The organism is Saliphagus sp. GCM10025334 (assembly GCF_042663485.1).
GTDB lineage: Archaea > Halobacteriota > Halobacteria > Halobacteriales > Natrialbaceae > Natronosalvus.
The window spans coordinates 795,647-850,730 of record NZ_JBHTAF010000001.1; the positions used below are offsets into that span (position 1 = coordinate 795,647).

At 65.1% G+C, this 55,084-nt stretch carries 58 protein-coding genes (2 of these 58 cut by a window edge); 15 read left to right on the forward strand and 43 right to left on the reverse strand.

Going from position 1 to position 55,084, the window contains the following annotated elements:
• From ACFQO4_RS03665 to ACFQO4_RS03680, 4 genes are all read right to left on the reverse strand, one after another.
• Positions 1-1,180 carry the 5' portion of an NAD(P)-binding protein gene (locus ACFQO4_RS03665; RefSeq protein WP_500259625.1) on the reverse strand. Its footprint begins 497 nt before the window's first position, so 1,180 of the gene's 1,677 nt are visible here — the first part of the coding sequence; its start codon is at positions 1,178-1,180; its stop codon lies off the left edge, out of view.
• A complete protein-coding gene (locus tag ACFQO4_RS03670; protein ID WP_500259626.1) occupies positions 1,177-2,760 on the reverse strand; it encodes an electron transfer flavoprotein subunit alpha/FixB family protein in 1,584 nt (527 codons plus the stop codon). Before ACFQO4_RS03670 ends, ACFQO4_RS03665 begins: the two co-directional genes overlap by 4 nt.
• Before the next feature lie 2 nt (positions 2,761-2,762).
• Complete coding sequence (locus ACFQO4_RS03675; RefSeq protein WP_500259627.1) at positions 2,763-3,626, reverse strand: electron transfer flavoprotein subunit beta/FixA family protein; 864 nt, start codon at positions 3,624-3,626, stop codon at positions 2,763-2,765.
• Positions 3,627-3,844: 218 nt separating this feature from the next.
• On the reverse strand, positions 3,845-4,699 hold the full coding sequence (locus ACFQO4_RS03680) for a polymer-forming cytoskeletal protein (protein ID WP_500259628.1): 855 nt from the start codon (positions 4,697-4,699) through the stop codon (positions 3,845-3,847).
• A gap of 236 nt (positions 4,700-4,935) precedes the next feature.
• Between ACFQO4_RS03680 and ACFQO4_RS03685 the strand changes: the two genes are divergently transcribed.
• Positions 4,936-5,130: a DUF5800 family protein gene (locus ACFQO4_RS03685; protein WP_253433691.1), complete on the forward strand. Its 195-nt coding sequence runs from the start codon at positions 4,936-4,938 to the stop codon at positions 5,128-5,130.
• 6 nt (positions 5,131-5,136) lie between these two features.
• On the opposite strand, the gene ACFQO4_RS03690 is transcribed toward ACFQO4_RS03685, so the two are convergent.
• The 3 genes from ACFQO4_RS03690 to ACFQO4_RS03700 all read right to left on the reverse strand — a co-directional run bounded on the left by ACFQO4_RS03690 (position 5,137) and on the right by ACFQO4_RS03700 (position 6,680).
• Entirely contained in the window at positions 5,137-5,718 is a 582-nt protein-coding gene (locus tag ACFQO4_RS03690; RefSeq protein ID WP_500259629.1) for an NUDIX domain-containing protein, read from the reverse strand.
• A gap of 315 nt (positions 5,719-6,033) precedes the next feature.
• Entirely contained in the window at positions 6,034-6,327 is a 294-nt protein-coding gene (locus ACFQO4_RS03695) for a HalOD1 output domain-containing protein (protein ID WP_500259630.1), read from the reverse strand.
• A complete protein-coding gene (locus tag ACFQO4_RS03700; RefSeq protein WP_500259631.1) occupies positions 6,324-6,680 on the reverse strand; it encodes a DUF7344 domain-containing protein in 357 nt (118 codons plus the stop codon). Before ACFQO4_RS03700 ends, ACFQO4_RS03695 begins: the two co-directional genes overlap by 4 nt.
• A gap of 421 nt (positions 6,681-7,101) precedes the next feature.
• Between ACFQO4_RS03700 and ACFQO4_RS03705 the strand changes: the two genes are divergently transcribed.
• Positions 7,102-7,761 (forward strand): helix-turn-helix domain-containing protein, encoded by a 660-nt coding sequence (locus tag ACFQO4_RS03705; RefSeq protein ID WP_500259632.1) that lies wholly within the window; start codon positions 7,102-7,104, stop codon positions 7,759-7,761.
• A gap of 354 nt (positions 7,762-8,115) precedes the next feature.
• Here the strand turns inward: ACFQO4_RS03705 and nucS are convergent, their stop codons facing one another.
• Positions 8,116-8,877 carry an endonuclease NucS gene (gene nucS / locus ACFQO4_RS03710; RefSeq protein WP_500259633.1) on the reverse strand — a complete coding sequence of 254 codons (762 nt, stop codon included), beginning with the start codon at positions 8,875-8,877 and terminating at the stop codon, positions 8,116-8,118.
• A 148-nt stretch (positions 8,878-9,025) separates the two neighbouring features.
• Between nucS and ACFQO4_RS03715 the strand changes: the two genes are divergently transcribed.
• Entirely contained in the window at positions 9,026-9,604 is a 579-nt protein-coding gene (locus ACFQO4_RS03715) for a hypothetical protein (protein WP_500259634.1), read from the forward strand.
• 50 nt (positions 9,605-9,654) lie between these two features.
• Here ACFQO4_RS03715 and ACFQO4_RS03720 read toward each other — a convergent pair whose 3' ends face one another.
• Entirely contained in the window at positions 9,655-10,134 is a 480-nt protein-coding gene (locus tag ACFQO4_RS03720) for a DUF7984 family protein (RefSeq protein ID WP_500260450.1), read from the reverse strand.
• Between the two features lie 410 nt (positions 10,135-10,544).
• Between ACFQO4_RS03720 and ACFQO4_RS03725 the strand changes: the two genes are divergently transcribed.
• Complete coding sequence (locus tag ACFQO4_RS03725; RefSeq protein WP_500259635.1) at positions 10,545-12,491, forward strand: beta-CASP ribonuclease aCPSF1; 1,947 nt, start codon at positions 10,545-10,547, stop codon at positions 12,489-12,491.
• A 71-nt stretch (positions 12,492-12,562) separates the two neighbouring features.
• Here the strand turns inward: ACFQO4_RS03725 and ACFQO4_RS03730 are convergent, their stop codons facing one another.
• A complete protein-coding gene (locus ACFQO4_RS03730) occupies positions 12,563-13,306 on the reverse strand; it encodes a glycosyltransferase family 2 protein (RefSeq protein ID WP_500259636.1) in 744 nt (247 codons plus the stop codon).
• A gap of 145 nt (positions 13,307-13,451) precedes the next feature.
• Between ACFQO4_RS03730 and ACFQO4_RS03735 the strand changes: the two genes are divergently transcribed.
• Positions 13,452-14,420, forward strand: a complete 969-nt coding sequence (locus ACFQO4_RS03735; RefSeq protein ID WP_500259637.1) for a beta-ribofuranosylaminobenzene 5'-phosphate synthase family protein — start codon at positions 13,452-13,454, stop codon at positions 14,418-14,420.
• Positions 14,421-14,473: 53 nt separating this feature from the next.
• Here ACFQO4_RS03735 and ACFQO4_RS03740 read toward each other — a convergent pair whose 3' ends face one another.
• Entirely contained in the window at positions 14,474-16,237 is a 1,764-nt protein-coding gene (locus tag ACFQO4_RS03740; RefSeq protein ID WP_500259638.1) for a hypothetical protein, read from the reverse strand.
• Between the two features lie 157 nt (positions 16,238-16,394).
• On the opposite strand from ACFQO4_RS03740, the gene dph5 reads away from it, so the two are divergent.
• Both dph5 and ACFQO4_RS03750 read left to right on the forward strand, forming a co-directional pair.
• Positions 16,395-17,168 (forward strand): diphthine synthase, encoded by a 774-nt coding sequence (dph5, locus tag ACFQO4_RS03745; protein WP_500259639.1) that lies wholly within the window; start codon positions 16,395-16,397, stop codon positions 17,166-17,168.
• A gap of 9 nt (positions 17,169-17,177) precedes the next feature.
• A complete protein-coding gene (locus ACFQO4_RS03750; protein WP_500259640.1) occupies positions 17,178-17,771 on the forward strand; it encodes a GrpB family protein in 594 nt (197 codons plus the stop codon).
• A gap of 17 nt (positions 17,772-17,788) precedes the next feature.
• Here the strand turns inward: ACFQO4_RS03750 and ACFQO4_RS03755 are convergent, their stop codons facing one another.
• The 13 genes from ACFQO4_RS03755 to ACFQO4_RS03815 form a co-directional block, all read right to left on the reverse strand.
• Positions 17,789-18,235: a PTS fructose transporter subunit IIB gene (locus ACFQO4_RS03755; RefSeq protein ID WP_500259641.1), complete on the reverse strand. Its 447-nt coding sequence runs from the start codon at positions 18,233-18,235 to the stop codon at positions 17,789-17,791.
• Positions 18,236-18,238: 3 nt separating this feature from the next.
• A complete protein-coding gene (gene ptsP / locus ACFQO4_RS03760; protein WP_500259642.1) occupies positions 18,239-19,948 on the reverse strand; it encodes a phosphoenolpyruvate--protein phosphotransferase in 1,710 nt (569 codons plus the stop codon).
• A 17-nt stretch (positions 19,949-19,965) separates the two neighbouring features.
• A complete protein-coding gene (locus tag ACFQO4_RS03765; RefSeq protein ID WP_500259643.1) occupies positions 19,966-20,238 on the reverse strand; it encodes an HPr family phosphocarrier protein in 273 nt (90 codons plus the stop codon).
• On the reverse strand, positions 20,238-20,702 hold the full coding sequence (locus ACFQO4_RS03770) for a PTS sugar transporter subunit IIA (RefSeq protein ID WP_500259644.1): 465 nt from the start codon (positions 20,700-20,702) through the stop codon (positions 20,238-20,240). Before ACFQO4_RS03770 ends, ACFQO4_RS03765 begins: the two co-directional genes overlap by 1 nt.
• Before the next feature lie 24 nt (positions 20,703-20,726).
• A complete protein-coding gene (locus ACFQO4_RS03775) occupies positions 20,727-21,848 on the reverse strand; it encodes a fructose-specific PTS transporter subunit EIIC (RefSeq protein WP_500259645.1) in 1,122 nt (373 codons plus the stop codon).
• 24 nt (positions 21,849-21,872) lie between these two features.
• The gene (gene pfkB, locus ACFQO4_RS03780; RefSeq protein WP_500259646.1) at positions 21,873-22,781 is read right to left on the reverse strand and encodes a 1-phosphofructokinase; all 909 of its coding nucleotides are present in this window, start codon (positions 22,779-22,781) and stop codon (positions 21,873-21,875) included.
• Entirely contained in the window at positions 22,778-23,539 is a 762-nt protein-coding gene (gene glpR / locus ACFQO4_RS03785; RefSeq protein ID WP_500259647.1) for an HTH-type transcriptional regulator GlpR, read from the reverse strand. The genes pfkB and glpR overlap by 4 nt, the downstream gene beginning before the upstream one ends.
• A gap of 77 nt (positions 23,540-23,616) precedes the next feature.
• On the reverse strand, positions 23,617-23,793 hold the full coding sequence (locus ACFQO4_RS03790; protein WP_500259648.1) for a hypothetical protein: 177 nt from the start codon (positions 23,791-23,793) through the stop codon (positions 23,617-23,619).
• Positions 23,790-24,917, reverse strand: coding sequence for an ABC transporter ATP-binding protein (locus ACFQO4_RS03795; RefSeq protein WP_500259649.1), 1,128 nt, complete (start codon positions 24,915-24,917; stop codon positions 23,790-23,792). The genes ACFQO4_RS03790 and ACFQO4_RS03795 overlap by 4 nt, the downstream gene beginning before the upstream one ends.
• Positions 24,918-24,965: 48 nt before the next feature.
• On the reverse strand, positions 24,966-25,886 hold the full coding sequence (locus ACFQO4_RS03800; RefSeq protein ID WP_500259650.1) for a carbohydrate ABC transporter permease: 921 nt from the start codon (positions 25,884-25,886) through the stop codon (positions 24,966-24,968).
• Positions 25,883-26,812 (reverse strand): carbohydrate ABC transporter permease, encoded by a 930-nt coding sequence (locus tag ACFQO4_RS03805; RefSeq protein ID WP_500259651.1) that lies wholly within the window; start codon positions 26,810-26,812, stop codon positions 25,883-25,885. The genes ACFQO4_RS03800 and ACFQO4_RS03805 overlap by 4 nt, the downstream gene beginning before the upstream one ends.
• A 38-nt stretch (positions 26,813-26,850) precedes the next feature.
• The gene (locus ACFQO4_RS03810) at positions 26,851-28,125 is read right to left on the reverse strand and encodes a sugar ABC transporter substrate-binding protein (protein WP_500259652.1); all 1,275 of its coding nucleotides are present in this window, start codon (positions 28,123-28,125) and stop codon (positions 26,851-26,853) included.
• Between the two features lie 299 nt (positions 28,126-28,424).
• Positions 28,425-29,405, reverse strand: a complete 981-nt coding sequence (locus tag ACFQO4_RS03815) for an isocitrate/isopropylmalate dehydrogenase family protein (protein ID WP_500259653.1) — start codon at positions 29,403-29,405, stop codon at positions 28,425-28,427.
• A gap of 155 nt (positions 29,406-29,560) precedes the next feature.
• On the opposite strand from ACFQO4_RS03815, the gene ACFQO4_RS03820 reads away from it, so the two are divergent.
• Complete coding sequence (locus ACFQO4_RS03820) at positions 29,561-29,740, forward strand: hypothetical protein (RefSeq protein WP_312912259.1); 180 nt, start codon at positions 29,561-29,563, stop codon at positions 29,738-29,740.
• A gap of 330 nt (positions 29,741-30,070) precedes the next feature.
• Here the strand turns inward: ACFQO4_RS03820 and ACFQO4_RS03825 are convergent, their stop codons facing one another.
• Positions 30,071-30,919, reverse strand: a complete 849-nt coding sequence (locus ACFQO4_RS03825) for a helix-turn-helix transcriptional regulator (RefSeq protein WP_500259654.1) — start codon at positions 30,917-30,919, stop codon at positions 30,071-30,073.
• A gap of 355 nt (positions 30,920-31,274) precedes the next feature.
• On the opposite strand from ACFQO4_RS03825, the gene ACFQO4_RS03830 reads away from it, so the two are divergent.
• The 4 genes from ACFQO4_RS03830 (at position 31,275) to ACFQO4_RS03845 (ending at position 35,289) form a co-directional block, all read left to right on the forward strand.
• Positions 31,275-32,333, forward strand: a complete 1,059-nt coding sequence (locus ACFQO4_RS03830) for a class I SAM-dependent methyltransferase (RefSeq protein ID WP_500259655.1) — start codon at positions 31,275-31,277, stop codon at positions 32,331-32,333.
• A gap of 196 nt (positions 32,334-32,529) precedes the next feature.
• Positions 32,530-33,354 carry a helix-turn-helix transcriptional regulator gene (locus ACFQO4_RS03835; RefSeq protein ID WP_500259656.1) on the forward strand — a complete coding sequence of 275 codons (825 nt, stop codon included), beginning with the start codon at positions 32,530-32,532 and terminating at the stop codon, positions 33,352-33,354.
• 195 nt (positions 33,355-33,549) lie between these two features.
• On the forward strand, positions 33,550-34,374 hold the full coding sequence (locus ACFQO4_RS03840) for a class I SAM-dependent methyltransferase (RefSeq protein ID WP_500259657.1): 825 nt from the start codon (positions 33,550-33,552) through the stop codon (positions 34,372-34,374).
• A gap of 18 nt (positions 34,375-34,392) precedes the next feature.
• Positions 34,393-35,289, forward strand: a complete 897-nt coding sequence (locus tag ACFQO4_RS03845; protein WP_500259658.1) for an alpha/beta fold hydrolase — start codon at positions 34,393-34,395, stop codon at positions 35,287-35,289.
• Between the two features lie 149 nt (positions 35,290-35,438).
• Here ACFQO4_RS03845 and leuD read toward each other — a convergent pair whose 3' ends face one another.
• The 11 genes from leuD to ACFQO4_RS03900 form a co-directional block, all read right to left on the reverse strand.
• A complete protein-coding gene (gene leuD, locus ACFQO4_RS03850; protein WP_500259659.1) occupies positions 35,439-36,065 on the reverse strand; it encodes a 3-isopropylmalate dehydratase small subunit in 627 nt (208 codons plus the stop codon).
• A gap of 93 nt (positions 36,066-36,158) precedes the next feature.
• On the reverse strand, positions 36,159-37,580 hold the full coding sequence (gene leuC / locus ACFQO4_RS03855; protein WP_500259660.1) for a 3-isopropylmalate dehydratase large subunit: 1,422 nt from the start codon (positions 37,578-37,580) through the stop codon (positions 36,159-36,161).
• Positions 37,577-37,846, reverse strand: coding sequence for a DUF7989 family protein (locus ACFQO4_RS03860; protein ID WP_500259661.1), 270 nt, complete (start codon positions 37,844-37,846; stop codon positions 37,577-37,579). Before ACFQO4_RS03860 ends, leuC begins: the two co-directional genes overlap by 4 nt.
• 102 nt (positions 37,847-37,948) lie before the next feature.
• The gene (gene ilvC, locus ACFQO4_RS03865; protein ID WP_500259662.1) at positions 37,949-39,028 is read right to left on the reverse strand and encodes a ketol-acid reductoisomerase; all 1,080 of its coding nucleotides are present in this window, start codon (positions 39,026-39,028) and stop codon (positions 37,949-37,951) included.
• Entirely contained in the window at positions 39,021-39,677 is a 657-nt protein-coding gene (gene ilvN / locus ACFQO4_RS03870; RefSeq protein ID WP_500259663.1) for an acetolactate synthase small subunit, read from the reverse strand. The genes ilvC and ilvN overlap by 8 nt, the downstream gene beginning before the upstream one ends.
• Before the next feature lie 66 nt (positions 39,678-39,743).
• Entirely contained in the window at positions 39,744-41,570 is a 1,827-nt protein-coding gene (ilvB, locus tag ACFQO4_RS03875) for a biosynthetic-type acetolactate synthase large subunit (protein ID WP_500259664.1), read from the reverse strand.
• A 427-nt stretch (positions 41,571-41,997) separates the two neighbouring features.
• On the reverse strand, positions 41,998-43,242 hold the full coding sequence (locus tag ACFQO4_RS03880) for a LeuA family protein (protein ID WP_500260451.1): 1,245 nt from the start codon (positions 43,240-43,242) through the stop codon (positions 41,998-42,000).
• 518 nt (positions 43,243-43,760) lie between these two features.
• Positions 43,761-44,216 (reverse strand): thioredoxin-dependent thiol peroxidase, encoded by a 456-nt coding sequence (gene bcp, locus ACFQO4_RS03885; protein WP_500259665.1) that lies wholly within the window; start codon positions 44,214-44,216, stop codon positions 43,761-43,763.
• 70 nt (positions 44,217-44,286) lie between these two features.
• Entirely contained in the window at positions 44,287-45,189 is a 903-nt protein-coding gene (locus tag ACFQO4_RS03890) for a DNA replication complex subunit Gins51 (RefSeq protein ID WP_500259666.1), read from the reverse strand.
• 7 nt (positions 45,190-45,196) lie between these two features.
• Complete coding sequence (gene priS, locus ACFQO4_RS03895) at positions 45,197-46,372, reverse strand: DNA primase small subunit PriS (RefSeq protein ID WP_500259667.1); 1,176 nt, start codon at positions 46,370-46,372, stop codon at positions 45,197-45,199.
• Positions 46,373-46,461: 89 nt separating this feature from the next.
• Entirely contained in the window at positions 46,462-46,941 is a 480-nt protein-coding gene (locus ACFQO4_RS03900) for a GNAT family N-acetyltransferase (protein ID WP_312912230.1), read from the reverse strand.
• 160 nt (positions 46,942-47,101) lie between these two features.
• Here ACFQO4_RS03900 and ACFQO4_RS03905 point away from each other — a divergent pair, with 160 nt between their 5' ends.
• From ACFQO4_RS03905 to ACFQO4_RS03915, 3 genes are all read left to right on the forward strand, one after another.
• Positions 47,102-47,665, forward strand: a complete 564-nt coding sequence (locus ACFQO4_RS03905; RefSeq protein WP_500259668.1) for an archease — start codon at positions 47,102-47,104, stop codon at positions 47,663-47,665.
• A gap of 104 nt (positions 47,666-47,769) precedes the next feature.
• Complete coding sequence (locus ACFQO4_RS03910; RefSeq protein ID WP_500259669.1) at positions 47,770-48,861, forward strand: DoxX family protein; 1,092 nt, start codon at positions 47,770-47,772, stop codon at positions 48,859-48,861.
• Between the two features lie 69 nt (positions 48,862-48,930).
• Positions 48,931-50,394, forward strand: a complete 1,464-nt coding sequence (locus ACFQO4_RS03915) for an RtcB family protein (protein WP_500259670.1) — start codon at positions 48,931-48,933, stop codon at positions 50,392-50,394.
• 30 nt (positions 50,395-50,424) lie between these two features.
• Here the strand turns inward: ACFQO4_RS03915 and ACFQO4_RS03920 are convergent, their stop codons facing one another.
• The 7 genes from ACFQO4_RS03920 to ACFQO4_RS03950 all read right to left on the reverse strand — a co-directional run.
• A complete protein-coding gene (locus tag ACFQO4_RS03920; RefSeq protein WP_500259671.1) occupies positions 50,425-50,667 on the reverse strand; it encodes a hypothetical protein in 243 nt (80 codons plus the stop codon).
• A 121-nt stretch (positions 50,668-50,788) separates the two neighbouring features.
• The gene (locus ACFQO4_RS03925; RefSeq protein ID WP_500259672.1) at positions 50,789-51,553 is read right to left on the reverse strand and encodes an isopentenyl phosphate kinase; all 765 of its coding nucleotides are present in this window, start codon (positions 51,551-51,553) and stop codon (positions 50,789-50,791) included.
• Positions 51,550-52,536, reverse strand: a complete 987-nt coding sequence (gene mvk / locus ACFQO4_RS03930; protein WP_500259673.1) for a mevalonate kinase — start codon at positions 52,534-52,536, stop codon at positions 51,550-51,552. Before mvk ends, ACFQO4_RS03925 begins: the two co-directional genes overlap by 4 nt.
• Before the next feature lie 134 nt (positions 52,537-52,670).
• Positions 52,671-53,177, reverse strand: coding sequence for a YkgJ family cysteine cluster protein (locus ACFQO4_RS03935; protein ID WP_500260452.1), 507 nt, complete (start codon positions 53,175-53,177; stop codon positions 52,671-52,673).
• 274 nt (positions 53,178-53,451) lie between these two features.
• A complete protein-coding gene (locus ACFQO4_RS03940) occupies positions 53,452-53,622 on the reverse strand; it encodes a hypothetical protein (protein WP_253433598.1) in 171 nt (56 codons plus the stop codon).
• 143 nt (positions 53,623-53,765) lie between these two features.
• Positions 53,766-54,188 carry a DUF8009 family protein gene (locus tag ACFQO4_RS03945; protein ID WP_500259674.1) on the reverse strand — a complete coding sequence of 141 codons (423 nt, stop codon included), beginning with the start codon at positions 54,186-54,188 and terminating at the stop codon, positions 53,766-53,768.
• Between the two features lie 52 nt (positions 54,189-54,240).
• Positions 54,241-55,084: the 3' portion of an adenosylcobinamide amidohydrolase gene (locus ACFQO4_RS03950; RefSeq protein ID WP_500259675.1), read on the reverse strand. Its footprint extends 11 nt past the window's final position; 844 of the gene's 855 nt are visible here — the last part of the coding sequence; the start codon falls outside the window, past its right edge; it ends in the stop codon at positions 54,241-54,243.

Sequence of the window (55,084 nt, forward strand, 5' to 3'; positions counted from 1 at the left end):
CGATCGCTCGCGTCACGAGACCGTGCTCGCCGACGGGGCTCGTCATCTCGTAGCGCCGCGGACGGAGCTTGCCCATCGTACCCGACTGCTCGAGCATCGTCGTGTACCGTCGCCCGGCCGACTCGGCGTCGGCGTTTCCGCGGGTGACCGCGTGGGCGTCGGCCGCGAGCGCACCCGCGGTGACGGCGTGGTTCATCCCCTTGATGATCGGCCCCTGGGCCTGCATCTGGCCGCCCGCGTCGCCGACGAGCACGAGCCGGTCGCTGTAGGGCTCGCGGTTGGCAACCTTCTTCGAGTCGGGGACGAGTTTCGCGCCGTACTCGAGTTCGACGTACTCCTCGTCGAGCCACTGGGCGAGCAGCGGGTGCGTGAGCAGGGCGTCGAGCAATTCGTGCGGCTCGGCCTGCTCGGCCACGAGGCTGTCCAGGTGGAAGACGGTCCCGATCGAGAGGGTGTCCTCGTTGGTGTAGAGGAAGCCGCCGCCGCGGACGTCGTCGAAGAGGTCGCCCGAGAAGAGGTGGGCGACTCCCTCGCCCTCCTCGATGTCGAAGCGGTCGTTGATGACTTCGGGATCCATCTCGACGACCGCCTTGACGCCCTGGAACCACTCGTCGGGCTCCTCCCAGTCCATCAGGCCAGCGTCGCGTGCCAGTTCGGAGTTGACCCCGTCGGCGGCGACGATGAAGTCAGCCGTGATGGGATCGAGTTCGTCGCAGGTGACGCCCACGATCTCGCCGTTTTCCCGCAGGAGGCCGTTGACGCGTACGTCGGTCAACAACCCGCCCCCGGTTTCGCTCGTCAGTTCGTGGACCCGGTCCTCGAGCCAGCCGTCCATCCGACGCCGGAGGACGGCGTCACACCACTCGGTGTCGTGCTCGTGGAGGTCGGTCAGGTCGTAGGACTTGACCTTCCGGCCGGCGATGTTGTGGATCTCGTAGTCGGTGATCGGCCGTTCGGCTGCTTCCTCCCGGAAGTTCGGGAAGAAGTCGTCGATCGTGTACGGCGCGGACTCCTCGGCGTAGATGAGACCGCCGGAGACGTTCTTCGAGCCGGCCTCGACTCCCCGCTCCAGGACGAGCGTCTCGATGCCGTGCTGAGCCAGTCGCGCCGCCGCGGCCGCCCCGCCGGGGCCACAGCCGACGACGACGGCTTCGTAGTGTTCGTAGTCGCTCTCTGTCATTTGCTTTCACCTCCGTCGGCAGCGGCCTCCATGGGCAACTCCCCGGACTTCACCGCCTCGGTGAGCCGCGGCAGCACGTCGAAGAGGTCGCCCTCGATGAAGTAGTCGCTGAAGTCCCTGATCGTCGCCTCCGGATCGGTGTTGATGGCGACGATGGTGTCCGACTCGTCCATGCCGACTTTGTGCTGGACCGCACCGGAGACGCCGGCGGCGATGTACAGCGGCGGTGCGACGACCTGCCCCGTCTCGCCGATCTGGCGCTCTTCCTTCGAGTACTGCTCGACGTGGCCCTCGAACTGGTAGGACGAGGTGACGATGCCCCGGGTGATTCCCAGGGCGGCGTCCTCGAAGGCGTCGGCCAACTCGAGGCCGAGTTCCATCCCGAGAGTTGGGTCGTCGCTGATACCGCGTCCGAGACAGACGACGACCTCGTAACCCGTGAGGTCGACGCCGCCCTCGAGGGTGTCGTGTTCGGTAATCTCGACGCTGAACCACTCGTCCTCGAGCTCCATCTCGTGTTCGACGACGAGCCCCTCGCGGTCGTAATCGGGCTCGGGGACGTCGAACGTACCCGGAATCACGGACGCCCCTTGCGGGTGGAAGTCCCGGTCGGGGTTGTCCAGACAGAGGATCGTCGAGTACTCGAAGCCCGAGAAATCCGGGCGCTTCATGTGGAGGACGCGGTCGAACGTCTTCTTGACGCCGGGTTCGCCGGTCTTGACCGGGTTCGAAATCTCCTCGGGTTCGATGAAGAGGTCCGAACAGTCAGAAGCCAGCCCCGAGTCGAGTTCGCCCTGGACGAGCGCCGAGAGGTCACGCCCGTTGTTCGTCGCCGGGTAGAGGGCGTAGCGCGGTTCGTCGTAGTCGCGCCAGTCGGTGCTCTCCTCGCTCCCCTGCCCGCGGGCCATGTGCGCCGTGATCCGGGTGAACGGCGTGTGCAGGAAACGCTCGAGACGGTCGTCCTCGTGGTAGACGGCGACGTCGGCCCCGTAGGCGATGGCCTCCTCGGCCAGGTCCCGGCAGTCGTCGCCCATGAGGAAGGCGACGACGTTCTCTTCCTCGTACTCCTCGGCGTAGTCGTCCATCAGCTCGCGGGCCTTCCCGAGCATCTCCTTCGAGACGTCGAGCAGTTCGCCCTGCTGGGTTTCACAGAACACCCACATGTCGCGGTAGGTGCCTCCCTGGAGCGCGCGGACGTGCTTTTTGTCTCGAGTGGGGTGGGAGAGTCCGTCGTCTTCTTCCTCCTCGTCTTCGTCTGCCGCTTCGTCCTCGGCATCCGCTTCTTCCACTGCCTCAGTCGTCTCGTCGGACTTCGACTCGGTCTCTACTTCCTCTCCTTCGGCGTCCTCGCCGACGTCTTCCCGCGTCTCCTCGTACTCGCCTTCCGTCTCATCGTCGGTTTCAGTCCCGGCGTCCTCGCCGAGTACCTCGAGCCGTCGCTCGATCACCTCGCGGGCCGTCTTCCGGTTCTGCCCGGTCTGTTCGGCCTCGAGAACCGACTGGACCGTCTCGAGGTCGTCGACCGCGTCCAGTTCGTCGCGCAATTCGCCTACCGTGTACTCGTCCGGATCCAGTGTCATGATCAGTCACCCGTCGCAAACGGCTGCAGTTCTTCGAGGACCTGTCCCATCCCGTCGTCGTCGCTCGGATCGACCATCGTGGCCTCCCGCTCGGAGGGAGCCTTCGGAATCGGGTCGACCGAGGAGACGATGGTGGGCGAGCCGTCCAGCCCGATGTAGTCCGGATCGAGGTTGAGATCCTGATGGTTCCAGGTCGTCAGTTCCTCCTCGTGGTCGGCCACCCGCTCCTGGGTCTCGGCGCGGAGTCGCTTGTGCTCGAGGCGATGAGCCGCCTTCCGGTAAGTCGGCTCGAACTCCGGATCGGCGATGACGACACACGGCAAGGGCGCCTCGACCGTCTCGATCTCGTCGACGTCGCCCTCGACGAGGCGTTTCACTCGCAGCGTCCGCTCGTCGGGGTCGATGTCCAGCGCCAGGACGTGCGTGACGATCGGCCAGTCGAGACACCAGGTGGTCTGCGGGCCGGTGTGACCCGTCTCCCCATCGGCCGTCTTGAAGCCCGCGAACACCAGATCGACGTCCGCGATCTCCTCCTGGTACTTCTCGATTCCCGCCGAGAGCGTGATCGCGGTCGCCCACGTGTCCGACGCTGCGAGTTCCCGGTCCGAGAGCAGGATACTGTCGTCGGCGTAGACCGACCCCATCGCCTCCTCGAGGACGCTCGCGTAACTCGGCGGCCCCATACTCATCCCGGTGACGTGGCCGCCGTGACGGACCTTCGTCTGCAGGGCGGCCTGGAGTGCGAAATAGTCGTTCGGGTTCATCACCGTCGGCGTCTTCCCCCGCTCGAGGTGGCCGTCCTCGTCGAACGAGACGGCCCCCTCAGAGAAGTCCGGGACGCCTTTCGTCAGCACTACCGATCGCATACTCGCCTCCACTGACGTGGTATGGTTGTTCGTATCATGCCTAGTACGTTCCATCACAACAGGTGTTATTAAGAATGGTGGTGAAATCCGCTGACGTAGCGGTTTTTTTCGACCCACGAACCGATTTTTCCGACGGACGCGGCGGTAGCACGTGCTCGAGGCGTCACACTATGGTCGTCAGAACGATATTTCCGAGCCACCGACGTCGCTCGAGCGCGCTACTCGAGATCGCGCTCCGTCGTCCGCATCGTGATTTCGCCGCTGGCCCGAATCGAGCCGTCGACCTCTGCATCGGGGCCGAGCTCGAGGTCCGAACAGGACACGTCGCCCAGCACACGAACGTCGGGACCGAGCGCGACGGCGCCGTCGCGCGTCGTCACGTCGCCGTGGATACGGGTTCCTTCGCCGACCGCGATGTCGCCTCGAGCCCGCAGGCTGCCGAAGACGTTGCCTTTGGTCCCGACCGAAATCGACTCCGCGCGGACGTTCCCGTGGAGGCGGCAGTCGTCGCCGATTCGGGCTGGCGTCGAGACCCGCCAGGCATCGTCGCTGACGGTCGCGTTCCGCGGGATGACGAGTGGTTCCGTCTCGGGTTCGGCGTCGTCGTCGACAACCTCGGAGATGAGTTGCTGAGCGGCGTCCTCCTCGCCGATCAGGAGGAGGTGTTTGAGGTACATGAACAGGAAGATGATCGTCGGCATCGGGTTGCGGATGACGATCCAGCCGTTGGCCTCGAAGCCCTCTTCGATGTCGACGTCGTCGCCGATGTCGAGGTCGCCCGCGACCTTGAGTTCGCCGCCGACGTGAACGCGCTCGCCGAGGTAGGCGTCCTCGCCGACGAGAACGTTGTCGGCTACTTCACACCACATGTCGAGCCGACAGTCCCCCTCGGCCTCGATCGATCCGCCGAACTTGGCGCCTTCGCCGGCGAGAACGTTTCGCCCGCGAACGCCGAACTCGACCGTCGACCGACCGCCGACCAGCACGTCGCCGCCGGTTACGAGGTCGTGCTCCTCGGCTTCCGTCCCCGTCGGCACGACGAGTTCGTCGAGCGGATCGCTACTGAACGCCACACTCTGAGCCAATGTGACCCCCGGGTAATAAACCCCGCGCGAACGTCTGACGGGCGGCAGACAGGGCCTCTAGTGCTTTCCCAAGCCTGAACTGATGGATGAAACCGATGACGGTCATCCGGTTTCACTCGTCAGTCGACGCTTGGAGAGTACTAGCGCCAAACGTTGACGACGTCGCGGGGACGGATGCCCCGCGGTTCGCATCTTTTTTGCTCGCGCGTCGCTTCGATGGCGGTATGACCACGCTCGCGTTCGATGATGCTGGCGTCGACGTCGTCTACGAAGGAACCGAGTTTCGCCTCGAACGCGCCCTCATCGAGGAAGCCGTCGGGAAACCCTACCCCGAGGTGACCGACCACGAGGTGTTGCAAATGGTGGCCGAACAGCCGAATCTCCAGGGCGAGCCCCGGCGCATCGCGGACATCATCTGAACCAGATTAGCGCGAGGCGTTCGACTGCAGCTCGAGTGCCGATTTGGCCGCCTCCAGGAGCCACGGCAGACTCTCGTCACCGAACCGATCCACGTGCGACTCCCGGAGGACGGACGTCGAGGACTCGAACTCGTCAGGGGTGAAAAAACGGGCGTCTGTCGCGTCCGACCCGGCCTCGAGCGTCCCGCTCGTCTTCGACCGGGGGACGGCGTACTCGACGTTGACCATGTGCTGGTCCGGAACCGGCTCCCCCGCTTCGTCGTGGACGTAGACTAGATCGTCGGGATCGACGACGAGCCCGGTTTCCTCCTCGAGTTCGCGGGCGACGCCCTCCCGCATCGATTCGCCGAGTTCGATTCGACCGGACGGCAGTTTCCACTCCCCGGAGGCGCGAAAGTCCTCCACGAGAAGCAGGGCGTCGCCGTCCACGACGACAGTGCTCCCGCCGGGCGTGGGGTTGTAGAAGACGTAGTCCTCGCACGACTCGCAGCGGTAGACCATCGGCGTCTCGACGCTCGAGTGCATCGGCGAATCGACGGCCTCGACTTGCGACCCGCAGTAGGGACAGTACGACGGAGGCTGATTCATGGCAATACGTGTCATTTTGTATCGCCGTAATGCTTCCGTCGGATCGTTTTTGATGAATTATTCGGCCTGGATTATTCTGTATTGGTTTTGCAATTTTCAATCATCAAGGTATTTTGCACCCTTGGGTCAAAAATTTATATCCGCCAGTATTGCTTCTATAGATGGCGATGAGTTTGATGGAGCCGCGCTTCGTTAATGTAGGCGAGAAAATTACTTTTCTTCTCGACAGATATGAGTGGTTGTTTGACTCAAAATCTACTCACCCGGCTTCCGTTCTGCATTTTCAATAGAGCATTCGAGACCAACCTCGGACACTTAGTCAACTGATCGGTCCGTGACGCGAATCTCGACCCCGCCATTCCCCCAGAGTTCGACTGTGACCCCGTCGGTGCCGATCGTCACGGTCGTTCTCGACTGTGCATCGGGGCGAAAGAGGGAATTGAGAGCGTCAGGGTCTATGTCCTCGTAGAGGACGAAATCCGCTCGCAGGAGGTCTTCTCCCTTATAGTCCTCGATGGCGTCGAGCACCGCTTCGGTCAACGACCGGTCCTGATCAGGGGTGTACCTTTCCCGTGCCTTGCTCGTTTGCCTGGGGTTGTCTTGCGTCATGTACTACTCACTCCTCCATGGCATTTGGGGGAACCGGACTCGGAGAAGCGCTCCGCTACCTGTTCGAGTTGCGAGTGACCGTGATATCGGACCGTTTTGGTCCGCCTGTCGTAGTCAACGAGTCCAGCGTCGTCCAGTTTGGGGAGTGCAGCGTGGTGGAGCCGGATTGCAACCTGCGTCTCGTCTGCGTGGTCACGCCGGGCGAACGCGGTTGCGATGTCATCGACGGTGGCGTGGTCTTCGGGCGCGTCTTTGAAGTACTCGATGACAAAACGAGAGTGCCGATTGGCGAGCGCGAGGAGGAGCGTATCTCTTCTGGGAATCATTGGCGAGGAGTCGGTTTCCGTGAACATGGTGTACTCGACTTGAAGAGACCGCTCCACGTGAGACTTCATTTTGGATATACAACTTCCTTTTATAGCTTCGGGCTCAGGCCTCCAACGCAGAGAGGGATTTGCCGAGGTTCTCCGGGTCCCTCGCCGGCATTGAGAGGCAATTGCCTGCTGTGAGAACCCGGTTGCTGCTTGTACGGACGTGTAGTGAGCGGGTGGTTCTCCGGTTTCGCGGGAAACAAACGAAGCCGCCGCACTGAACTCATCCGCTGAATCACGCATGCTAATCCTGATAGGATTCGAGTTTTCGGTCTACTCTGCTGAACTCAAAGCGTGTAGCCAGCAGATAGAGCCCGATCAAAGCGGATTAACGGAGTCGTTCGTCCCCCTGCCACATTGTTCCATGGAAGAGTTTTACAATCAGTGTGACATCGTTCGAGTCATGGCGACTGAGGCGACCTTTACCGTTCCATCCGATCAGTTCCCCCTCGGCACCGTGTTCGCACAACTCCCGGACGTGACGGTCGAACTGGAGCGACTGATCCCTTCACAGGACGTGGTGATCCCCTACTTCTGGGTTCGAGGAACGGAAGTTGAAGACATTGAGAGGGCGTTTTCTGCCCACCCAGGGGTGAAGCAACTCCAGCTCGTCGATTCCGTCGAGGACGAGTATCTCCTGCGTGTCGAGTGGTCACTCGAATACGACGACGTGCTGAGCGTACTAACCGAGACCGGGGTTCCGCTCATCAAAGCGACCGGCACGAACCAGCAGTGGACGTTCGACCTTCGCGGGGATACTCGAAGCGATCTTGCAACCTTTCACTCTCGCTGTCGAGAGTTAGAAATCCCGGTCACGCTGACGGAACTGCACGCACTGACGCCGGTCGAAACCGAAACCGCGGCAGCACTCACTGACACGCAGCAAGACACGCTGGTACTCGCCCACGAGCGGGGGTACTTCGAATCCCCGCGCGAAGTGACGATGGAAGAACTTGGCGACGAACTCGGCATCTCTCAGCAGGCCATCGCGTCTCGACTCCGCCGAGGGATGAAGCACATTCTCGAGAGTACCCTCCCCGAAACGGTGGAGTCGAATCGATGACCTATTTAAAAAGACATTGTATATCCAAAAGTAGTACTGACGGCGTTACCTGTTGAAGAAAGAATAACTCATGCCCAATGGAAAGAGCAAACGGACAGCCGTCACGTGTCTCAATTGCGGATCTGCCTATGCTGCGAAGCAATGGCCTGACGGAACGGCGCAACCGATCGGGGCGAGAAACGGGTGTCAATGCGGATCAACCGAGTTTCAGGCCGTCGAAAAGACGAGTACTACGGGTTTCCGTGAGAACTGAATTGACGGATGAGTGAGCTACTGAGCAAGTCTTTCACACAAAACCGTCTCTGGGGACTGGGTTGCAACAGTGACTAGGTATTCGCTATCGGTGTAACCGAATCAGTCAACCGTCGGCTCGAGCGCGACGAACTCGAGGCCGTGTTGCTCGAGGAGCCGCCCCGCCCGATCGGTTACCGAGGGTGCGACGAGGATACCCCGTAACTCGGCCTCGGTGTGGAGGTCGCGAGAGAGGGCGTCGACGTATCGGCGGAGTTGGCCGACGGCGTCCGGGCCGACGCGTCGTCGCTTGAGTTCGACGACCACCGTGCGTCCCGCGTCGTCCTCTCCGTAGATGTCCACGGCACCGGCGGGCGTCTCGCGCTCGGTGGCCAGCGGCGTGAACCCGGGCTCGAGCAGGGCGGGATCCTCGAGGATGCGATCACGAAGGTCGGCCTCGGTGCCGATCACGGCAACCGAGTCGGGGTCGGACATCGCGAACGTCGAAACCTGGAGGACGTCCTCGACGGTGACGACGAGTTCTTCCGCGGGGGTCGAGCGCGTGCTGTGGAGGACGAGCGCCCCATCTGTGACCCGGACGGCGTGTTCACACCCCGGCGGCTGCCAGTTGACCGGCTGCTGGCCCTCCGCCGTGTGGACCAGCGCGGCGCCGTCGGGCTTGAGCATGACGTGACGGTCGCCGGCCTCGAGTCGGCTGGCCGCCCGGCCCTCGTAGTCGACCGTACAGCGCCCGAAGACGGTCACGAGCGCGCCGTCCTCGAGGCCGCGCTGGACGGCGTCTCGAGCGGTTGCAAGGGAAGGGGTCTCGAGACTGGTGACGGGGGATCGTCGCGTCACGGAGTGGGGGTCCCCGTCGGTCGTCATGGAGAGGTTGGTTGTTCGGACAGATGCTTTCGGCGGGGAGCGTGCACGTGTCGATCCAGGACTCGAACGAGTAAAAACCGCCCGGAACGGGGCTCCGTCACGCGATAGCCAAGGCTTATTGGCGGCCAGGCCTCGACGCTAAGGCACGATGGATGCTGCCCCCAATCGACGACGGGTCCTCCAGGCGACCGGCGTAGCCGGTCTCGCCTCGCTGGCTGGTTGCAGTCAACTTCGCTCCCAGGACGACTCGCCGGCAGACGGCAACGAGACGGAAGACACCGGCGACTCGAACGACACCGAGTACTCGAACAAGGAGCCGACGATCGACCCCGAAGACGGCATCGCCGCGGTCGTCGAGCCGAGCGAGGAAGGGCAGGCCGAACTCGCGGCCCTCCGGCAGGAACTCGGGACGAAAATACAGGACGACGAGATCAGCCAGGAGGAAGCCCAGGCCCAGTTGCAACAACGACAGCTAGAGCTCACGATCGAAGCCGTCACCGACTTCGAATCATACGCCGCCGACGCCGAGGGGCTCTCCGTCGCCGGCAGCATCGGCGAGTACGGGTTGCTCCTGCTCGAGGGTGACGACGGCCCGCTCGTCGCCACGCTCGAGGACGACGCCGTGAGCGCGCTCTTGCCTGGCGGTCGGTTCGCAGAAGTCCAGAGCCAGCAGGCACAGCAAGGGCAACAGGACCAGCAGGAAAACTCGTCCGAAAACTCGTCCTGATTGCGTACTGAACGCGTCTATCGTCGTAGACCGACCGTAACGACACACACCTATCGCACGCTAAACGGGCTCTCGCGCTCCACCCACGGCCAACCCGGTAGCCGCTCTTGGAAGCCGGCCGCGAGCGCCGCCTCGAGGTCGTCGACGCCGGCGTTTTCGTCGCCGCCATGGTGGTGAACGTCCGCGTAGTGGAACGTGGCCTCCCCGAGCGTCCGAAGCGGTTGCCGTCCGGCAATCGTTCCTGCGAGTTCTCGACCGAGTATCTCGTCGACGACGAATCCCGGGTAGTCGCCCTCGACGTCGAGTTCTCTGAGGACGGCGATCATGCCGGCGACGTTGACCGCGAGGTCACCGTCGGCGAAGACGTCGTCGACCGCCTCGAGGTACTGCGCCTCGGTGACCGGTTCGACGTCGGTATCGAAGAGGTCGCTAAACTCGTCTCGAACGGCGTTGATGAGCGAGACGACGGTCTTCGCGCGATCTCGTACCCAGTCGCGCTCGGCGACGACGCGCTCCGGCGTCAGCGTCAGCGTGTCCATACCAGCCCTACGGACTCGAGCGTCGTGGGTGTTCGGGCGGGTCGAGTCGACGTATCAACTGCTCGGGTTGCGAAGACTTTTATACTACGCACCGGATAGGCTCCGATAAGCGGGTTCTTCCTGGAATCTTCCCGCACGAACCAGGCTAACCGACCTGGGAGCGTGCTCGTCACAGCACGACACCGGACACTCGAGACGATGATCCGATACGGTGGACCATTCGTACCCGAACCCGATCCCGAACCGGAATCGACGAGGTCAGTTCACCCGACGGCTTCGAACCGGTTTCGTCGATTCGTGGGGGTAGACAGCGATCGACCGGTCACCCGCATCTGGTCCCGTGTCCTCGCCGTGACGGCACTCGCCCGGCGACGAGTTCACGCAAGCCACCTCTGGCGACTATGAGTACTGTAGAGCAGCAACTCGACGATTTGAAAGCAGAGATCACGAGCGAGTTACCGAACGACATCTCGGTCTCCTCGGTGAAATACGAAGGCCCCGAACTGGTGGTCTACACGCGCGATCCCAAGAAGTTCGCCCGCCAGGGCGACCTCGTGCGAAAACTCGCGAGCAAACTTCGCAAGCGCATCACGATCCGACCAGACCCGGACGTCCTCTCCCCGCCCGACACCGCTCGAGCGAAGATCATGGACGTGATCCCGGAGGAGGCGGGCGTGACGGATCTGGACTTCCACGCCGACACGGGCGAGGTGGTCATCGAGGCCGGCAAGCCCGGTATGGTGATCGGTCGCCACGGCTCGACGCTTCGCGAGATCACGAAACAGGTCGGCTGGACGCCCGAGGTCGTCCGCACACCACCGATCGAATCCTCGACCGTCTCGAACGTTCGCAACTTCCTCAAACAGGAGCGAAGCGATCGCCGGGACATCTTAGAGCGCGTCGGTCGACAGATCCACCGCGAGGAGATGTCCGATGACGAGTGGGTCCGTATCACGACTCTCGGGTGCTGTCGAGAGGTCGGACGCGCCTCGTTCATCCTCTCGACGCCCGAAACGCGGATTCTGATCGACTGCGGTGACAAACCCGGTGCCGAAGGCGAGGTGCCGTACCTCCACGTCCCCGAAGCGCTCGGCGCGGGTGCCCAAACGATCGACGCCGTGGTGCTCACCCACGCTCACCTCGACCACTCCGCGCTGCTTCCGCTGCTGTTCAAGTACGGCTACGACGGTCCGATCTACTGCACCGAGCCGAGCCGCGACCTTATGGGCCTCCTGCAACTCGATTACCTCGACGTTGCGGCCAAGGAGGGGCGAACCCCACCGTACGAGTCCGAACAGGTCCGCGAAGCGATCAAACACACGATCCCGCTTGAGTACGGCGACGTCACGGACATCGCGCCTGACGTCAAACTCACCTTCCACAACGCGGGCCACATTCTCGGCTCCGCCGTCTCGCACTTCCACATCGGTGACGGCCTCTACAACGTCGCGTTCTCCGGCGACATCCACTACAAGGATACACGCCTGTTCAACGGCGCGACCAACGATTTCCCGCGCGTGGAGACGCTCGTCCTCGAGTCGACGTACGGCGGTCGGAACGACTACCAGACCGACCAGGCCGACTCCGAGGAGAAACTCAAGAAGGTGATCAGGGAGACGGCCGAGCGCGGCGGCAAGGTACTCATTCCGGCGTTCGCCGTTGGCCGCTCCCAGGAGATCATGCTCGTCATCGAGGAGGCCATGCGCGAGGGCGACATTCCTTCGATGCCGGTCCACCTGGACGGGATGATCTGGGAGGCGACGGCGATCCACACCACCTATCCGGAGTACCTGCGCGACGACCTCCGAGATCGGATCTTCCACGAGGACGAGAACCCGTTCCTCGCCGACGAGTTCAACCACATCGACGGCGGCGAGGAGGAGCGCCAGGACGTCGCCGACGGCGGCCCCTGTATCGTCCTCTCGACGTCCGGGATGGTCACCGGCGGCCCGATCATGTCCTGGCTCTCCCACGTCGGCCCCGATCCCGACTCGACGCTCGTCTTCGTCGGCTACCAGGCCCAGGGAACGCTCGGCCGACGCATCCAGAACGGCTGGGACGAGATTCCGACGAGCGAAGTGGGAAGCAGGGGCCGAAACGGCAACGGGAACGGCGGCCGTGGCACCCTCAAGCTCAACATGGACGTCGAAACGGTCGATGGCTTCTCCGGACACGCCGACCGCGCCGGCCTCGAGGACTTCGTCCGGACGATGAACCCCCGGCCCGAGAAGGTTCTCTGCGTCCACGGCGACGAACGCTCCGTCCAGGACCTCTCCTCGGCGCTCTACCACGAGTTCAACATGCGGACGTTCGCGCCGAAGAACCTCGAGACGTTCCGGTTCCTCTAACGCCGCTAGTTTTGTCGCTCGACCGTGAGTTCGCGTTTCAGTTCTGGTCGCAGTGCCTCTCGAGCCACGCGCTAGAAGTACGTCGCCGACGGTGACCGACCGGGCAGCAGGTATTCTAGATAACCGCGAGCGTAGGTCAGAAAGAGCCGCCTGTACCCCTCCCGCTCCTGACGACGGGCGGACGTCTTGACCGCACACTCCCGGTCGTAGATGACCTCGCCTTCTCGACGGAGGCGCAGAGAGAGGTCGGTGTCCTCGAGAAACGGGAGCGATTCGTCGAATCCGCCCACCCGTTCGAACGCCGTCCGGCGCACGCTACAGTTAGGCCCCGGTTGCTGTACGAATCCAAGCGGCCAGCTCACTCGATACCACCAGTCCGAGAGGAGCCGAAAGCAGACACGGTGGCGAAGGCCGAGCTCGAGCGGCTCGAGCGGTCCGCCGACGCCCATCACGGTGGAATTCCGGTAGTGACGGCAGTGATCGCGCACCCACGTCGGCGGAACGACGGTGTCGGCGTCGGTGAAACAGAGCACATCACAGGTCGCCCGGCTCGCGCCGCGGTTTCGTGCCCGGGCCGGCCCTGGGGCCGTCTTCTCGGGTCCATCTCCGGACTCGTCGGATCGACTCTCGGGCTCGTCACAAAGCACGCGGTCGACGACGGCGTGCTCGCGAGCGACGGCAATCGTCTCCGCCCCGCTCGCGACGACGATCACCTCGAGATCGCCGTCGACGCGCTGGGCCGACAGCGAGTCGAGCGTCGCCTCGAGTCGGGCTCCTTCGGCTTTCGCCGGCACGACGACCGAGACGCTGACCATGCGCCGGACTGTCGTCTCGAGGACATAAATCGAGGTGATTCGTCCCTCGGGGCGGCAATCACCGGTTCGAAACGACGGAGGCAGACCGTCGGCGACCGTTGCCACCGTCGCAACCCCCTTTTCCGTGCGTTTCGTGTCATCGAGTATGCCGAGCGTGACCGTCAGCGCGGGCGCCCGCCTGCACTTCGGCTTCCAGAACCTCTCGCTGGCCCGAGAGCGTCTCTACGGCGGCATCGGGGTCGGCCTCGAGGAGCCCCGCGTAACGGTCGCGGCCGAACCCGCGGACGCCGTCCGCGTCGAAGACTCACTCGCCGAGCAGTACGCCCGGCGAGCCCTCGAGCGTCTCGACGTTCCCGGCGTTCGCCTCACCCTCGAGGAACGGCTCCCGCGACACGTCGGGTTTGGGAGCGGGACGCAACTCGCCCTGGCCGTCCTGGCGGCGACGGCGGGGGCCTACGACCTCGAGCCGTCGATTCGCGACCTGGCACCAGCGCTCGGGCGGGCCGGTCGGAGCGGGATCGGCGTCGCGACGTTCGAGGGCGGCGGGTTCGTCGTCGACGCGGGCCACCCGACGGGCCGGTTCACCACCGAGCCGCCGCCCGAGGGCGACTGGACGGTCCCGCCCGTCGTCGCCAGACACGACCTCCCCGACTCCTGGCGGTTTCTGATCGTCGTTCCAGACGTCGAACCCGGCCGTTGCGGCGAGGACGAGGACGCCAGCCTCCGCTCGGTCATCGAACACGCCGACCCGGGAATCGCCGACGACATCGCGGGCGTCCTCACGCGGAAACTGCTCCCCGCGGCCGCGGAAGGCCGACTCGAGGCCTTCGGCGAGGCGATATCGACCATCGGTCACAAGAACGGTGCCTGGTACGCCGACGTCCAGGGCGGCGTCTTTCGCCCGCCTGCAGGCGAACTCGTCGACTCGCTGACCTCGAGTCCGGTCGTCACCGGCGTCGGCCAATCGTCCTGGGGGCCGACCGTCTATGGCGTCACCGACGACCGACACGCCGACGAGGCCGTCGCCGCGGCGAGGGACGCACTCGAGGGGACGGGCGTCGAGGGACGAGTTCTCGTCTCGCAGGCGGCGACCGAGGGCGCGACTCGAGATTGATAGAGCGGGAGCGATAGCGAGGGAACGACTCGAGAGCAATAAAGAGAAAACGGTCAGTTGCCGTTGTCCGACAGGTAGAGCGTTCGGTCGATGATGCTGACAGCACCCTGTCCCCAGCGCTGGATTGCCGCGCCGTCGGCGTCCGGGACGTCGATGACGATCCGCTGGCCGTCGATCGTCACGTCGCCGTCCGGCGTCGACTCCTGGTCCGCGAAGCTCTGGAGCTGATAGGTGAGCAAGCGCTTCGTCGACCCCGTGATGGACACCGTTTCGGGGTCGAACGTGTAGGTCAACACGGCCCCATCTTCGTTCTCCTCGGCGGATACCTCGAAACCGTGGCTGCTCAGCGAGAGGTCCGGTTTCTCCTCGTTGAGCGTCTCGAGTGCCCGATCGACCGGGATTTCCTCGATGTCGTCCTCGACGGAATCGACGTGATCGGCGGGATCGAACGGGTCGAATGCGGCGGCCGTGTCTGCAGCGGCGTTCGGCTCGTCCGAATCGTCACTGACAACCTCGACGGACTCGTCATCACTCGCTTCCTCCGGGTCGCCCGATTCTCGAGGAGCGGGGGTCTCGAGGGACGAGTCTCGTTCAGTCTGGACTGCCGCGTTGGAATCCGTGGCGTCGGAATCAGCGGTGTCGACATCTGCGCCCTCCTCGCCGTCTCCGTCACCATCTCGTCGTTCGTTCTCGGCACCGGCATCGCCGGTGACTGTTTCCGAGAAGGTGAACTCGCCTCTATCGACGTCGGTTTCTGGAGTCAGGTCAGAATCGCTGGCGGTCGCCGTGTCGAGGTGGTCGGGTTCGAGGTCGCCGTTGGCATCGGAGGACGCCTCGAGTCCGGCCCCGTCGGAGCCGTCCACCGTCGACTGGCGGACGGCTTCGGGAGGGTCGGGACTGTTCGCTGGCGGGGCGGCGTAGACGGTGGATTCGTCGGCGTTCGCTGTCTCCGCGTCGTCATCTCCTTCGTCCGTTACCCTCTGCTCGTCGCCGTCGTCCGAATCCGAGTCGTCATCCTCGCTGTCTGAACTCGAGTCCTCAGCATCCGGTTCCGGGGCGCTCTCGAGTTCGCCGGCGATCTGGGGATACCTGGCGTCGGCGATCGTATCCCGGTCGAGCGGGGTCGCGTACCACGCCGTTCGGTCCGGAGACGTGATGAATCGCCCGCGGTTGCGTGCGAGCAGTGCGTCGTCGGGTTCGGATTGCGCGTCCTCGGCGTCGTCGCCGTCAGCGTCGGCATCACTCGCGGTATCCTCCTGTTCGTTATCCTTGCGTTCCGCTTCAGCCGACTCGTCACCGTCGTCGTTCGACTCGCCTTCACCGTCACCCTCCGGTTCGGTGGACTGGGCAGCCGCCTCGTCAGCCGCCGCATCGTCGTCCACCGCAGAGTCGTCCACCGCAGAGTCGTCCGCTCGAGCCTGCTCGGCCTCGGACACCGATTCCGCCTGTTCGGCCTGGTTCTCGTGTGCGGGCTGGGGTTGTGCGTGCGCCTGGCCCGCCTGTGCATGGGGTGGCGCCTGCTGTCCTTGCTGGGGCTGGTGAGGCTGCTGTCCCTGCTGGGCCGGACCTTGCGTCGGCCCCGAACTGATCGTCCCGCTACTAAGATGCAACTGAGTCCCACCGCTGGAACCGTGGGAAAATCCCTCGAGGTTGTGCCCGACGTCGGTCAACCCATCGTCCAGCGTGTCCTCGAGTTTGTCGACTTTGTCACCGACGCTACGGAGAGCGAGCGAGAGGTCCCAGAGGACGACAACCGCGAAAAACAATAACGCCAGAAAGACCGTTACAGCGACACCGCCCAGAAATTGCACGTCCATCTCGACCATACTAGTAACTACATTCGAAATGTCCTGGTCGTACCTTAGTAGTTCGGACCGTTTCAGCGGTCGACTCACCGCTCGATACGCACGGCTGTAGCGCTCGAGAGCAGGCGTGACTCGAAAGCGTATTCCACCCACCGCCGAAAGACCCGGTATGCTCACGTTCGTCGGACTCGGCCTCTACGACGAGCGGTCGATCACCGTCGAGGGTCGGGACGCCCTCCGAACCGCCGACCGCGCCTACGCCGAGTTCTACACCAGTCAGCTCGTCGGGACCACCGTCGAGTCGCTCGAGGACCATCACGGCATCGACATCGAGGTCCGCGATCGGGCGGGGGTCGAACAGCATCCGGACGACATCCTCACGGCCGCCGAGACCGAGGACGTCGTCTTCCTCACGGCCGGGGACACCATGATCTCGACCACGCACGTCGACCTCCGATTGCGTGCTCACGAACGCGGAATCGAGACCCGCGTGATCCACGGCATCACCGCCCAGACCGCGACCAGTTCGCTCACCGGGCTCCAGAACTACCGGTTCGGGAAGGCGACGACCCTGCCGTTCCCGTACGCCCACGGCGCCGACGGGTTGCCGGCGAGCGTCACCGAGACCATCGAGGCCAACCGCGAGGCGAACCTCCACACCGTGGTTTACCTCGACATCAAAGCCGAGCGCGGCGAGTACATGACCGCCGACGTCGCCGCCGAACTGCTCGCCGACACGTACCCCAATCTGGTGGCCGTCGTCGTCGCTCGAGCCGGCAGTCCCGACCCCCTGGTCGAGGCCGGGACGATGACCGCCCTCGCCGAGCGGGAGTTCGGCGACCCGCTCCACCTGCTCGTGATTCCCGGCGAACTGCACCTGCTCGAGGCCGACGCCCTCTGTGAACTGGCGGGAGCGAATCGGGACGACCTCGAAATCGCCTGATTCGCGCAAATGCCGGCTCCCAGTCCCCCGAACGACGGCCCACCGCTCGGCCTCGAGCGAGGGACCGTCGCCCTCACGCCACACCACCCAGGGTGGCTCGACGCGGCCGCGGCCGAACTCGAGCGGTTCGAGGCGGCGTTCGAGCGCGACGGGGTCGACGACCGCGTCCTCGGGTACGAGCACGTCGGCTCGACGGCCGTCCCCGGACTCGCCGCGAAGCCGATCCTGGATCTCCTCGTCCTCGTCGCGGATCTCGAGGGCGTCACCAGTCTGCAACCGGTTCTCGAGCGCCTCGGATACGAACGGCGACCGAACGACGGCGTTCCCGACCGCGTCTTCTTCTCGAAGGGGCCGGAGACCGACCGGACGCACTACCTGTCGGTCGCGCCGTGGGGGAGCGACTGCCACCGCGAACAGGTGCGCTTCCGGGACTTCCTGCAGGCGAACCCATCGACGGCCGCGACGTACGACACGCTCAAACGGCAGCTCGCAGAGCGTTATTCAGATGAGCGGGCGGCGTACACCGACCGAAAGGAACCACTCGTCGAGGAGATTCTCGAACGGGCCGCCACGGCGGGGTACGGACTCGAGGAACGCCCCTAGTCGGACGGAGATCGGTGCTACGAGAAGAACCGCCTCAGCCGGGCGAACAACCCATTCGCTCGTTCGTCGTCTCGACCTGCGGAAACGCCCCTCTCGATGGCTCCCTGGTCTTGGCGAGGCGGTTCCGAGCGCCCATCGGCGGCCCCCGTGGTTCCGTCGTTCTTCGCTACCTCGACCGCCCGGCCGAGAAGCCCTTCGGCGTCGTCGACCGCGTCTCTCACCGGCGCGGCCACGAGCGGCTTCCCGTCGAACCGGTCGCGCTCGACCGACGTGCCGGCGGCGACGATGACGGCGTCGGCCGCCCCGATCGACTCGCTCGAGAGTTCGTTCTCCGTGCCCATGGCCCCCTGAACCTCGACGTCGATCTCGTGGCCGCTCGCCTCGGCGACCCGCTCGAGGTTCTCGGCGGCCATCTGACTGTGTGCGATCCCCGTCGGGCACGCGGTGACTGCGACGAACTTCATGGGTTAGCGGTCCGCTACGTAGTCACGAACCGTAGGTTTCGTGGTCGCCTCGAGCGCGCGTTCGACGAACGACCTGGCCTCGTCCGTGTCGACGCCGGTGACGCTCGCCTTCACCTCGGGAATCGAGTGGGGAGTGACGCTGAGTTCGTCGAGCCCGAGTCCGATCAGGAGTTCGGTCAGTTCCGGATCGGCGGCCATCTCGCCGCACATCCCGATTCGAGCGCCACCCGAGTGACCCGCCCGAACCGCACGCTCGACGATCCGAAGCACCGCCGGTTCGCAGGGATCGTGGAGGTGTGCGACCCGATCGTTTCCCCGAGCGGCGGCCATTACGTACTGCGTGAGATCGTTCGTCCCGATGCTGAGAAAGTCTACGTGATCGGCGAACGCCTCGGCGAGCAACGCCGCACTCGGCGTCTCGATCATCGCGCCCAGTTCGGGCATCGCGTAGTCGACGCCCTCCTCGGCGAGCGCCCCTGCCGCCGATTCGACCGCCGCGATCGCTGCCTCGAGTTCCCCGACCGTCGACACCATCGGGAACAGCACCGACAGCGAACCCTCGCCGACGGCCTCCGCCCGGAGCAAGGCCCGCAGCTGCGTTTCGAATCGGTCGGCGTCCGGGCCAAGTGACCGACGAATCCCGCGCTCGCCGAGGAACGAGTGCTCCGCTCCGGGACGGTCGGGGGACGAAATCGGTTTGTCGCCCCCGGCGTCGAGGGTTCGGACGACGACGCGACCCTCGGGAAACGCGTCGAGTACCTCCGCGTAGGTCTCGACCTGTTCGTCCTCGTTCGGCGGGGTCGGTCGGTCCAGAAAGAGGAATTCGGTTCGAAAGAGTCCGATTCCATCCGCACCGCGGTGGACTGCCGCCTCGAGGTCCGAGAGGGTGCAGACGTTGGCGTCGACGGCGATCGATTTCCCGTTGGCCGTCGATACCGGCGCCGAGCGAATTTCGACGTTCCCTCCTACCTCGGCGCGTGCTCGCTGTTCGGTCGTCGGATCGACGAACACCGATCCAGCGTCGCCGTCGACGAGGACGGTCGCACCGGCCTCGATCGACCGCAGTTCCTCGCCCGCATCGACAACGGCAGGTATGCCGATCGACCGGGCGAAGATCGCCGCGTGAGCGGTTCGCCCGCCTTCGACGGTCGCGAATCCAGCTACCCGGTCGGGGTCCAGTCGTGCGGCGTCGGTGGGCGTGAGTCGTCGAGCGAGCACCACCGCCCCGTTTGGCAACGCACCGAGGTCGACGCGATCGTCGTCGGTGAGTATCCGAAGCAATCGATCGCGAACGTCCCGGAGGTCGTCGGCCCGCTCGGCCACTGCGACGTCCGTCTCCTGGAACTGGCCGATCGGACCCTCGAACGCTCGACGGACCGCGTGTTCGGCGGGCAGTCGATCCGCGATGGCGTCCGCGACGGCGTCCGTGATCTGCGGATCGTCGAGGAACTGCCGGTGGGCGTCGAAGATCGCCGCTTCCGCCTCGCCGATCCGTTCGGCCGTTCGCTCGCGTTCGCGCTCGAGTTCCTCGCGAGCGCGCGCTCTGGCGTCGTCGAACCGGCCTCGTTCCACCGCCGGTTCGACCGTCGCCGGCTCCGGCGGTTCCTCGAGATCGGCGAAGGACCCGGAACGGGCCCACACCGCGGTCCCGACGCCGACGAGGGGAGCAGCGCCCGTCCCGTCGATCGTTCGGCGGTGGTGGTCTTCGGGCATAGTTGGAGTCTCAGGGTTCAGGTCGAACGCTTCGCTTCGGGAGTCGAGAGTACCGCCTCGAGGGCGTCAAGGGCCGCCTCGGCGTCGGATCCCTCCGCGACGATTCGAACCGCCTGGCCGCTCGGAACGCCGAGGCTCGTCACCGCGAGAACGCTCTCCGCCTCGACGAGGTCACCGTCCGTCGGCCCGATCCGTACGTCGGCGTCGAACCCGTTCGCGGTCCGGACGAACCTCGTGGCCGGCCGGGCGTGGAGTCCGTCCTCGGGCGCCACGGTGACGATCCGGTCCATCAGGCGATCGCCTCCGTGAGCGCGTTTCGGACCTCCGCGGGAGACTCGGCGTCCTGAAGGCGCTCGCGCACCTCGTCGTGTACGAGCGCGCGCGAGAGCGAACTGAGCGTCTCGAGGTGATCCTCTGCCCCGCTCTCGTCGGCGGGAGCGAGCAGCATAAACAGGAGCGTCGCCGACTCGACATCCGGACTGCCGAGAGGGACCCCCTCGCTCGAGCGGGTGAACGCGACCGTCGCCCGCCTGACGGCCTCGGTCCTGGCGTGGAACAGGCCGACGCCCTTTCCCACTGCAGGACTCGTCTCGGCCTCGCGGGCGAGCACGGCCTCGAGTGCGACGTCGCGGTCCGTCACGCGACCGGCCTCGACGGCGCGGTCGAGTAGGTACTCGATGCAGGCGTACGCGTCCGAGGGTGGTTCCTGGAGCGCGATGAGCTCCGGTGTGAGTACGGCGTCGATGTCGTCCATGCATGTAGTATACCCGGGAGGGGTTTAGTCAGTCACTCTTCTCCCGTCTCTCGATCTCGCCCCACTCGAAACGGCCTCGTAGTCGGGTTTGAGGGCCGTGACGACCGCGGCCGTCACGACCGTTCCGACGGCGAGACACGCCAGGAACTGGACCCAGCTATTGGCCAAAAGCACGACGAGAATCCCGCCGTGGGGCGCGGGCATCGTCACGCCGAGCCACAACGCCGTCGCGGCCGCGGTCGCGCTTCCGAGCACGATGCTGGGGACGACCCGGGCGGGGTCGGCGGTCGCGTAGGGGATCACCCCCTCGGTGACGAACGATAGCCCCATCGCCAGCGCGGGTCTGGCACGTTCGTAGCGCCCCCACGGATACTTCTGCGGGGCGACGACGTTGGACAGCGCGAGTCCGATCGGCGGCACCATGCCGGCGATCATCACCGCCGCCATCGGCGCGTAAATCTGCTCGGGGATCAGCGTCACGCCGAATACGTACGCAATCTTGTTGACGGGGCCGCCGCCGTCGACCGCCATCATCGCGCCTAGTACGGCCCCCAGCGCGAGCGCCTCGAGACCGGCCGGGTCGCGAACCAGAGCCGTCAGTCGCTCCATCGCGAGCGCGAGCGGTGGCGCGAGCACGAAGAGCACGACCGGCGCGAGTACACAGGTTACCAGGACGGGGAGCAGGAGAACTGGGACGAGCGGTTCGACGGTCTGCGGAACGTCGATGCGTGCGAGGACGGCGACGACGACGCCGACGAGCAGTCCGACCCCGAGCGCCCCCAGATAGCCCGCCCCCGCTTGGCCGGTCTCGAGGCCGACGATTCGGCCCGCCTGCTCGACGACCGCGCCCTGCTGGACGAGCGCGGTCAGGACGAAACCCGGCGCGAGCGCCGGTCGATCGGCGATTGCGTAGGCGATGTACGCGCCGAACGCCGGCACCGCGAGCGCGAGCCCCGCACGACCAATCTCGGCGAGAAACCACGCGAGCGTGCCCGGTCGCTCGAGCGCCCCCTCTCCTCCGGCGATGTGAGCCGCCGCGAAGAAGACGCCGCCGATGGTGACGAACGGGATCATGAAGCTCACGCCGGTCATGACGTCCCGTCGAACCGACGCGAGGTGGGCAGAGAGGGCGGTCGTGACGGTCATGTTTATGTGTGTCTCCGGCGCGGATTACCTGGTAAAGAGCGGGACGTCGGTCGAGTCCGAGCGCAGACCGGACATCTCGGGGACGGTCGTCCCCGGGACCGAAACGACCTCCGCGGCGACGGTCACGCCCATGCGGAGGGCGGCGGTTCCGGACTGCCCACGGACGAACGTCGAGAGGACGCCGGCCAGGAGCGCGTCACCCGCGCCCACAGTGTCGACGACGTCGGCATCCTGGGATTCCGCCCGATAGATCCCGTCTGGCGAGGCCAGCAGCGCGCCGTCGTCGCCCAGCGATGCGACGACGTGTTCGAAGCCATCGTCGCGGAGCGCCTGTGCCGCTTCCACGCACTCCTCGACGGTATGGACGGGCATTCCCGTCGCCGTGCCGAGTTCGCGACGGTTGGGTTTACAGACGAAGTACTCGCTTCGAAGTCCCCTCAGCAGGTCGCCCTGGACGTCCACGACTGTCTGCCACGGGCCCGCTCGAGCGATCCGATCGATCGTCGCCGGGCCCAGATTCGGCGGCAGGCTTCCGGCGACGACGACCATCTCGGGGTCGTGCTCGCGGACCTTCGCGACGACCTCGCGGACGGTCTCTTTCTTGACGTTGTGTCCCGATTGGTTGATCTTGTACTCCTCGTCGTCCGTGAGAATCGTCGTGTTGAGCCGGGTACACCCGCCCATCTCGACGAAATCGTTCGGAACCTTCTGCCGGACGAGTTGCTCCTCGATGTACGTCCCCAGAAAGCCGCCCGTAAGTCCGGTCGCCAGCGTCTCGATGCCGAGTCCGTAGAGGTACTTCGAGACGTTGATCCCCTTCCCCCCGGGATCGTACTGAGACATACTCGCGCGCTTGACGGCGTCGGGATCGAGTTCCCCATCGACGGTAATGGTGTGGTCTACAGCCGGATTGAGGGTCACGGTGAGGATCACTCGACCACCCTGTCGACGACATCGACGCCCGCGGCCTCGAACGGCTCGCGCTGGTCGTCGGTGAGGACCGCATCGGTCACGAACGCGTCGATCGAGGCGTAGTCGGCGAAGTTGACGAAGCTCCGTCGACCGAGTTTCGACCCGTCCGAGACGAGGACGACTCGCTGGGCCTTCTCGACCATCAACGACTTCATCCGCGCTTCGTCCTCGTTTGGTGTCGTTAGCCCCGACTCGGGGTGAATCGCGTTCGTTCCGAGGAAGACGACGTCGAAATTCGTCCGCTCGAGGAATTCCTCGCCGGTAGGTCCGACGAGTGCCCAGGTTTGCTCGCGAAGCGTGCCGCCGGTCAGCTTCACGTCACCGTGTTCGCCCAGTTCCATCGCGATGAGCGGCGAGTTCGTCGCGGCGATGAACCCGACGTCTGGTGCGGCTTTCGCGACTTCCATGGTCGTCGTGCCGGAATCGAAGAAGACGACCTGCCCCTCGCGGATCTCCTCGGCCGCCCGTCTCCCGATGGCGCGTTTCGCATCCAGATTCTGCACTTGCTTCTGGCTGTACGATCGTTCCTCGGCGACGCTGGTGACCGGAAGCGCGCCGCCGTGAGAGCGTTCGATCAACCCGTCGGACTCGAGGTCCTGCAGGTCGCGGCGGATCGTCGCCTCGGAGACGCCGAGTTCCTCGGCGAGTTCGGTGACGGTCCGTCCGTTCTCCTGGGAGACGACGTCGACGATCTCGCGTTTCCGTTGTTTGGGCAGCATAATTCGGACAGGGGTAACAGTACTCGTTAGTTGAGTATTCACCGGCCCGGACCTTATGTGTTTTCGCTCGTTTCTGCTCATCTTTGACGGCTCGAGAGGATCGCGAGGACGAACGTGACGATGGCACCGACGCTCGATACGATCGCGCCGCCGTAGATCCCTTGCAGGTAGTTGTACGCCGCGATCAGGACGAGCGCGACACCGAGCGCCAGCGGGACGAATTCCGCCACCGAAGCAGTGTCGATCGACGTCACGCGAGTTGCTCTCCACCTTCCGTCGTGGGTCTCGTCTCGGAATCGAACGTGAGCGACTCGCCGGATTCGGAGTCGAAGTAGTGGAGCGAACGGCGGTCGAATTCGACGCTAACCCGGTCGTCGACCTCGATCGGGCCGCCCGGCTCGACCGACGCCTTCATCGTTTTGCCGTCGCCCAGTCCGAGTTCGAGGACGGTCTTCTCACCCTGCGGTTCGACGACGTTGACCGTCGCCGGCAATCCGTCGGGACGCAACGTCACGTCCTCGGGACGGACGCCGAGAACGACCTCGTCGCCGATCGAATCCTCGAGGGCCCACTGGTACTCGTCGGGCACACTGTGCTGGAAGGGCCCGAGATCGAGCGCGAGGCCGTCCTCGCTCCGGTGGACCGCCCCCTCGAGGAAGTTCATGCTCGGCGATCCAAGGAAGTCCGCGACGAACAGGTTCCGCGGGTTGGAGTAGACGTACGTCGGCGGGCCGACCTGCTGGATCTGACCGCCGTCCATGACGGCGATCTGGTCGCCGAGGGTCATCGCTTCGACCTGGTCGTGGGTGACGTACACCGTCGTCGTGGAGAGCGTGTCGTGGAGTTTATTCAACTCTGCACGCATCTGGACGCGAAGCTTCGCGTCGAGGTTCGAGAGCGGCTCGTCCATCAGGAAGACGTCCGGTTTACGAACGATCGCTCGACCGAGGGCGACGCGCTGTTGCTGGCCGCCGGAGAGTTCCGCCGGTTTGCGATCCAGCAGGTCGTCGATCTGAAGCAGGTTCGCCGTCTCCTCGACGCGCTCGTCGATCGTCTCCTCCTCGACGCCGTGCTGTTCCAGCCCGAATCGCATGTTCCCGCGCACCGTCTTGTGGGGATAGAGCGCGTAGTTCTGGAACACCATGGCGATGTCGCGCTCGTACGCGCGACGGTCGTTGACGACCTCGTCACCGATCTCGATCGTTCCCTCGCTCGCTCGCTCGAGACCGGCGATCAGCCGTAGCGTCGTCGTCTTGCCACAGCCGGAGGGCCCCACCAGGACGGTAAAGCTCTCGTCGGGGATTTCGAGGGAGACGCCGTCGACGGCGACGATGTCGTCGAACCGCTTGACGAGGTCCTCGAGTCGTACTTCAGCCATCTATACCACCGCCGGTGATCGTGTGTCGTAGGTGCATCGGTTTCGAATTCATTCTTTTACCGCCCCTTGCGTGAGCCCGCTGACGATGTACCGCTGGAAGAACAGCCCGAACAGGATGCCGGGCAACGCGGCGATCATGCCGCCAGCGGCGAGGTGCGCCCAATCGATGAAGTCGTCGGCGACGAACAGGGAGACGGCGATCGGGAGCGTCTGTGAGGTCTGGCTTCGTGTGAGTACCAGCGCGAAGATGAACTCGTTCCACGAGAAGATGAACGCGAGAATCGCTGTCGCCGCAATTCCGGGTTTGGCAACGGGAAGGATCACTTTCACGAACGCCTCCCAGGTCGAACAACCGTCGACCATCGCCTGTTCGTCGAGCGACTCCGGCACCCCGTCGAAGTAGTTCTTCATGATCCAAACCGCGAACGGGAGGTTGAAGAACGTGTACGTCAGGATGAGCGCCACTCGCGTGTCGGTGAGGTTGCCGGTCAATCCGCCGATCAGCGGCGGGTTCGACATGATCTGGAAGAACGGGACGATCAGCGCGATCGGCGGGATCATCCGGGCAGCGACGATCGAGAGCAACAGCGCCTTGTTCCCCAGGAAGTCGTACCGGGAGAACGTGTAGCCGGTCAACGTTCCGAGCGTGACGCAGATGGCGGTCGTCGTCGTCGCGACGATCAGACTGTTGATCGTGTACGCTTCGAACGGCCTATTCCGGAAGATGTCGACGTAGTTCTGTACCGTCGGTTCCTGCGGAAAGAAGGTGATCGGAATCGTCAGCACCTCGCTCTGGGTCTTCAGGCTCGTGATGAAGATGTAGTAGATCGGGAACCAGATCACGATCACGTACAGGAGCAGTAGCCCGTAGGCGAGCAACCGTTCTCTGACGACGCTCGGCCACACGTCGTCCGTGACGAGGCCGGCGCGTTCGGCGACTCTGTTGAGACGTGAATCTTTCGTACTCATGAGTTGTAAGGAGTCCCTCCGAAGACCGAGTAGAGGATCGCCACGATGGCGAACGTGACCGCGAGCATGACGACGCCCAGGGCGGCCCCCTCGCCAGTCCGCTGGAACTCCATGGACGTTCGGTAGAGCCAGGATGCCCACACCTCCGTGGACTTCCCGGGGCCGCCCTTCGTCATCACCCAGACTAGGTCGAGCGCTCTGATGTCGAAGATGATCCGAATCGTCAGCGCGACCATGATCGACGGTTTCAGGAACGGATACGTGACGTTCCGGAATCGCGACCAGCGGCTCGCGCCGTCGACTTCAGCCGCGTCGTACAGCTGTTCGGGGACGTTCTGGAGCCCTGCCAACAGGATGATCACGATGAAGGGCGTGAAAACCCAGATGTCGGCGATGATCAGCGCCATCATCGCGAGCGTTCCGTCCGAGAGGAACGCGATCTTCTCCGAGAGCACGCCCGACTGGACAAGCAGACCGTTAATCGCGCCGTTTTTGGATTCGAACATCCAGCGCCACATGAGCCCGCTCATCACGTACGGCAGGATCCAGGGCACGATCACGGCCGTCCGGAACCACCCTCGTCCCTTGAGGTCTTTGTTGAGCAGGAGCGCGATCCCGAGTCCAAGAAGGAACGAGAACGTGACGCTGAAGCCCACGTAGATGACGGTGTTTTTCGTGAACGCGACGAAGTCCGGGTTCAGGACGCCGAGCGTGCCGCCCGATTCGAGCAACAGCCGTTTGAAGTTTCGCAATCCCACGAACTCCGACTCCTGCGTGAGCGGATTCTCCCAGAATAGACTCGACCAGAAGAGCCTCGCGGTCGGGTAGACGATGATTGCGGCGATCCAGATCAGCGTTGGCCCGACCGTCAACGGGATGAACAGCCGGTCGAGCGTTCGTCGTAACGACTTCTCTGACGTTTCCATGATAGTAACTTCTAGCGGAGATAGTGCTCAGGTGCTCTTCACAGGAGGCCGATGTCCTGATAGAGCCGGGTGATGTTTTCCTGCGCGTCCTCCAGTGCGGTCTGTGGATCTTTCTCACCGAGCAGCGCCGGCGTGATCTGCTCGTCGATGTAATCGTCGACCTGTGGCTGCTGAAGGTACGTCTCGCTCTTCGCGTGCTCGAGATTGTACTTCATGTCCTCGAGCAACCAGGAGGGGTAGGCGTCCTGGATCTCGTCGTCTTCGTAGACGTCGGGGACGACGCACGGGTTACCTTCGACGAGCATGTTGTTCTTGCACGACTCGCGGTTCGTCATGAATTCCGCGAACCGCTGGGCAGCCGCTTTGTTCTCTGAGAACGCCGAGATACTGATTCCGTTCGTGTCCTGGAACGTGGCACGTCCACCGGGTCCTTCGGGCGGTTTCGCGCTTCCGATGCGGTCTTCGCCCCACTCCTCGATTGCGCGGGAGCCGAGCGGCGTCCACGATTCGACTGTCGCGAACTCGCCAGCGATGAAGGCGTCACCGACCGGCCCTTCGCCCATGCTCGAGATGCCGTCGGGAATAATGCCCTCGTCACGGAGTTGTGTGATGAACTCCATGGCCTGCTGGCCCTCCTCGCCGGCAAAGACCGGTTCGTTGTCGTCGTTGAACAGAGACCCACCAGCCTGATAGATCAGCTGTTTGAACGTGAATACGGATTTATCCGCCCACGTGAAGCCGAATCCGGCACGGTCCCCGTCCGAGAGCTCCGGCCCCATCTCCAGTACGTCGTCCCAGGTGTCCGGCGGCGTCTCCACGACGTCCTTGTCGTAGAGGAACGATCCCCACTTCCCGAACTCGGGCGCCATGTACGGTTCGCCGTCGAACGTGACGAGGTCGGCGAGGCTGTCCGGGAAGTTACCCATGTGGTCGTCGTCGACGTCGATCGGCTCGAGCCACCCGGCGTTGACGAAGTCCGCGAGCCACCACGTCGGTCCATTGAACGCGTCGACCTTCGGGCTCTCGCTGTTGAAGATGGTCGTCAGGCTGGTCTTCAGGTTCGCCCAGGGAACCTCGTTGACGTCGACGGTAATACCGGTTTCCTCCTCGAAGCGTTCGATGTTGTCTCTGGTCCCCTCGTCGAACTCGAGGCTCCCCGCGTTGTAGAACGTGATTTCGTCTGCCATTTCCTCGCCGTCCCCGTTTCCGTCCGAATCATCACCGAGACAGCCCGTGAGGCCTACGATGCTGGTGGCGCCGAGCGCCCCCGTCGTCTTCATGACCTTCCTCCGTGTGTGCCGTTTGCCTGGCATACCATCACACATTCCTGAACGGAGTGATAAATCTTGCGCAATATCAATCACGTTCAATCATCCCACCATGAATTCAAGTCCTGTGGATTCGAATTTGATCTCTAATGGGCCCTTTATCGAACTGGTTGCTGTGATAATAGCCAAACACACCGTTATTTTTCGGCCAGGTGGAGCGGCCAGTACGGGACGTACACGACGAAAACAGCCCGTTTACTCGCAACCACGTAAGCCGGAGGTCGCAGATCGGCATAGAACTCAGCCGAATACGAGCACGATCGATCAAAAGTAGCCAATCATACTTACAGTCGATCGATAACTGCCGCCGTCACCTCGTCCGTCGAGGCGTCGCCACCCAGGTCACCCGTCCGTGGGCCGTTCTCGAGCACGTCCTCAACGGCTGCCTGGACGGCCGCGCCCTCGTCCTCGTGGCCGAGATATTCGAGCAACATCGCCGCCGAGAGGATGGCGGCGGCGGAATTGGCGACGCCCTGGCCAGCGATGTCGGGCGCAGTGCCGTGGACCGGTTCGAACAGCGCCCGGTCGGGACCGATGTTCGCGCTCGGGAGCAGGCCGAGACCGCCGACGAGCCCTGCCGCGAGGTCCGAGAGCACGTCGCCCGCGAGGTTCGGGCAGACGACCACGTCGAACTGCGTCGGGTCGAGACAGACGTGAGTGGCGAAAGCGTCCATGAGTACCTCCCTTGTTTCGACGCCACGGGCGTCCGCTACATCGACGACCGCGTCGCGAAACCGACCGTCGGTTTCGCGCATGACGTTGGCCTTGTGGACGACCGTGAATCCGTCGAGTCCACGGTCGTCGACGAACTCACAGGCGAACTCGGCGAGCCGCCGCGAGGCCGAGTCAGTTACCACGCGCGTCAGTGTCGAGAGGTCGTCGCTCAACCGAGTCTCGTGGCCCGAGTAGACTCCCTCGGTGTTCTCGCGGAGAAAGACGAGATCCGTCTCCGGCCGAACCGCGTCCACGCCAGGGTAGGCTTTCGCGGGCCGAACGTTGACGAACGAGTCGACGGCCTCGCGCAACGGAAGGATCACGTCCGCAGCGGTTTCGCCCGCGGCACCGAAGAGCGTCGCGTCGCTCGAGGCAACGAGGTCGTAGGTCTCCTGGGGAAGCGCCTCGCCGGTTTCGGCCTTCACGGCGTCGCCCGCCGCCGCCTCTCGAAACGAGAAGTCGATGTCCAGCGCCTCGAGCACCTCGAGCGCTGCCGGCGTCACTTCCTGGCCGATTCCGTCGCCTGGGACGACGGCGATGTCGTGGCTCATGCTCGCGCTCGTCGTGGAAGCTCAAAGAGGGTATCGAAAGCGGTATATTTGCCAGTCCTGGCCGGAGACGAACGGTCATATATCAATATATCGCACACTCCCAGAAACACGAATAGCCAGAAAGGTTATCATACTCGCATTCGAGTATCTGCTTCATGGTGGTGCTCGGACGGACACAGATCGCGTACAGTACACTGAATACACTCGGGAAGCGAGAGATTTCGTACAGTGGGTTGGTGCTTCTGAACGTACTCTTCCTGTACCTCTTCGGATTGCTCGTGGTCGTTCCGGTGCTGTTCACCCTCGGATTCTTGCTCCACGCGCGAACCCTGTGACGGAACCGAACGGGGCCTCGCGGTACCGTCGAACCGTCACCCCCCAGTAACCTGGTACCGCAGTCCCCTCGAGTCACCCATTGACCAGAAAGCGGAAGCTAACGACTGAGACGCATCGAGCGTTTGCCCTCGACGATTCCACGACGTCGGAGAAGCAACACTGGAGAAGCGACGTCGAGATGGATTCGCCGAGTCTACAGGTGGTAGGCTGAGCCAACCTGCGGTTGCGCTGGATCCGACTTCCTCGAATAGGGCTCGAGCAGTTCCGACACGCGCGAATGGGTCAAAGGTCCCCACGGCGAGAGTCGAGGTCGACTCCGGCGCCACGGACTACGACACGGGCCCGTCTCGCTCTCGAGACTGAGCAGAGTTGACGCCGACCGAGTGGTCTGGCGCGACCTCGTCAGGCTCCACTGGGGTCGCTTCCTCACGACACGTTTCGAAGAGGTCGACTGCCCACTCGTAGACGGTCTCGTCTTCGGTGACGAACCCTCCTTTGACGACGCCCTGTTCGTCAGTAAGGTCGATTCCAACCGCACCGTCGACGATCCCGACTGAGATCGGGACGTCATCGAAGACGGAAACGTGGACATCCGTTTCCTCGAGCATCTCGTGCAACTGCTTCGCGGAGGTCGGATGGGTCCGGATGGCGTCGAGGACGTCCGGTGTGATCACCATTTCGAGGCGGGTGTCCCCGTGGACGGTCGACTCCCAGTCGTTTTCGATGAACTCCGGGGCGACCGTGCGTGTAACGCCCCGAATCCGGTCGCCAGAGCGGCGAAATTCGAGTATCCGTCGAACGATGGCGGTCGCGTCACTCTCTTCGAGAACGATGAGTTCGGCATCGCGAAGGCGCCGAACGTCGAACGTCAGGAGGTCGGACGGAAGCCACTGCAGCGGTTCGCGGAGACGACGTTCGGCCTCCATTTCGCCCACCAGGCGCGTGAACTCGTCACACACCCATTCACCGGTCGGTGTCACCGTACACTCCTGTCCCGAGCGTGCGATCCAGTTGCGCGCTTCGAACTCCCGGAGAATGCGCGCGGTCGTTACCCGCGATGCACCGATCCGATCACGGATCTCGTCGTGGCTTTTGGGTGCCTCGACGAGGAGTCGCAAGACTGCCACGCGGTTCTCCGAGTTCGCGAGAAACGCGACGTCCTCGAGAGCGGCCGTCATATCTATTGGTAACCTGCAACATAGCATTAACTTATGGGATAGATGGCGACGGTAGGATGGCTGTGTCCGGTGAGGTGACGATTTTAGTCAAATCCGGCGCTATCGTATGGCCTGGTCACGGGGGTTGGTTCACGGTCGCCGAGGTCGTCGTGTCACCATCCGTTCGTCGTTCACACCGTGATCAGCGACGACACCGCGACCGACGTAACCCCCGGAACGTCATGCTGGTGCGAATCGACGAGTGAGACTGTACCCACACCGAGGCCGCTGTCGAGCCGCCTCGAGTGTGGGGTGTGAGAATCGGGCGACCGAACGCGATCGGCAATCCAGCCGACGACACCCACGACGACAACTCATGACACTCGACGAAGAACGATTGAACCAGCACGTACAGACGGCGATAACCGACTTCGGAGCGACAGCGCACGCGCCGCTCGTCGTCATCGGCGACGAACTCGGCCTGTACGAGACGCTCGCCGACGAGGGGCCGCTCACGTCGGTCGAACTGGCCGAGAAAACGGACACTGCGGAACGGTACGTTCGCGAGTGGCTCCCCTCACAGGCCGCCGGGGGGTACGTCACCTACGATGCGGAGACGAACAGCTACACCCTCACTCCCGAGCAGGCCGCGGTGCTCGCCGACGAGACCAGCCCGGCGTTCATGGTCGGTAACTTCCGGGTCGCCCTGTCGGCGGCCAGGATCGAATCACAGCTCGTCGAGGCGTTCCGCACGGGTGAGGGCGTGGGGTGGCACGAACACGATGCGGACCTCTTCCACGCAATCGAACACTCCTGGCGGCCACAGTACGCGGCCAATCTGGTCGACAGCTGGATTCCCGCGCTCGAGGGGGCGGACACGACGCTTCAGGACGGTGGGCGCGTCGCCGACGTAGGCTGTGGCCACGGCGCCTCGACCATTCTGATGGCCGAGGCGTACCCGGAGTCGACGTTCGTCGGCATCGATCCCCACGAACCCTCGATCGCGGCAGCCCGCGAGCGAGCAGCCGAAGCCGGCGTCGCCGACCGCGTCAGCTTCGAGGTGGCGACGGCCAAGTCGTACAACGGCGCGAGGTACGACTTCGTAGCCACGTTCGACGCCCTCCACGACATGGGGGATCCGGTCGGTGCGGCGGCGCACGTCCGTGACACGCTCACCGACGACGGCACGTGGATGATCGTCGAGTTGTTCGCGAACGACCGCGTGGCGGACAACCTCAATCCGATGGGGCGGGCAGCCTACTCGATCTCGACGCTTATCTGCACGCCGTGTGCGCTCGACCAGGAGGCCGAGCGCGTGCTGGGCGCACAAGCTGGCGAGACCGGTATTCGGGAAGCCGTGACCGACGGCGGTTTCACCCGGTTCCGCCGGGCGGCCGAGACGCCCCTGAATCTCGTGTTCGAAGCCAAGCCGTAAGGTGAGACGAGCGAGCGATAGGGGCCGGTGCAGGCGAAATGAAATGCTGTTTGTCCCGAATCGCTCGAGAATTGGGGCATAACCGAACTCGAGTATCGAATAGCACGCTCAGGCGATGCTGAGTAAACGGCGCGCATTCCGGCTCGAGGGAGACGAGCACCGATACGTACTATACAGTGCCATGTGTAAACATACCATGGATGCTGCCCTCGAAGAGATCGACTTTCTCGCCAGATCCACCCACCGAGTTGGTGTCCTGGAGGGGCTGACCGATGGCGCCCGCGAACGGCGCGATCTCGCCGCCGCGACGGGAGCCTCTACACCGACGATGAGTCGGATTCTCGCCGACTTCGAAGACCGTCGATGGATCACCCGGGACGGGCCGACCTATTACCTGACGTCGCTCGGCGAGTTCGTCGCAGAGCGGTTCCTCGAGCTCCGCGAAGCGATGGAAATCGAGCACAAGCTCCGCGACGTCTGGCAGTGGCTCCCCCAGGAGATGGAGGGGTTCTCCGTCGACCTCTTCACCGATGCGGTGGTCTCGTACCCCGGCCCTGGGTACCCGTACGAGCCGATCGAACGTCTCACCCACCTCATCGAAGGGACCACTCGAATGCGGGGGTTCGACAGTATCGTGTTCAAGTCGATCAACAACGAGGCGGTGTGCCAGGCCGTCCTCGACGGGATGGAGCTCGAGTACGTGTACTCCCCGACGGCGCTCGAGCAGACCCTCGCCTGGAATCCCGAACGGGTGATGGAAGCCGCATCGTGTGACCACTGCACCATTCTCGTCCACGACGATCTCCCTGACCGGTCCCGGTGCGGGCTCGGCGTCGTCGACGACCGCGCCGGCATCTGCTGTCACGACGCGGAGACTGGCGCGCTGACGGCCATAATCGATACGGATGCACCGGCGGCTCGAGAGTGGGCCATTTCCACCTTCGAGCGCGTCCGCGACGAGGCGAGGCCAGTCGAGTCGCAGGCGTTCGAGACGCTCGTCTCGTCGGACCGCCAACGGTAGAGTACGTCCACGAGTTGAGGAGACGTAGGAGACGGTCGGCGACCACCGATACGGCCAAAGATCACGGACTCGGACGACCACGGTGATCCACTGTATTGACCACAACTATCGCGACCCCAACCGGTTCTTCACGGGATGAAATATTTCACCGGATATGTAGATGTATCCAGCGAGCGTACTGGAATTCGAGGAATCATGCCCGAACAAGCAGACATCCAGGACGAATGGACCAAAATCGCGCCGGAGTACGACGAGTACGTAACTCCGTCGAACGTGGCCATCGCGGAACAGGCCCTCGAGTGGGTGGGGCTCCAGCCGGGAATGCGAGTGCTGGACGTCGCGGCCGGCAGTGGCGCGTTGAGCATCCCCGCGGCTCGCGCGGGGGCACAGGTGCTGGCGACGGACATCTCCCCCGCCATGGTCGAGCACCTCGAGGCACGTGCGCGTGACGAGGGGCTCACCACCCTGGAGGCCCGCGTCATGGACGGGCAAGCACTCGAACTCGAGGAGAACACCTTCGACGTCGCCGGCTCACAGTTCGGCGTCATGCTGTTTCCCGACCTCCCACGGGGACTGGACGAACTGACGCGCGTTACCAGACCCGGTGGCCGCGTCCTCCTGGTCACGATGGGGCCGCCCGCCGAAATCGAGTTCCTGAAGTTCTTCCTCGGTGCCGTGAAAGCCGCCGTCCCAGGTTTCGCGGGCCTCCCGTCAGACCCGCCGCCGTTACCGTTCCAGGTGGCGGATCCCGAGAAGTTGCACGAGAAACTGTCCGACGCCGGCCTCACGAAGATTAGCGTGGAGACGACGAATCATCGGCTGGCGTTCCACTCCGGCGCGCAGCTGTGGGACTGGGTGACCGCCAGCAATCCGATCGGGGCGGGGTTAGTCGCCAACCTGACGGCGGAGCAGCGAGATGCGGCCCGAACGGTGCTGGACGACAAACTGAGCGAGCGTTCCGACGGGAGCGGTCCAGCCGTGTTGAACAACACCGTCAACGTCGGTATCGGAACCAAGTGAGGCGGTCTGAGGAAATCAATGACCACACAGGACACACAGGAACGACACGCGGAGAATGCTCGAGAGCGGCTGCTCGGCAGCCTCCCTGTAACGGAGCGACGACTGGAACTGGCTGGCGTTTCGACTGCCGTTCTGGAGGGCGGTGCCGGTACGCCAATCGTTCTGCTCCACGGTCCCGGCGAATCCGCGTTCTGGTGGATGCGGACAATCCCCGACCTGGTGACGACCCATCGTGTGATCGTTCCCGACCTGCCTGGCCACGGCGCTTCGAAGGTCACGGACAATGCGCTGGACGCTGACGCCGTGAAAGCGTGGCTCGGCGAACTGATCGAGCGGACCTGTCCGACGCCGCCGACGCTGGTCGGGCACCTGCTCGGGGGCGCGATCGCGGCCCGGTTCGCGAGCGATCACAATGACCGACTCCGAGGACTGATCCTCGTAGACACGTTCGGCCTCGGTCCGTTCCGCCCATCCCCGATGTTTGCGTTCGGTTTAGTCCGGTTCCTCGTGCGACCGTCGGACCGTGCGTACCACCGGTTCCTCGACCAGTGTCTGGTCGATCGAGACGGTCTGATCGAGCGGATGGGCGACGACTGGGAGCCGTTCCTGGTGTACAACCTCGAGCGCTCACGGGCGTCGGACGTGAAGGCCGCTATGCGGACCATGATGAAGGAGGTTGGGATACCAACGATACCGGCAGCGGACGTGGAGCGAATCACCGTTCCGACGGCGCTGATCTGGGGTCGAAACGACCGCGCCGTCCGGCTCGAAATTGCCAGCGACGCGAGCGCCCGCTACGGATGGCCACTGCGCGTAATCGATGACGCCGGTGACGATCCCAAACTCGAGCGGCCCGAAGCGTTCCTGGACGCCCTGTACGGGGTGCTCGACAATCGATTACCGGCCGAAGGATAACGACCGAGAACCGTACACCTGTACGCACCCTGAACGGGATCGAGCCTGTCGTTCGAGGCGTTCAGCGGAGTGGAAAAGCCACGCTCACCGGAATCGTTCCATTAGAATCTCCTCGTCCGGATTGAGGGTGAAAAGCGAACCTACAGAACCTACACTCGTTTCCCGTCTTCGACGTACGGAAGACTTTCGGCGGTCGCCTCGACGGCGTCAGCGTTCGCTTTCATCAGCGCCGTGGTGTCCCAGACGCCCTCGACGAGGGCCTTTCGCTGGGCGTCGTCGACGCGCACGTCGACCGTCTTCCCGCCGTAGGTGACGGTTTCCTCGGCCACGTCGACGTCGATCCCGCCGTCGGGATTTGCTTCGACCCACTCCTGCAGGTCCTCGACGACTTCGGTGTCGGCCTCGAGAGTGGGCATCCCGAGTGCGAGGCAGTTCCCCGCGAAGATTTCGGCGAAGCTCTCGCCGATGAAGGCGTCGATGCCCCAGCGCATGAGCGCCTGGGGGGCGTGCTCCCGCGAGGAGCCGCAACCGAAGTTGGCGTTGACGACCATCACCGAAGCATCCCGGTTTTCGGACTCGTTCAGCGGGTGCTCTTTCTCGTTGTCGTCGTCGTCGAATCGCTGATCGAAGAAGGCGAACTCGCCCAGACCGTCGAACGTGACGACCTTCATGAACCGCGCCGGGATGATCTGGTCGGTGTCGATGTCGTTGCCGCGGACGGCGACGCCCGTTCCCGACACTGAATCGACGCTCGGGATCTGGAGTTCGTCGCTCATACGGCCACCTCCAGCGGCCCCACTCGCGTCGCTTGTTCACAGCCACCGGCCGTTCGCCGTTCCGAGACACGGTGTGTCTCGAGTTCGTTCTGGTTACTCATTCACCGTCACCTCCTTCATCGCCCGCACGTCAGTCACTTCTCCGTTGATCGCCGCCGCGACGACCATCCGGGGGTTCATCAGTACTGTGCGGCCGTCCTTGCTCCCCTGGCGGCCGACGAAGTTCCGGTTCGAGGAGGAGGCACAGGCCTCGTCGCCCTCGAGCTGGTCTTCGTTCATGCCGAGACACATCGAACAGCCGGCACCGCGCCAGTCGAAGCCAGCATCGGTGAAGATTTCGTTCAGGCCCTCCTCTTCGGCAGCCTGCTTGACCTGCTGGCTACCGGGGACGACCATCGCACGGACGTCGGGGTCGACTGTCCGGCCCTTCACGAGCCGAGCGGCCCGCCGGAGGTCCGGCAGGCGCGCGTTGGTACACGAACCCAGGAAGGCCACGTCGATGGGGTAGCCCTCCATCGTGTCGCCCGGTTCGACCCGCATGTGCTCCTGGGAGCGGCGAGCCGTCTCGACCTTGTCAGCGGGGAGGTCCTCGGGCTCGGGAATCGGCTCGGTGATGCCGACGCCCTGTCCCGGTGTCGTGCCCCAGGTGACGACCGGTTCGAGTTCGCCGCCGTCGATCGTCACGACGTCGTCGTACTCGGCGTCGTCGTCCGATCGGATCGACTCCCAGTACGCCTTGCGCTCCTCGAAGGCCTCGCCCTCGGGGACGCGCTCGCGACCCTCGAGCCACTCGTAGGTGGTCTCGTCGGGGTTGACGTAGCCCGCGCGGGCACCGCCCTCGATGGACATGTTGCAGATACTCATCCGGCCCTCCATGTCGAGGCTCTCGATGGCCTCGCCGGCGTACTCGTAGACGTAGCCGACGCCACCCTCGGTGCCGAGTCGACGGATGATCTCGAGGATGACGTCTTTGGCTTCGACGCCCTCGGAGAGTTCACCCGTGACCTCGATCTTGCGGACCTTTTGTTTCTCCATCGCGACGGTACCCGTGGCGAGCACGTCCCGGATCTGGCTTGTGCCGATCCCGAACGCGAGTGCGCCGAACGCACCGTGAGTCGAGGTGTGGCTGTCGCCGCAGACGATGGTCGTCCCGGGCTGGGTCAGCCCCTGCTCCGGGCCGATGACGTGGACGATGCCCTGTTCGCCCGTATCGGGGTGAGAGAACTCGATACCCGACTCGCGAACGTTCTCCTCGAGTTCGGCCATCATCTCCTCGGCCGCCGTGTCGGCGTAGGGCCGTTCCTTGCTCGATGTCGGCACGATGTGATCGACCGTCGCGTGGGTCAGGTCCGGGTAGGCGACCTCGAGGTCACGCTCACGGAGCATCCCGAACGCTTGCGGGCTCGTCACCTCGTGAATGAGGTGGAGGCCGACGAACAGCTGGTCCTGGCCGGTGGGCAGGCGGGTGACCGCGTGACGGTCCCAGACCTTGTCGTAGAGCGTTCCCTCGCTCATTCGTCGGCTCCGACCTCGCTCCCGCCGCGCTCGAACACCGCGTTCGCGTCGTCGGCGTCGCGCGGCGGCGTGTGACTCACGTCTTTCATGCGGTCTTCCCTGTCCCCGTCTGCGGGGCCGCTCGAGACTCGGCCGTCCCGTTCGTCCACCCGATCATCGGGAACCGCGTTCGCCTCCCCGCCGTCGGCGGCCACGATCGGCCCGCGGCTGAACAGGTGGCCGGTCGACTCGCCCGTGTAGGGGTTGGTGTGGCTGACGTCGTCCATCGTTCGTCGGTCTCGATTTCGGTTTCGGTTCCGTTTCCGTTTCACGTCGTTCGATTTCGCTGGGGTCGTGGAGTCGGTGGTTCGTGTCATGGTTCTCTCCTCTCAGTCGTCCGCCGGCACCTCCGCCGGTTCGTTCTCGCTCGAGTCGTCCTCCCACTCAAAGAGGTCGCGCAGGGGCGCGCCGATCGATTCGATCTCGTGTTCCTCGTCGTGGCGCTTCAACTGGGTGTAGGAGGGGCGTCCGGCCTGGTTCTCGTTGATCCACTCGCGGGCGAACGCGCCGCTTTGAACCTCCTCGAGTACTTCCTCCATGTTCTCGCGCACGGAGTCGTCGACGATGCGGTCACCGCGGGTCAGGCCGCCGTACTCCGCCGTGTCGCTCACGGAGTACCACATGCCGCCGATCCCGTCCTCGTACATCAGGTCGACGATCAGTTTGAGTTCGTTCAGGCACTCGAAGTAGGCCATCTCAGGGGCGTAGCCCGCGTCGACCAGCGTCTCGAAGCCGTGTTTGACCAGCGAGGTGACGCCGCCACAGAGGACGGCCTGCTCGCCGAAGAGGTCCGACTCGACCTCCTCGCGGAACGTCGTCTCGACGACGCCTGCACGGGTGCCGCCGATTCCCTGGGCGTAGGCCAGCGCTTCCTCCTTGGCATCGCCCGTGTAGTCCTGGTAGACCGCGATCAGCGCGGGGGTGCCGCCGCCGTTCTCGTAGTCGCGACGCACGATGTGACCCGGGCCCTTCGGGGCGGCCATCGTGACGTCCACGTATTCGGGTGGCTGAATCTGATTGTAGTGAATGTTGAACCCGTGGGCGAACATGACCGTGTTCCCCTCCTCGAGGCCGTCCTCGACGGCTTCGAAGACCGCGGGCTGGATGGTGTCGGGGACGAGGAACATGATCACGTCGGCTTCCGCGGTGGCGTCGTCGGGCGTCGTCACCCGCAGGCCGTCGTCCTCGGCCTGGCTCCAGGAACTCGAGTCCTCGCGCAGGCCGACCACGACGTCGAACCCGCTGTCGTGGAGGTTCAGTGCGTGGGCGTGGCCCTGGCTGCCGTAGCCGAGGACGGCTACTGTCTTATCCTCGAGGTAGCTGGAATCGGCGTCCTCGCCGTAGTAGATGTTCGTCGTAAACGTGTCGTCTGCGTCGGTATCGGTGTGGGTGTGGGTGTCGTCAGTCATCGTCTGCTGGAACGGTGTGTCGGTGGTCGGCTGGCTGTGCTTGCGTCTGCTCGGTGGCCGTGTCGTCAGTCCCACGGGCCATCGCGGTCGTTCCCGTTCGGGAGATTTCACGGATGCCAAACTGGCCGAACGAGTCGATCGCCGCGTCGATTTTCTGCCGCGATCCCGTGATCTCGATCGTCGCCGTCTCCGGGCTGGCGTCGACGGTCTTTCCGCCGTACATCTCCGCGACGGCGGCGACCTGGTCGGGCCGGGTCGCGTTCACCTTCACGAGCGCCAGTTCCCGGCGCATCGCGTCCGGTTCGAGTTCGCGAACCGCGATCACCGGGATCAGCTTCCGGAGCTGTTTTTTCGCCTGCTCGATGCCGGGATCGGGCTCCTCGACAACGATCGTCATGCGCGCGTGGTCCTCGCTCTCCGTGGGCCCGACGGTGAGGCTCTCGATGTTGAACTGCCGCCTCGAGAACAGCCCCGAGACATCCGAGAGCACGCCGGGTTCGTGCTCGACGAGCGCCGAGATGACGGTTCGTCGCGGCGGGCGGGCGGCCTCGACTTCCGGATCGACCCGGATGCCGAGTTCGTTGCGCTTGCCCGCCGGGGCCGGCCGTTCGTCGGGAGCCGGGCCCTCGAGTCCGCGTCGGTCAGTCACGCGGACCACCTCGAGTTCGGACCCGGCCTCGCAGGTCGGCGCGGGCGACCGGTGTCCGTTTGGCGGTCATAGCTGATCCTCCGACAGCGCGAACCGTCCGTTGTCGCCGCCGCTCGGCACCATCGGGTAAACGTTCGCCCGCGGGTCGACGTGGGCGTCGATCACCGAGGGGCCGTCGTAGGCCAGCGCGGCCTCGACCGTATCGGCGACCTCGTCGTAGTCGTCGATGCGGAATCCCTTCGCGCCGAACGCCTCGGCCAGGGTGTCGAACTCGGGACACCAGTTGTACTCCGAGGCGGCGTGTCTACCCTCGAAGAAGGCGTCCTGCCACTGACGAACCATGCCGATGTACTCGTTGTTGAGCACGACGACGGTGATGTCCATGTTCTCGCGGACGGCCACGGCGAGCTCCTGAATCGTCATCAGGAACGAGCCGTCGCCCTCGAAGCAGACGACCTCCTGATCGTCTTCGGAGGCGAGTCGCGCGCCGACTGCGGCGGGCAGGCCGTAGCCCATCGTCCCGAGTCCGTGGCTCGAGACCCAGGTCCGGGGTTCGGTGAACGTCCAGTACTGGCAGGCCCACATCTGGTGTTGGCCGACGCCCGTGGTCACGATCGCCCGGTCGCTCGTGGCCTCGTCGAGCGCCTCGACGACGAACGGCGGCTGGACCGGTTCGTCCTCGGGCGTCCGGTAGGCCATCGAGTACTCGGACTTCCACTGCTGGCACTGGGCGCGCCACTTGGTGGCTCGCGGGGATTCGGACACCTCGTCGGCCAACTGCTCGATCACCGTTTCCGCGTCGCCGACGAGCGGGTACTCCGCGTGGATGTTCTTGCTGATCTCGGCCGGATCGATGTCGACGTGGATGACCTCCGCGTCGGGCGCGAAGTGCTCGATGCCGCCGGTCAGCCGGTCGTCGAACCGGGTGCCGACGCCGATCAAGGTGTCGCAGTGGGTGATCGCCATGTTGGCGTACCCCGTCCCGTGCATCCCGGCCATCTCCATCGCGAGGTCGTGATCCTCGGGGAACGCGCCGAGGCCGGGCATCGTCGTCACGACCGGGATCTCGTGTTCGATCGCGAACGCCCGAACGGCCTCGGTGGCGTCGCCTTTGATCACGCCGCCGCCGAGCAGCATGACCGGCTTCGAGGACTGCTCGATGCGACGGGCAGCCAGGCGAACCGTCTCGGGGTCAGCGTGCTCTCGAACCTCGTAGGTGTCCGGCGTCCGCGGCTGGCCCGGTTCGGTCGAGGTCTCGCCCAGGGTCACGTCCTTCGGCAGGTCGACCAGCGTCGGGCCGGGTCGACCCGCGCCCGCGAGCGCGAACGCCTCGCCGACGTCGTCGCCGACGCGGTCGGGGTCGCTCGAGAACGTGTTGGCCTTCGTGATGGGCTTCGTGACGCCCGTGGTGTCGGTCTCCTGGAAGGCGTCGTTGCCGACCATCCTGGTCGGCACCTGGCCCGTCAGCGCGATCATCGGGTCCGAGTCCATGTCGGCGTCGGCGATGCCCGTCACCAGGTTCGTCGCGCCGGGTCCGGAGGTCGCGAAGCAGACGCCTGGGTCGCCCGAGACGATGCCGTAGGCGTCGGCGGCGTGGGAGGCGCCCTGCTCGTGGGCCATCGTTACGTGGCGGATCTCGGAGTCGTAGAGCGCGTCGTAGACGGGCATGATCGCCCCGCCCTGGACGCCGAAGACGTACTCGGCGCCCGCGGTCTCGAGCGCGCGAATGACTGATTCGGCGCCCGTCGTCACCGGTTTCGTCGAGGCGTCGGTGTTCGAACTCGGTTCGGTCGAGGTGTCGGCGGTGGCTTCGGAATCAGGGTTGCGGTCGCGCTCGGTTTCCGCTGCATCCGCTTCGGTCCGCGGTGTCACCGGTGTCGCGCGTTCACTCATCGATACCCTCCTGCCGCCGGATAGCGGCGATTTCGTGTGTGCTGTCGTGTCATCGTTCGGGGTCGCTGGGGACTGTGGGTGCTGCGTCGCTGGTCGCTGGCAAATCGGTGCAACGTCGGGACAGAGAGGGTGAAGTGAGGGGCTAGGCGGCCCCTACAATAATGAGCGTCGCGACCGCGCCGCTGTCGGCACCGTGAGCCGATTTGAAAGCGCGGGTCGTCATTACTACACTGGTAGACGCCTCGAAGCATATAACCGTTGCCCGAGTGGCAAACGTTGCTCGGGTTCGAGTCAACAGACGAGGGGCGACCACCACTCGAGGCGACGTCGGCGCGCGCGGCGCTCGAGCGGCTGACTGATCCATCCGATCGAACGTCGATCCGCGACAGCCGACGCTGGCCGGCCGAAGCAACCGAAGGGTGCATCGTTACGCCTGCACCTCCTCTCGCTCCCGCTCGGGGAGCCGAGCGACGCCTTCCGCTTCGGCGAATCGCTCGAGGTCGGCGACCGTGACGCGACGCTTCTCGGCGCCGTAGTCCTTGACGCGACGGGTCACGGCCCGTACCTCGGTCTCGGTCGGGTCGAAGCCCGTCTCGACCAGCCGTTCGCGAACCGAGTGGGTCCCCGTGTGTTTCCCCAGGACGAGTCGGCGCCGGGCGCCGACCATCTCCGGGGTCATGACGCCGGGTTCGAAGGTGTCGGCGTTCTCGATAACGCCGGCGGCGTGGATGCCGCTCTCGTGGGAGAAGGCGTTCGCGCCCACGACTGGCTTGTTCGAGGGGACCGGGACACCGCTTCGATCGGCCACGACCTGGGAGAGTTCGGTGATCCGCGTCGTGTCGATGCCCGTGTCGGCCTGGTAGACCGACTCGACGGCCATCACGAACTCCTCGTAGGCGGCGTTGCCGGCCCGCTCGCCGATCGAGTTGACCGAGACCTGCGCCTGGTCGGCGCCGGCTTCGATCCCCGCCAGCGCGTTCGCCGTCGCCAGCCCGAAGTCGTCGTGGGTGTGGACATCGATGCGCGCGTCGGTGTGATCGGTGACCGTCTCGATCAGGTCGTAGAACCGTCGCGGGGTCGCGACCCCGCACGTGTCGGGGATGTTGATCCAGTCGGTTCCCGCCTCCGTGACGGCCTCGATGACCTCGAGCAGGAACGGCTCGTCGGTCCGGGTGGCGTCCATCGGCGAGAACATGCAGATCGCACCCGCCTCGGTGACGCGCTCGACGGCGTCGATGGCGCGCTCGACGACGGCCTCGCGACTCGAGTGCATCGAGTCCTCGATCTGGACGTCGCTCGTGGAGACGAAGACGTGTACCATCTCGACCCCGGAGTCGAGCGCCGCCTCGACGTCTTTGTCGACGACGCGGGCCAGTCCGCAGGTCGTGGTCTGCGTCGACGACGCGATGTCACTGACGGCTTCGAACTCGGCCTCGGAGTTGACGGGGAAGCCTGCTTCGATGACGTGGGTTTCCATTTCGTCCAGCACCCGTGCGATCTCGCGTTTGTCGTCGTACGAGAACGAGGTGCCTGGGGACTGTTCGCCATCGCGCAGGGTCGTGTCGAAAACGCGTGCGGTTGCGATTTCGTCAGTAGAATCTAACGTGCCCTGGAAGAACTCGACCGCCCTGAGGGGTCTCAGAGCCGGTGTCGTTTGGTGTCGACATTGTATCCAACCCCAGGCCCGAGGCAGTATATAAACCTGGCGCTGAAACAGATGCTGGCAGTTTTTGCGCACCGATGTACGATCGTGTGGGTTCGGAAAATCGCACGACGTAAACGACCTATATCGAACGGGTAGACCTTATACGCCACCCAATGATACTATGCCAGTCTCGGACACGGTACGACGCGACACTGTAAATTCCGCTCGGTTTTTTGAGGACGTAACGGTGTGGCCGCTCGCGCGCGTCGAGAGGTGGCCGTTCGTCCAATTGAGTGATTATCGTTGTCGCTCTGGACGAACACCGTCGTCGGCCTGGATACGTATCGTCGCCTACTCAGGTGAACACTACCGTCAACCGTACGAGCACCGCCGTCCATCCAGGTAAGCGCCGCACCAGCGACTCGAAAACTGCTCCAGATAGTCTCAGGGCACCAACCCGGTCGCGATGCTCGTTAGCTCGAATGGAACACGCGTCTAAATCGTCGCCATCGGACCGAGAACCGAAACCAGACCGTCCGGACGGTTCACTCGAGAACGCGCAGCACTTCGTCGGCGTGTCCCTCGGGAGTGACACCCTCGAACACGGCCTCGATCGTGCCGTCCGGGCCGACGACGAACGTGTTCCGGAAGACGCCGTCGAACGTGTTCCCGAACATCTGCTTCTCGCCGTAGGAGTCGTACGCGGCCGACACAGAGCCGTCCTCGTCGGAGAGGAGGTCGAACTCGAGGTCGTAGTCGTCTGCGAAGTCTGCGAGGTCTGAGACGGGGTCGTCACTGATCCCGACGACGGCCGCGTTCTCGGTCTCGAAAGCGGGGCGCGCGTCGCGGAACTCACACGCTTCGACCGTACAGCCCTCGGTGTTCGCCCGGGGGTAGAAGTAGACGATCAGGTACTGACCCTCGAAGTCGGCCAGGCGAACCGTCTCGCCGTGCTGGTTCGGCAGTGCAAAGTCGGGTGCGTCGTCGCCAGCTTCGAGCATGTCCGGTGATTCGTCTCACGAGTTGTAGTGTTGTCGGTCCCTGGGGGCATCACCCGAGATTACTCGAGAGTCACTCCAGCGGTTCGGCCGCCTCGCGCTCGACCAGCGGCGTGGCGTTCTGTTCGGGCAGGGTGACGACGTCGTCGGTCGCGAGGGTGTACTCGCGGTCGTCGATCCCGAGGATCGAGCCCACGTCACGCGTGATGCGGACGGTGACGCGGTCGACGTCTGGTGCAGAACCGCTCGAGTCCTCGGCTCCCGTCGTCTCGGCACCGGGTTCGGCGTCGCCAGCGTCCTCGCGGTCCGCAGGCGGTTCGTCCGGCGGCGGTGGCGGGACGTCGTCGCCGGCGTCTCCCACTCCAGTCGCGGTCCCTGCCTCGGCGGCATCGACGGCATCCGCGTCGTCGCTCGAGGGCAGGTCTCCGCCCATGGCGTCGGCGACGCTGACCGACCCCTCCGACGACGGGTCGGCGGTCGACTCGTCGCTCGCGGACCCGGCAACGTCGGCCAGCGCGTCGCCGGGATCGGCTGACGGATCGGGCACGGTCGACTCGCTCGCGGCCGTTGTCTCCGCGACCGCGTCCTCGTTCCCGTCGAGCACGTCGAGCACGCGCTGTTTGTTGCCCTGGATACGGTCGACGAGGTCCGTGAACAGGTCCGATTCCTCCGCGGTCAGTCCCTCGTCGTCGGCGGGCATTCCGGCCGCCGAAAGACTGGCCTGCTTGACGAGTTTCCCCATCCGACGCTCATAGATGGCCTCGACGACGTCCTTCGCCGTCTCGATTTCGTCCGTCAGGCGCCCGACCTCGGGCGAAGAGAAGGGGTCGTCGGCGGCCTCGGCGACGCGCTCGCGCTCGGCCTCGAGGTTCGCGATGTACTCGCCGACTTCTTTGTAAAATGACGGACGCAGGTGCTGGAGGCTGTCCTTCTGGCGCTCCTTGCTCTGCACCGTGCGTAACTCGTCGAGATTCATTCTTGGTTCATTCTTTCTCCTTTTCGGCGCGACCACGTGCCATCAGAAACATGGCGACGTACTCCGGTAGTGACTGGTCACCCTCCTGGACTGTAAAGATATCGCCCCCCAGTTCGACCTCGCCGCCGCGGTTCACGTCGACGGCGATCTCGTGGCCCCTGAACGTCTCGGGGACGGCGTCGACCAGCGGGTCGAACTCGGCCAGGTCGTCCCTGTCGATTCGTCGCGTCTCGAGCGCGCTGCCGCCGTGGAGGCTCCCCGGCAGTCGAATCAGGCGATTCGTGTCGGTCGTAACCGGTTCGTCGATCGGCGCATTGTCGGCCTCGACGGCCTGGTCGGCGAAGCGCTCGGCGAGCTGGGAGACCGCCGTGTGGACGGTCACGTTCCCCGCCTCGAGTTCCGATCGGTTGTTCCGAGCAGCGTTGAGCGTCGCCTGGGCCTTCCCCTCGCCGATACCGTCGAACGACTGCAACTTCTCGAGGGCGTCCGCTTCTTCGAGGTCGAGCAGGTCGTCGACGTAGGCCATGAACCGCCGGTGGGTGCGTCGGCCCCAGCCGCCGTCGATCGAGAGGTGGCGACGCTGGGTGGGCGTCTTTCGGCCCAGTCCGGCGACGGTCTCGGTCTCGATCAGCGCGTCGTACTCCAGACCGATCCCACGGACGTAGTCGACGATCTCCCGGCGGTGGTCGCTCTCTAACTGTTGAACGCACTCGTCGCGGACGTGAACGTGGTAGCCCCGCCCGCCCGAAAAGACGACCTCCAGGTCCTCGAAGGCGAAGTCGTCCTCGAGGAAGTCGAGCAGGCGAAACAGGGCGTCCTTGCACTTCTCGAGCATCTCGGCGTACGAATCCTCCCCGAGGGTCACGCTCGGCAGGTGGTCGGCGTCCAGGTCGAAAACCAGATCGGACGAGCGCCAGTCCTTCGCGCTCATCGAGTTCGCGCCGGGGTCGCGGTAGCGACCGACCGAGAAGTAGACGTGCTGCGGGCGCTTGCGCTCGAGGAAGTCCTCGAGCGAGCCGAGTTCGAGGAGCGAGCGGTGACGAACCATCGTGGTCTTGGGGCCCTCCGTCCAGGGGATGTAGCCCCACTCGCGTTCGTTCGCCTCCGGGGGCGGGGTGATCTCCGTCCGTCGGTAATGGTCTCGAAACCGCCCCCGAAGATAGGCCCGCGTGCGCTCCTCCATGCGTCCCCGGTAGTCGGCGGCACTGGCATATAGGCGTTTCCGAATGGCCGTCGCTCGAGAGAGTCGCGACAGTCGAGAGAAGCCGATCGCTACCGACGAATTAGTTCCGAAATTCGATCCGAGAGCCCGGCGCTCGAGCCGAGTTTGAGGTAGTAGGCGTCGCCGCCGTCCTCGTAGTAGTTGTCGATGCGGCGCTTGATCTCGAAGCCGAGGTGTTCGTAGAACTGGAGAGCATTCTCGTTGGTCGTGCGGGCGTGGCAGGTGATCGAGCGGTGGTCCTCGGCGACCTGGGCGACGAGGCGTTTGCCGATGCCCTCGCCCCGACAGTCGGGCGAGACGGCCAGAAAGAGGATGTAGCCGTCGCGTCGAACCGCGGCGAACCCGACGAGTTCGGTCCCGTTTCGGACGTAGCAGTGGACCGTCGAGCGCCGGTAGGCGTCGACGAAGAAGTTGCGTCGCTGCTTGAGCACCCCCTCGGCCTGGCTGATCGTCTCCTTGAGCTCCCAGGCCGAGTCGACGAACTCGTCGCTACCGGGTTCGACGACGCGACTGTCGATGTTGACGCTCACTAACCAACCGTACCACCGTCGCCAATATAATTCCACCGGCGGCCGGATAGGCGTTCCTCGCGGAAACGGAGTGAACGACGTCGTTGGCGGTCGCGAAACGATACCGCTCGAGCCTCGCGGAACCGATGCACATAGCACGCTGGCGACGGAACGACTCCCCATGAGCTACGAGCTTCGCGCGCACACCGCGGACGTCGCCGTCGCCGCGAGCGGCGACACCCTCGAGGCAACCGTCGCCGCCGTGGCCGACGGGCTGGCGGCGGCCTCGTGCGACGAGATTCCCGGCGCCGACGCGGACAGGGAGTCGGGTGGCGAGGTGGGGAGCGACTCGAGTGGCGAGGTGGAGAGCGACGCAGATAGCGACGGCCGCTTCACACTCGAGGTGCGCGCAGAGAGCCGCGAGGCCCTCCTCTTCGAGTATCTGGACGAACTCATCTATCTCCGGGACGTCCGCCTCGAGCTACCTGTCGACAACCGCGTTCGGAAGCTCGAGCGGATCGAGGAGGATGCGGGGGACGAAAGCGAGGGCACGGGCGACGAGGATGCACTCGAGGAACCAGCCAGCGGGGACGGACACGCCGACCGCTGGCGACTCGAGGCCGATGCTCGCGGGATTCCGCTGTCGACGATCGACGCCAGGGAGGTCAAAGCCGTCACCTACTCCGAGATGCGCCTCGAGGCCGTCGATGGCGGCTGGGAGGCATACGTGGTATTCGACGTCTGATCGGGATCGAGCGACCACAGGGAGTCACTCGTGGCCGTATCCCCGGCTCCGTCTCGCCCGCTGCAACTCGAGTCCTTTTATCGATCGACCGGATAGACACGACCATGCTCGACGGTCGACGACTTCGCAACCGAATAGCCGCCTCGTGGATCGCCGGAGTGGGTCTGGTCTGGCTCTCGACGTCCGCGACCGCCCACGAGGAGTACGTCGTCGACGAAGAGCGAGAGACGTCGACTCTCGAGTTCCTCGCGGACGGACTCGGCGATCCCGCCGTCCTCGGCCCGCTGCTCGCTGGCCTCATCGGCGTCGGTCTCGCCATGGTGCTCTACCTGCGGATTCGTCCCGTTCCGAACGACGTCGCCGCCTTCCGGACGGCCATGCGGGAGTACACCGAGTTCGTTCCCTGGTTGCTCCGGATCTCGTTCGGCATTCCGCTGGTCGGGGCGGGGTTCTCGGGGTACTTCATTAGCCCCGCAGTGACGGTCGATGTCCGTCTGCTCCAGGTAGCCCTCGGCTTTCTGCTCCTGTTCGGTCTCGCGACGCGCCTCGTCGCCCTCGTAACCCTGGCGGCCTACCTCGTTGGACTGCTCGTCTGGCCGACGCTCCTGTTGCAACTCGAGTTCGTCGGCGGCCTGCTGGCCATCGCCCTCGTCGGGAGCGGACGGCCGAGCGCCGATCACGTCCTCCAGCGCGTCGCCGGCGGCCCGGGGACGCGGTACGGCCGAATCGACCGGGTTCACGACGTGGCCCAGGCGTTCCAGTCGCGAATCGACCCCTACGAGGTGTACGCCCCGACGATCGCCCGCGTCGGCCTCGGGTTGACGTTCATCACCCTCGGCGTCGGCCAGAAACTGCTGCGCCCCGGCATCGCCCTGGCCGTCGTCGACCGGTACGATCTGACGAGCGTCGTCCCCGTTCCGGCCGAACTGTGGGTGTTCGGTGCCGGGTTCACCGAGGCGGCACTCGGCCTCGCGCTCGTCGTCGGCCTGTTCACGCGCGCCAGCGCCGCCGTCGCCATCGCCATGTTTTCGCTGACGCTATTCGCCCTGCCCGATGACCCCGTGCTGGCACACGTCTCGCTGTTCGGGATGGCCTCGGTGTTGCTCATTACCGGCGCGGGTCCCTACGCCGTCGACAACCGCCTCGAGGCCGTCGAAAGCAGACTCGAGGACACGGTCTCGGCCGCGGCCGATTGACCGAGCGTCGGCCGGACTCGCCGAACGCGGTCACAAAGGTCTTTCAGCGACGGCGCCCCACTCTCGAGTATGACCACCACGTTCGACGCCGACGGCATCGTGCTCGAGCAGGTTCGCGAGCACGTCTGGGAGCTCCCACAGGAGGACGGGATGCGCGTCCCCGCACGCGTACTCGCCAGCGAATCGCTCCTCGAGGAGATTAGCGAGGACAAGACGCTCGAGCAGTTGCACAACGCGACGCACCTGCCGGGGATCACGAACTACGCGATCTGTATGCCCGACGGCCACCAGGGGTACGGGTTCCCGGTCGGCGGGGTGGGCGCAATGGACGCCGAGAACGGCTGTATCTCGCCCGGAGCGGTCGGCTACGACATCAACTGTGGCGTCCGGATGATGAAGACCAACCTGACCTACGACGACGTCGCCGGGCACGAGCGGGAACTAGTCGACGCCCTGTTCGAGGCCGTTCCCTCGGGACTCGGCGGCGGTGGCGTCGTCGAGACCGGTGTCGACACCGTCGAGCAGATCCTCGAGCGCGGCGTGGACTGGGCGCTCGAGGCCGGCTACGCGGTCGAGGACGATCTCCTTCACTGCGAGGACGAGGGCGTCCGGGCGGGCGCCGACGCGTCGATGGTGAGCCAGAAGGCGAAGGATCGCGGGAAGAACCAGGTCGGCTCCCTGGGGTCCGGGAATCACTTCCTCGAGGTCCAGCGGGTGACCGACGTGTACGACGACGGCGTGGCGGAGGCGTTCGGTCTCGAGCGCGACCAGATCGTCGTGCTCATCCACTGTGGCTCCCGCGGGCTGGGCCACCAGACCTGCAACGACTACCTGCGGAAGATCGAGCGCCAGCACGGCGGCCTCCTCAATCAACTCCCCGACAAGGAACTCGCCGCCGCCCCCGCCGGCTCTCAGCTGGCCGAGGAGTACTACGCGGCGATGAACGCTGCGATCAATTACGCCTGGGTCAACCGTCAGCTGATCATGCACCAGACCCGCGAGGTGTTCGCGGACGTGTTCGACCGCCCCTGGGAGTCGATGGAGATGGACCTCCTCTACGACGTGGCTCACAACATCGCGAAGAAGGAGGTCCACGAGGTCGACGGCGAAGATCGGGAATTGTACGTTCACCGGAAAGGTGCGACGCGGGCGTTCCCGGCGGGTCACCCCGACGTCCCCGCAGCCTATCGCGACGTCGGCCAGCCGGTGATCATCCCCGGGAGCATGGGCGCCGGCAGCTACGTCCTTCGCGGGGGCGAAAATTCACTCGACCTCACGTTCGGCTCGACGGCCCACGGCGCCGGCCGACTGATGAGTCGCACCCAGGCCAAAAACGAGTACTGGGGCGAGGACGTCCGCGAGGACCTCGAGTTGGGCCAGGGGATCTACGTCAAGGCCCAGTCGGGGGCGACGGTGGCCGAAGAGGCCCCGGGCGTCTACAAGGACGTCGACGAGGTCGTGCGCGTCTCGGACGAACTCGGGATCGGCGACAAGGTCGTTCGGACGTTCCCGGTGTGTAACATCAAGGGGTGATCGCCGTTAGATCCGGCGGCCTCAGTTTCGTCAGTTGATCCGGAACGGGCTGTCGTCCTCGTCACCCTCGCCACCACCATCTTCGTCTCCGTCTCCGCCAACGTCACCGTCGACGTACGGCTTTCTCGCCGTGATCGTCACCTCGGCCTCGGGGGCATCCTCGTCGACCCACGGACTGTCGTAACTCGAGAGTTCGAGGCCGGTGACCTCCCAGCCGGCGTCTTCGATCAGGTCGACGAGTTCGCGCTGGTCGTCGAGCATGTCTCGGTCCATAGGCGCCGTTCCACCTCGAGGACGGTAGCCGTTGGGTTTCGTGTGCCGGGGCCGGCTCCGGAGAGGTGCTGAATATGAACGGCGCCCGGCCCGAAACGGGCAACGGTCGACGGCCGGCCGACTACTCGATCGTCGTCCCCGGACCTTCCCCGCGGAAGAACGCCGGCAGTGACTCGAGGCCGAAGATCGAGGCACGGCTCTCGAGGGCGAGCAGGGCCCGCACTTTCGCCGCCATGCCGCCGGTGACGTCCGTGGACTCGCTAGCGCCGAGGACGGCCTCGACGGCTCCGTAGTCCTCGATGCGCTCGATCACGTCCCCCGCGTCGTTGAGCACACCGGGAACCGTCGAGCACAGGCCGACGCGCTCGGCCTCGAGGGCCGTTGCGAGTTCGACGATCAGTTCGTCGCCACTGACGATGGTGACGCCCTCCCCCCGGTGGCTCACGACGTCGCCGTGCAGGACGGGGACGAACCCCTCCGCGAGCATCGTCTCAACCGGCGCCGTGGGGAGGTCGAGTCGGCCCTCGGCGTCCCGCGATGCGACCGAGAAGGGGTGGACCGGAACCGCGGGGACGTCACGCTCGAGCAATCGCTCGAGGACGAACCCGTCGAGCGTCTTCATCGCGCCGTGGATCGCGTGGACGGCGCCCACGTCGTGCGTACCGTCGGTCGTGCTCACGCCGTGCTCGCTCGCGTGAACGTGGCCGAAGCTCCCGCCGCCGTGGACGATGACGAGGTCGTCGACGTCTCCCGACTCGAGCGCCGTCGCGACGGCGGCGGCGGCCGTCTCGAGGGAACTTGCGTCGAGCGTCTCGTCGCGATCCTTGTCCGTCACGACGCTGCCCCCGAGTTTGACGACGGTCGTTCCGGTTCCGATCCTGGTCATGCGAGTCGCTTCACCCCCTTTTCGGCCAGTTCGGCCCGGAATGCGTCCTCACAACCGGGCGTAAAGCGCAGGGCCGTCTCCGTTTCCGGGGTGGGATCGAGCGCGACGATACACCCGCCTCCGCCCGCGCCGGTGAGCTTCGCCCCGTAGGCGCCCGCATCGCGAGCGGCCCACACCATCGTCTCGAGGTCCCGCGCCGAGACGCCGAGTGCCGAGAGCAGGCCGTGATTGAAGTTCATCAGTCGACCGACTTCCTCGAGGTCACCCGCCTGGAGAGCCGACTCGCCCCTGCGGACGACGTCGCCGATTGCCTCGACCGTGTCGGCGGCGAAGTCGTACTCCTCCCGGAGGGCACGGACGCCGGCGACCAGTTCGCCTGTCTCGCCAGCGCCGCCGTCGAAGCCGATGACGAAGGGTAGCTCCGGTGCCTCGATCGATCGGCAGTCGTCGCCCTCGACGCGGACGGCGCCGCCCGTCGCCGAGCAGAAGGTGTCAGCGCGGGAGGCCTGCCCCTCCTGGACCGCGTGCTCGGTCCGGTAGGCTCGCTCGGCCAGTTCGTCGGTTTCGAGGGTGAGCCCGAGTTCCCGCGTCGCGGCGTCGATGGCGGCGACCACGACCGCGGCGGAGGAGCCGAGGCCCGCCCCGAGCGGAATCTCGCTCTCGATGGTGACGTCGAAGCCGACGTCGTCCTCGCCGGTGACGTCGTGAACCTGTTCGATGGCGCCGTCGACGTAGCCCATCGCGGCGCTGATGAGCGGTTCGGGGACGTTCACGTCGTGGCGGCCGTCGTGCTGGCCGCCGTACTCGACGGTGAAGCCGTCTATACTGAGGTCGTCCGCCTGTACCCGGAGTCGGTCGTCGGACCGCTGTTCGACGGTGACCCGCGCCCGTCGCTCGATGGCACAGGGGACCGCCGGCTCGCCGTAGACGACCGCGTGCTCCCCAAACAGATAGACCTTCCCGGGAGCGCTCGAGACTGTCATGTGGGGGCGTTCGGACGACGACGGTTAATAGCTATCTTCTCGCCGTCGCGGTTCGCGACCGGAGAGTGTTGACTATACAATCTATAGTATTATACGGACATCCCAATATCGGCTGCTACCACTCCGAGACCGCCTCAGAGCACCCGGTCGCTGTCCGGATTCTCGAGGTCCCACAGCAGTTCGGGGAGAAACGCCTCGAGGTTGTCGACGACCCGGCGCTCGCTCACACCGAGACCTTCGCAGTGGTCGTGCGCCGAGTCCCGAATATCGACGTGGAGCCCGTCATCCTCGAGCCAGACGCCCAGCGGGAAGACTGAGCACCGCGTCGGTTTCCAGTCTTGCTCGATGTGAAGCGAACACAGGCCGTCCTCCCGGAGGAAGGCGCAGGCCTGGCCGTCCTCGGCGACGTGTTCCTCGCGGCTTTTGGCCTCGCGGGTCACGAACGGTTCGCCGCGAAACTGGGTGGTCGTCTCCGAGAGATTCGCCCGCTGGGCTAGCTCGAGGAGATCCCGGTCGTAGAGCAAGACACCGTGGTGGCAACACCAGGTGCAGTCCTCGACGCACTCGAACGTGAGGTCGGGATCGAACTCGACGATCACCTCCCGATCGGGGTACACCTCGACGGGAAACGGCGGTTCCACGTCGGGTGCGATTTCGCTCGAGTCGAGTTCAGTGTGTGTTTCGGGTGCAGACGGTCGGTCCAGGCCGAGGTGGGGATCGGTCTGGGTGCGGTCGCGGTTCCGGTCGCTGTCGCCGGCGCTGGCACCGGCGCCAGGGCTGGCATCACCGTCGCCATCCCGCGTCTCGCGCTCGCTCCCGGCATCGTCGGTCACGCTCGAGTCGAGGGGGCGCCGACGGAAGTGCCTTCCCACTCGAAAATCCGCGTCGAGGACGCTCCCGCGAACCGTTCTCAACTCACTGCCCGACGACGAGGTAGGTCCGCGCGCCGCGGTGCTCGAGCGAGACGGCGTCGGTGTCGACGCTCGTGCGAACGAACTCCTCGACACCGGCGGCGTCGAGGTCGGTGACGTCGATTCGCCGCGTGCGTTGCTGTCTCGAGTCGTCGTGGGTCGAAGCGGTGTGCATACGTTGGCATTCGACCCGACCAACGTGAAGTCGATCCGTCCGCAGTGAAAGTGAAACTGATGACGGATACGGGCTCGATAGCGCCCGAATGGCCCGAAAACGACGTCCCCCTTCTCAGCCGAGCGTACTCACCGACGGCCAATTCACCCGAGTGTGCTCACCGATACCCGGTGTGGGCCATTGGCCGTCTCGAAGGCCGCCGACTCGACGATCGACTCCCGCGCTCGTTCGGCCCACGCTTCGAGCGCGTCGGCGCGTTGCTCTCGGACCGTTCCGGCACTCGCCTCGCCGTCGACGTGCTGTTCGACGTCCTCGAGCGTCGGATACGCCGCGACGGTTTCGGCGTCGAGTAGATCCGCGGCCTCGAGGTGAACGGCACCGGTTTCGGTCGAATCGTCGACCCGGTAGACGTGCAGGCGGGCGCGCATTCGGCCGTGGAAGGGCGGCGTCGCCCGCAGAACCGCTCGGCCAGGGTTCTCACGGGTGTAGACGAACGCGTTCACCACGTCCTCGGCGGCGACGGCCAGCGAGCGAATCGTTGTGGGATCGCGTGCGTCCCCCGACATGGTAGATCGCAGGTGGCGAACGGGCAAATATGCTTGCTCGAGGTGAGTCGGATCACGGGCGAAAGACCGTCGCCCGCGCGTCCGTCGAGACGCCGTACTCGGCCGTCTGGACGCTCGCCGGAATCGTCGCGTCGGTTCCCTCGTACCGGGACGCCAGTGACGCCGTGATCGCCTCCCGAACGCACGCCCGGGTCGCCGCGCCGACGGCCGTCGCACTGCCCGAGAACGGGAGGTTGGAGCCAGACGGGTCGTGGCCGACGACGATCGCGTCCGTCGTCGTTCCAGGGAAGCCCGTTCGCGCGAGGAGCGTCGCCGCCTTCGCTTCCGCCGCAACCGCGAGGAGGTTCTCGAGGGCTCCCGCCTCGAGCGCGTGGGTCGTCCCGACGATCAGGTTGACCGTGCCGGCGTGGCGCTCGCTTCCTCGCTCGCCCCCATCGTCCCTATCGTCCCCCGTGTTCGACCCCTCGCTCCGCTCGAGGGAGTCGGGCTCGAGCCGTCCGTCGGGCAACGACCCTCCCGCGGGATCCATCGGCAACGCGGCCGGGTTCGAGATGCCGGCCGTGGCGTAGACCGTGACCGACCCGCAGCGGGCGCCGCGCGCGTGCTCCAGGTCGACGCCGGTGAGCAGGACGGGGCGATCACGCTGGCCGTCCACAAAACCCGCCCGCTCGAGGCGCGCCTCGACGTAGCGCTCGAGGTCGTCACAGTGCCAGCCTTCGGGAACCGAGACGTTGAACGCCCGGTCGGTTCGCGATCGGCCGCCGTTCCAGCCCGAGGAGAGCCACTCGGCCCCGGGCCGGTGGACACAGAGGATGCCGTCGGTTCGCTCGGCTCGGTACTCGGCGTCGGCGTCGGCATCGGTGTCGGTGTGGACGTTGGCGTCGGCATCGGCGTCA

Coding starts and splice junctions, on each gene's coding strand:
- priS (WP_500259667.1), bottom strand. CDS start 46,372: ATGGAGGAGCGCACGCGGGCCTATCTTCGGGGGCGGTTTCGAGACCAT.
- ACFQO4_RS03910 (WP_500259669.1), top strand. CDS start 47,770: ATGCTCGACGGTCGACGACTTCGCAACCGAATAGCCGCCTCGTGGATC.
- ACFQO4_RS03705 (WP_500259632.1), top strand. CDS start 7,102: ATGGCGACTGAGGCGACCTTTACCGTTCCATCCGATCAGTTCCCCCTC.
- ACFQO4_RS03825 (WP_500259654.1), bottom strand. CDS start 30,919: ATGACGGCCGCTCTCGAGGACGTCGCGTTTCTCGCGAACTCGGAGAAC.
- ACFQO4_RS03740 (WP_500259638.1), bottom strand. CDS start 16,237: ATGGACGTGCAATTTCTGGGCGGTGTCGCTGTAACGGTCTTTCTGGCG.
- ACFQO4_RS03810 (WP_500259652.1), bottom strand. CDS start 28,125: ATGCCAGGCAAACGGCACACACGGAGGAAGGTCATGAAGACGACGGGG.
- ACFQO4_RS03690 (WP_500259629.1), bottom strand. CDS start 5,718: ATGAATCAGCCTCCGTCGTACTGTCCCTACTGCGGGTCGCAAGTCGAG.
- ACFQO4_RS03860 (WP_500259661.1), bottom strand. CDS start 37,846: ATGGACGACGTCAGCCACACCAACCCCTACACGGGCGAGTCGACCGGC.
- ACFQO4_RS03915 (WP_500259670.1), top strand. CDS start 48,931: ATGACCACCACGTTCGACGCCGACGGCATCGTGCTCGAGCAGGTTCGC.
- ACFQO4_RS03715 (WP_500259634.1), top strand. CDS start 9,026: ATGGATGCTGCCCCCAATCGACGACGGGTCCTCCAGGCGACCGGCGTA.
- leuD (WP_500259659.1), bottom strand. CDS start 36,065: ATGAGCGACGAACTCCAGATCCCGAGCGTCGATTCAGTGTCGGGAACG.
- ACFQO4_RS03755 (WP_500259641.1), bottom strand. CDS start 18,235: ATGAAGTTCGTCGCAGTCACCGCGTGCCCGACGGGGATCGCACACAGT.
- ACFQO4_RS03670 (WP_500259626.1), bottom strand. CDS start 2,760: ATGACACTGGATCCGGACGAGTACACGGTAGGCGAATTGCGCGACGAA.
- ACFQO4_RS03945 (WP_500259674.1), bottom strand. CDS start 54,188: ATGTCGGGGGACGCACGCGATCCCACAACGATTCGCTCGCTGGCCGTC.
- ACFQO4_RS03800 (WP_500259650.1), bottom strand. CDS start 25,886: ATGAGTACGAAAGATTCACGTCTCAACAGAGTCGCCGAACGCGCCGGC.
- ilvB (WP_500259664.1), bottom strand. CDS start 41,570: ATGAGTGAACGCGCGACACCGGTGACACCGCGGACCGAAGCGGATGCA.
- ACFQO4_RS03695 (WP_500259630.1), bottom strand. CDS start 6,327: ATGACGCAAGACAACCCCAGGCAAACGAGCAAGGCACGGGAAAGGTAC.
- ACFQO4_RS03730 (WP_500259636.1), bottom strand. CDS start 13,306: ATGGTCAGCGTCTCGGTCGTCGTGCCGGCGAAAGCCGAAGGAGCCCGA.
- ACFQO4_RS03675 (WP_500259627.1), bottom strand. CDS start 3,626: ATGCGATCGGTAGTGCTGACGAAAGGCGTCCCGGACTTCTCTGAGGGG.
- ACFQO4_RS03925 (WP_500259672.1), bottom strand. CDS start 51,553: ATGACCAGGATCGGAACCGGAACGACCGTCGTCAAACTCGGGGGCAGC.
- ACFQO4_RS03775 (WP_500259645.1), bottom strand. CDS start 21,848: ATGACCGTCACGACCGCCCTCTCTGCCCACCTCGCGTCGGTTCGACGG.
- ACFQO4_RS03795 (WP_500259649.1), bottom strand. CDS start 24,917: ATGGCTGAAGTACGACTCGAGGACCTCGTCAAGCGGTTCGACGACATC.
- ACFQO4_RS03890 (WP_500259666.1), bottom strand. CDS start 45,189: ATGAATCTCGACGAGTTACGCACGGTGCAGAGCAAGGAGCGCCAGAAG.
- ACFQO4_RS03845 (WP_500259658.1), top strand. CDS start 34,393: ATGACCACACAGGACACACAGGAACGACACGCGGAGAATGCTCGAGAG.
- bcp (WP_500259665.1), bottom strand. CDS start 44,216: ATGCTCGAAGCTGGCGACGACGCACCCGACTTTGCACTGCCGAACCAG.
- ptsP (WP_500259642.1), bottom strand. CDS start 19,948: ATGCCCGAAGACCACCACCGCCGAACGATCGACGGGACGGGCGCTGCT.
- dph5 (WP_500259639.1), top strand. CDS start 16,395: ATGCTCACGTTCGTCGGACTCGGCCTCTACGACGAGCGGTCGATCACC.
- ACFQO4_RS03920 (WP_500259671.1), bottom strand. CDS start 50,667: ATGGACCGAGACATGCTCGACGACCAGCGCGAACTCGTCGACCTGATC.
- ACFQO4_RS03700 (WP_500259631.1), bottom strand. CDS start 6,680: ATGTTCACGGAAACCGACTCCTCGCCAATGATTCCCAGAAGAGATACG.
- ACFQO4_RS03905 (WP_500259668.1), top strand. CDS start 47,102: ATGAGCTACGAGCTTCGCGCGCACACCGCGGACGTCGCCGTCGCCGCG.
- ACFQO4_RS03735 (WP_500259637.1), top strand. CDS start 13,452: ATGCCGAGCGTGACCGTCAGCGCGGGCGCCCGCCTGCACTTCGGCTTC.
- nucS (WP_500259633.1), bottom strand. CDS start 8,877: ATGACGACCGACGGGGACCCCCACTCCGTGACGCGACGATCCCCCGTC.
- glpR (WP_500259647.1), bottom strand. CDS start 23,539: ATGCTGCCCAAACAACGGAAACGCGAGATCGTCGACGTCGTCTCCCAG.
- ACFQO4_RS03830 (WP_500259655.1), top strand. CDS start 31,275: ATGACACTCGACGAAGAACGATTGAACCAGCACGTACAGACGGCGATA.
- ACFQO4_RS03725 (WP_500259635.1), top strand. CDS start 10,545: ATGAGTACTGTAGAGCAGCAACTCGACGATTTGAAAGCAGAGATCACG.
- ACFQO4_RS03685 (WP_253433691.1), top strand. CDS start 4,936: ATGACCACGCTCGCGTTCGATGATGCTGGCGTCGACGTCGTCTACGAA.
- ACFQO4_RS03840 (WP_500259657.1), top strand. CDS start 33,550: ATGCCCGAACAAGCAGACATCCAGGACGAATGGACCAAAATCGCGCCG.
- ACFQO4_RS03820 (WP_312912259.1), top strand. CDS start 29,561: ATGGTGGTGCTCGGACGGACACAGATCGCGTACAGTACACTGAATACA.
- ilvC (WP_500259662.1), bottom strand. CDS start 39,028: ATGACTGACGACACCCACACCCACACCGATACCGACGCAGACGACACG.
- ACFQO4_RS03940 (WP_253433598.1), bottom strand. CDS start 53,622: ATGCACACCGCTTCGACCCACGACGACTCGAGACAGCAACGCACGCGG.
- leuC (WP_500259660.1), bottom strand. CDS start 37,580: ATGAGCGAGGGAACGCTCTACGACAAGGTCTGGGACCGTCACGCGGTC.
- ACFQO4_RS03750 (WP_500259640.1), top strand. CDS start 17,178: ATGCCGGCTCCCAGTCCCCCGAACGACGGCCCACCGCTCGGCCTCGAG.
- ACFQO4_RS03765 (WP_500259643.1), bottom strand. CDS start 20,238: ATGGACCGGATCGTCACCGTGGCGCCCGAGGACGGACTCCACGCCCGG.
- ACFQO4_RS03805 (WP_500259651.1), bottom strand. CDS start 26,812: ATGGAAACGTCAGAGAAGTCGTTACGACGAACGCTCGACCGGCTGTTC.
- ACFQO4_RS03770 (WP_500259644.1), bottom strand. CDS start 20,702: ATGGACGACATCGACGCCGTACTCACACCGGAGCTCATCGCGCTCCAG.
- ACFQO4_RS03815 (WP_500259653.1), bottom strand. CDS start 29,405: ATGAGCCACGACATCGCCGTCGTCCCAGGCGACGGAATCGGCCAGGAA.
- ACFQO4_RS03835 (WP_500259656.1), top strand. CDS start 32,530: ATGGATGCTGCCCTCGAAGAGATCGACTTTCTCGCCAGATCCACCCAC.
- mvk (WP_500259673.1), bottom strand. CDS start 52,536: ATGACAGTCTCGAGCGCTCCCGGGAAGGTCTATCTGTTTGGGGAGCAC.